The 57,671-nt window shown below is 58.8% G+C and carries 49 protein-coding genes and 1 pseudogene (1 of these 50 running past the window's edge); 34 read left to right on the top strand and 16 right to left on the bottom strand.

Annotation, left to right across the window (positions count from 1 at the left end):
* The 7 genes from ccmI to ccmE all read left to right on the top strand — a co-directional run.
* Positions 1 to 146 carry the 3' portion of a c-type cytochrome biogenesis protein CcmI gene (gene ccmI / locus DL88_RS14465; protein ID WP_034997382.1) on the top strand. The gene continues 1,021 nt to the left of window position 1, outside the view, so only the last 146 of its 1,167 coding nucleotides appear in the window; its start codon lies beyond the left edge, outside the window; the stop codon is at positions 144 to 146.
* A gap of 91 nt (positions 147 to 237) precedes the next feature.
* Positions 238 to 1,245: a zinc-dependent alcohol dehydrogenase family protein gene (locus DL88_RS14460; RefSeq protein WP_034997380.1), complete on the top strand. Its 1,008-nt coding sequence runs from the start codon at positions 238 to 240 to the stop codon at positions 1,243 to 1,245.
* Between the two features lie 141 nt (positions 1,246 to 1,386).
* Entirely contained in the window at positions 1,387 to 2,847 is a 1,461-nt protein-coding gene (locus tag DL88_RS14455) for a hypothetical protein (protein ID WP_051955997.1), read from the top strand.
* Positions 2,822 to 3,649, top strand: coding sequence for a hypothetical protein (locus DL88_RS19505; RefSeq protein ID WP_051955996.1), 828 nt, complete (start codon positions 2,822 to 2,824; stop codon positions 3,647 to 3,649). Before DL88_RS14455 ends, DL88_RS19505 begins: the two co-directional genes overlap by 26 nt.
* A gap of 14 nt (positions 3,650 to 3,663) precedes the next feature.
* Complete coding sequence (locus DL88_RS14445; protein ID WP_051955995.1) at positions 3,664 to 4,803, top strand: hypothetical protein; 1,140 nt, start codon at positions 3,664 to 3,666, stop codon at positions 4,801 to 4,803.
* Between the two features lie 81 nt (positions 4,804 to 4,884).
* Complete coding sequence (locus DL88_RS14440; RefSeq protein WP_034997378.1) at positions 4,885 to 5,961, top strand: OmpA family protein; 1,077 nt, start codon at positions 4,885 to 4,887, stop codon at positions 5,959 to 5,961.
* 255 nt (positions 5,962 to 6,216) lie between these two features.
* The gene (ccmE, locus tag DL88_RS14435) at positions 6,217 to 6,714 is read left to right on the top strand and encodes a cytochrome c maturation protein CcmE (RefSeq protein WP_034997375.1); all 498 of its coding nucleotides are present in this window, start codon (positions 6,217 to 6,219) and stop codon (positions 6,712 to 6,714) included.
* Here ccmE and DL88_RS20405 read toward each other — a convergent pair.
* A complete protein-coding gene (locus tag DL88_RS20405) occupies positions 6,704 to 6,886 on the bottom strand; it encodes a hypothetical protein (protein WP_156971121.1) in 183 nt (60 codons plus the stop codon). The two genes, ccmE and DL88_RS20405, sit on opposite strands and share 11 nt — an antisense overlap.
* Here DL88_RS20405 and DL88_RS14430 point away from each other — a divergent pair.
* Together DL88_RS14430 and DL88_RS14425 are read left to right on the top strand one after the other, a co-directional pair.
* Entirely contained in the window at positions 6,866 to 8,848 is a 1,983-nt protein-coding gene (locus DL88_RS14430; protein ID WP_034997373.1) for a heme lyase CcmF/NrfE family subunit, read from the top strand. The two genes, DL88_RS20405 and DL88_RS14430, sit on opposite strands and share 21 nt — an antisense overlap.
* A gap of 1 nt (position 8,849) precedes the next feature.
* Entirely contained in the window at positions 8,850 to 9,371 is a 522-nt protein-coding gene (locus DL88_RS14425) for a cytochrome c-type biogenesis protein (protein ID WP_051955994.1), read from the top strand.
* A 68-nt stretch (positions 9,372 to 9,439) separates the two neighbouring features.
* On the opposite strand, the gene DL88_RS14420 is transcribed toward DL88_RS14425, so the two are convergent.
* The gene (locus DL88_RS14420) at positions 9,440 to 10,771 is read right to left on the bottom strand and encodes a hemolysin family protein (RefSeq protein WP_034997370.1); all 1,332 of its coding nucleotides are present in this window, start codon (positions 10,769 to 10,771) and stop codon (positions 9,440 to 9,442) included.
* A gap of 200 nt (positions 10,772 to 10,971) precedes the next feature.
* The gene (locus DL88_RS14415; protein ID WP_034997368.1) at positions 10,972 to 11,271 is read right to left on the bottom strand and encodes a hypothetical protein; all 300 of its coding nucleotides are present in this window, start codon (positions 11,269 to 11,271) and stop codon (positions 10,972 to 10,974) included.
* Positions 11,272 to 11,579: 308 nt separating this feature from the next.
* On the opposite strand from DL88_RS14415, the gene DL88_RS14410 reads away from it, so the two are divergent.
* From DL88_RS14410 to DL88_RS14385, 6 genes are all read left to right on the top strand, one after another.
* Positions 11,580 to 13,142, top strand: coding sequence for a Do family serine endopeptidase (locus DL88_RS14410; RefSeq protein ID WP_034997366.1), 1,563 nt, complete (start codon positions 11,580 to 11,582; stop codon positions 13,140 to 13,142).
* 366 nt (positions 13,143 to 13,508) lie between these two features.
* Complete coding sequence (locus DL88_RS14405; RefSeq protein ID WP_034997363.1) at positions 13,509 to 14,192, top strand: response regulator transcription factor; 684 nt, start codon at positions 13,509 to 13,511, stop codon at positions 14,190 to 14,192.
* Positions 14,176 to 15,615, top strand: a complete 1,440-nt coding sequence (locus tag DL88_RS14400) for a sensor histidine kinase (protein WP_156971120.1) — start codon at positions 14,176 to 14,178, stop codon at positions 15,613 to 15,615. The genes DL88_RS14405 and DL88_RS14400 overlap by 17 nt, the downstream gene beginning before the upstream one ends.
* A 138-nt stretch (positions 15,616 to 15,753) precedes the next feature.
* Positions 15,754 to 16,224 (top strand): TMEM14 family protein, encoded by a 471-nt coding sequence (locus DL88_RS14395; protein ID WP_034997358.1) that lies wholly within the window; start codon positions 15,754 to 15,756, stop codon positions 16,222 to 16,224.
* A 59-nt stretch (positions 16,225 to 16,283) separates the two neighbouring features.
* The gene (locus DL88_RS14390; protein WP_034997451.1) at positions 16,284 to 17,780 is read left to right on the top strand and encodes an FAD-dependent monooxygenase; all 1,497 of its coding nucleotides are present in this window, start codon (positions 16,284 to 16,286) and stop codon (positions 17,778 to 17,780) included.
* A gap of 75 nt (positions 17,781 to 17,855) precedes the next feature.
* The gene (locus tag DL88_RS14385; protein WP_034997355.1) at positions 17,856 to 20,843 is read left to right on the top strand and encodes a bifunctional [glutamine synthetase] adenylyltransferase/[glutamine synthetase]-adenylyl-L-tyrosine phosphorylase; all 2,988 of its coding nucleotides are present in this window, start codon (positions 17,856 to 17,858) and stop codon (positions 20,841 to 20,843) included.
* Here the strand turns inward: DL88_RS14385 and DL88_RS14380 are convergent.
* Entirely contained in the window at positions 20,838 to 22,172 is a 1,335-nt protein-coding gene (locus DL88_RS14380) for a dicarboxylate/amino acid:cation symporter (protein WP_034997353.1), read from the bottom strand. The two genes, DL88_RS14385 and DL88_RS14380, sit on opposite strands and share 6 nt — an antisense overlap.
* Positions 22,173 to 22,529: 357 nt before the next feature.
* Between DL88_RS14380 and uvrA the strand changes: the two genes are divergently transcribed.
* Together uvrA and trmFO are read left to right on the top strand one after the other, a co-directional pair.
* Positions 22,530 to 25,511, top strand: coding sequence for an excinuclease ABC subunit UvrA (gene uvrA / locus DL88_RS14375; protein ID WP_084705206.1), 2,982 nt, complete (start codon positions 22,530 to 22,532; stop codon positions 25,509 to 25,511).
* A gap of 935 nt (positions 25,512 to 26,446) precedes the next feature.
* A complete protein-coding gene (gene trmFO / locus DL88_RS14365; RefSeq protein ID WP_084705204.1) occupies positions 26,447 to 27,886 on the top strand; it encodes a methylenetetrahydrofolate--tRNA-(uracil(54)-C(5))-methyltransferase (FADH(2)-oxidizing) TrmFO in 1,440 nt (479 codons plus the stop codon).
* Positions 27,887 to 27,954: 68 nt separating this feature from the next.
* Here the strand turns inward: trmFO and DL88_RS14360 are convergent, their stop codons facing one another.
* Complete coding sequence (locus tag DL88_RS14360) at positions 27,955 to 28,182, bottom strand: hypothetical protein (RefSeq protein ID WP_034997348.1); 228 nt, start codon at positions 28,180 to 28,182, stop codon at positions 27,955 to 27,957.
* 292 nt (positions 28,183 to 28,474) lie between these two features.
* Between DL88_RS14360 and DL88_RS14355 the strand changes: the two genes are divergently transcribed.
* Positions 28,475 to 29,296, top strand: coding sequence for a hypothetical protein (locus DL88_RS14355; protein ID WP_034997345.1), 822 nt, complete (start codon positions 28,475 to 28,477; stop codon positions 29,294 to 29,296).
* A gap of 334 nt (positions 29,297 to 29,630) precedes the next feature.
* Positions 29,631 to 30,497 carry a formyltetrahydrofolate deformylase gene (gene purU / locus DL88_RS14350; RefSeq protein ID WP_034997344.1) on the top strand — a complete coding sequence of 289 codons (867 nt, stop codon included), beginning with the start codon at positions 29,631 to 29,633 and terminating at the stop codon, positions 30,495 to 30,497.
* 332 nt (positions 30,498 to 30,829) lie between these two features.
* On the opposite strand, the gene DL88_RS19960 is transcribed toward purU, so the two are convergent.
* From DL88_RS19960 to DL88_RS14335, 3 genes are all read right to left on the bottom strand, one after another.
* Positions 30,830 to 31,003 carry a DUF1328 domain-containing protein gene (locus tag DL88_RS19960; RefSeq protein WP_034997343.1) on the bottom strand — a complete coding sequence of 58 codons (174 nt, stop codon included), beginning with the start codon at positions 31,001 to 31,003 and terminating at the stop codon, positions 30,830 to 30,832.
* 260 nt (positions 31,004 to 31,263) lie between these two features.
* Positions 31,264 to 32,193, bottom strand: a complete 930-nt coding sequence (ubiA, locus tag DL88_RS14340; protein ID WP_245270850.1) for a 4-hydroxybenzoate octaprenyltransferase — start codon at positions 32,191 to 32,193, stop codon at positions 31,264 to 31,266.
* A gap of 26 nt (positions 32,194 to 32,219) precedes the next feature.
* Positions 32,220 to 32,675, bottom strand: a complete 456-nt coding sequence (locus tag DL88_RS14335; RefSeq protein ID WP_245270848.1) for a hypothetical protein — start codon at positions 32,673 to 32,675, stop codon at positions 32,220 to 32,222.
* A 120-nt stretch (positions 32,676 to 32,795) separates the two neighbouring features.
* On the opposite strand from DL88_RS14335, the gene DL88_RS14330 reads away from it, so the two are divergent.
* From DL88_RS14330 to DL88_RS14295, 7 genes are all read left to right on the top strand, one after another.
* Positions 32,796 to 33,548 (top strand): 16S rRNA (uracil(1498)-N(3))-methyltransferase, encoded by a 753-nt coding sequence (locus tag DL88_RS14330; protein WP_034997441.1) that lies wholly within the window; start codon positions 32,796 to 32,798, stop codon positions 33,546 to 33,548.
* Positions 33,549 to 33,763: 215 nt separating this feature from the next.
* Complete coding sequence (locus DL88_RS14325; RefSeq protein WP_034997338.1) at positions 33,764 to 34,144, top strand: hypothetical protein; 381 nt, start codon at positions 33,764 to 33,766, stop codon at positions 34,142 to 34,144.
* A 669-nt stretch (positions 34,145 to 34,813) separates the two neighbouring features.
* Positions 34,814 to 35,815 (top strand): HlyD family secretion protein, encoded by a 1,002-nt coding sequence (locus tag DL88_RS14315; protein ID WP_051956001.1) that lies wholly within the window; start codon positions 34,814 to 34,816, stop codon positions 35,813 to 35,815.
* A 122-nt stretch (positions 35,816 to 35,937) separates the two neighbouring features.
* Positions 35,938 to 38,682, top strand: a complete 2,745-nt coding sequence (rbbA, locus tag DL88_RS14310) for a ribosome-associated ATPase/putative transporter RbbA (RefSeq protein ID WP_034997335.1) — start codon at positions 35,938 to 35,940, stop codon at positions 38,680 to 38,682.
* Positions 38,683 to 38,794: 112 nt separating this feature from the next.
* Positions 38,795 to 39,886, top strand: coding sequence for an ABC transporter permease (locus DL88_RS14305; RefSeq protein ID WP_245270855.1), 1,092 nt, complete (start codon positions 38,795 to 38,797; stop codon positions 39,884 to 39,886).
* A 174-nt stretch (positions 39,887 to 40,060) separates the two neighbouring features.
* On the top strand, positions 40,061 to 41,233 hold the full coding sequence (locus DL88_RS14300) for a patatin-like phospholipase family protein (protein ID WP_034997334.1): 1,173 nt from the start codon (positions 40,061 to 40,063) through the stop codon (positions 41,231 to 41,233).
* A 148-nt stretch (positions 41,234 to 41,381) separates the two neighbouring features.
* Positions 41,382 to 42,941 carry a S10 family peptidase gene (locus tag DL88_RS14295; protein ID WP_034997333.1) on the top strand — a complete coding sequence of 520 codons (1,560 nt, stop codon included), beginning with the start codon at positions 41,382 to 41,384 and terminating at the stop codon, positions 42,939 to 42,941.
* Between the two features lie 37 nt (positions 42,942 to 42,978).
* On the opposite strand, the gene DL88_RS20590 is transcribed toward DL88_RS14295, so the two are convergent.
* Positions 42,979 to 43,146 (bottom strand): hypothetical protein, encoded by a 168-nt coding sequence (locus tag DL88_RS20590; RefSeq protein WP_169741588.1) that lies wholly within the window; start codon positions 43,144 to 43,146, stop codon positions 42,979 to 42,981.
* Between the two features lie 385 nt (positions 43,147 to 43,531).
* Between DL88_RS20590 and wrbA the strand changes: the two genes are divergently transcribed.
* Together wrbA and DL88_RS14285 are read left to right on the top strand one after the other, a co-directional pair.
* Positions 43,532 to 44,131: an NAD(P)H:quinone oxidoreductase gene (gene wrbA / locus DL88_RS14290; protein ID WP_034997332.1), complete on the top strand. Its 600-nt coding sequence runs from the start codon at positions 43,532 to 43,534 to the stop codon at positions 44,129 to 44,131.
* Positions 44,132 to 44,166: 35 nt separating this feature from the next.
* On the top strand, positions 44,167 to 44,787 hold the full coding sequence (locus DL88_RS14285) for a YceI family protein (RefSeq protein ID WP_034997330.1): 621 nt from the start codon (positions 44,167 to 44,169) through the stop codon (positions 44,785 to 44,787).
* 79 nt (positions 44,788 to 44,866) lie between these two features.
* Here DL88_RS14285 and DL88_RS14280 read toward each other — a convergent pair whose 3' ends face one another.
* Entirely contained in the window at positions 44,867 to 45,814 is a 948-nt protein-coding gene (locus DL88_RS14280) for a LysR family transcriptional regulator (protein ID WP_034997327.1), read from the bottom strand.
* A gap of 143 nt (positions 45,815 to 45,957) precedes the next feature.
* On the opposite strand from DL88_RS14280, the gene DL88_RS14275 reads away from it, so the two are divergent.
* Positions 45,958 to 46,659 (top strand): pirin family protein, encoded by a 702-nt coding sequence (locus DL88_RS14275; protein WP_034997325.1) that lies wholly within the window; start codon positions 45,958 to 45,960, stop codon positions 46,657 to 46,659.
* An 87-nt stretch (positions 46,660 to 46,746) separates the two neighbouring features.
* Here DL88_RS14275 and DL88_RS14270 read toward each other — a convergent pair whose 3' ends face one another.
* Positions 46,747 to 48,024, bottom strand: a complete 1,278-nt coding sequence (locus tag DL88_RS14270) for an NAD(P)/FAD-dependent oxidoreductase (protein ID WP_051955993.1) — start codon at positions 48,022 to 48,024, stop codon at positions 46,747 to 46,749.
* A gap of 107 nt (positions 48,025 to 48,131) precedes the next feature.
* Between DL88_RS14270 and DL88_RS14265 the strand changes: the two genes are divergently transcribed.
* From DL88_RS14265 to DL88_RS14255, 3 genes and pseudogenes are all read left to right on the top strand, one after another.
* The gene (locus DL88_RS14265) at positions 48,132 to 48,881 is read left to right on the top strand and encodes a peroxiredoxin (protein WP_084705201.1); all 750 of its coding nucleotides are present in this window, start codon (positions 48,132 to 48,134) and stop codon (positions 48,879 to 48,881) included.
* Positions 48,882 to 48,891: 10 nt separating this feature from the next.
* Entirely contained in the window at positions 48,892 to 49,824 is a 933-nt protein-coding gene (locus tag DL88_RS14260) for an MBL fold metallo-hydrolase (RefSeq protein ID WP_084705200.1), read from the top strand.
* A 42-nt stretch (positions 49,825 to 49,866) separates the two neighbouring features.
* A pseudogene (locus DL88_RS14255) lies at positions 49,867 to 50,165 on the top strand (ArsR/SmtB family transcription factor); the annotation flags it as partial.
* Between the two features lie 45 nt (positions 50,166 to 50,210).
* Here the strand turns inward: DL88_RS14255 and DL88_RS20400 are convergent.
* A complete protein-coding gene (locus tag DL88_RS20400) occupies positions 50,211 to 50,561 on the bottom strand; it encodes a hypothetical protein (protein ID WP_156971118.1) in 351 nt (116 codons plus the stop codon).
* Between DL88_RS20400 and DL88_RS14250 the strand changes: the two genes are divergently transcribed.
* Positions 50,548 to 51,315, top strand: coding sequence for a sulfite exporter TauE/SafE family protein (locus DL88_RS14250; RefSeq protein WP_034997422.1), 768 nt, complete (start codon positions 50,548 to 50,550; stop codon positions 51,313 to 51,315). The genes DL88_RS20400 and DL88_RS14250 overlap by 14 nt on opposite strands.
* A gap of 15 nt (positions 51,316 to 51,330) precedes the next feature.
* Here the strand turns inward: DL88_RS14250 and DL88_RS14245 are convergent, their stop codons facing one another.
* The 3 genes from DL88_RS14245 to parC form a co-directional block, all read right to left on the bottom strand.
* Positions 51,331 to 51,939 (bottom strand): alpha-ketoglutarate-dependent dioxygenase AlkB family protein, encoded by a 609-nt coding sequence (locus DL88_RS14245; RefSeq protein WP_034997322.1) that lies wholly within the window; start codon positions 51,937 to 51,939, stop codon positions 51,331 to 51,333.
* Positions 51,920 to 53,419 (bottom strand): mannitol dehydrogenase family protein, encoded by a 1,500-nt coding sequence (locus DL88_RS14240; protein ID WP_034997319.1) that lies wholly within the window; start codon positions 53,417 to 53,419, stop codon positions 51,920 to 51,922. The genes DL88_RS14245 and DL88_RS14240 overlap by 20 nt, the downstream gene beginning before the upstream one ends.
* Before the next feature lie 153 nt (positions 53,420 to 53,572).
* Positions 53,573 to 55,846, bottom strand: a complete 2,274-nt coding sequence (parC, locus tag DL88_RS14235; RefSeq protein ID WP_084705198.1) for a DNA topoisomerase IV subunit A — start codon at positions 55,844 to 55,846, stop codon at positions 53,573 to 53,575.
* A gap of 210 nt (positions 55,847 to 56,056) precedes the next feature.
* Between parC and DL88_RS14230 the strand changes: the two genes are divergently transcribed.
* Positions 56,057 to 56,260 carry a hypothetical protein gene (locus DL88_RS14230; RefSeq protein WP_156971117.1) on the top strand — a complete coding sequence of 68 codons (204 nt, stop codon included), beginning with the start codon at positions 56,057 to 56,059 and terminating at the stop codon, positions 56,258 to 56,260.
* 301 nt (positions 56,261 to 56,561) lie between these two features.
* On the opposite strand, the gene tuf is transcribed toward DL88_RS14230, so the two are convergent.
* Positions 56,562 to 57,671, bottom strand: a 1,110-nt coding sequence (tuf, locus tag DL88_RS14225; protein WP_034997158.1) for an elongation factor Tu, incomplete at its 5' end; no start/stop codon positions are given.

Here is a 57,671-nt window from a genome sequence, read left to right as displayed (position 1 = left end):
TACGGCTGATCCGTGCCTATAATGTCCTGCAGGAAGAAGCCAAGGCCAAGGGAGCGCTTGCCGATGCCCGCCGCGCCATGATGGGGAACGCGGAAGCTCTCGCCCGCATCGACGCGCTCGCCGACGAACTCGGGCTCAAAGGCTGAGGCTTGAGACCGCCCTGGCATCCGATCCGGCCCCAAAGTTTGGGCTGGCCAGTCCCAACATGATTCGACGTTTGCATACAGGGAGGCATTCATGTCCAAGGCCATCATCGTCGAACCCGGCGGCGGTTTTGATCGCGTCACTATCGGAGAGCGAAAAACGGCCAAGCCGCAGCCTGGTGAAATCACCGTGCGCCTTCGCGCAAGCTCTCTCAATTATCATGATTATGCCGTTGTCAGCGGCATGTGGGGTCCCGCTGTTCCGCGCATTCCCATGGCCGATGGGGCGGGAGAAATCATCGAGATCGGCGCCGATGTCACTGAATTCGCCGTCGGCGATCACGTCGTGAGCACGTTTTTTCCAACCTGGCTCGATGGTGTCGCCGAGGTCGTCGGTTTCGCCACGGTTCCCGGCGATGGCATCGATGGTTATGCACGCGAAATGGTCACGGCGCCGGCGACATGGTTCACCCGCGCGCCGCGCGGATATACGCATGCCGAGGCGGCGACCCTGACCACCGCCGGCCTGACCGCATGGCGCGCCCTCTTTGTCGATGGCGGGCTCAAGGCCGGCGATACAGTGCTGATCCAGGGCACCGGCGGCGTCTCCCTCTTCGCGCTGCAATTCGCCAAGATCGCCGGGGCGACGGTGATCGCCACATCCTCTAGCGACGAGAAACTCGCGCGCGTAAAGGCCTTGGGCGCCGATCATCTGATCAATTATCGTGAAAACCCGAATTGGGGCGAGACAGCACGGGAATTGACCGATGGCCGTGGCGTCGATCATGTCATCGAGGTCGGAGGTCCCGGCACGCTCGATCAATCGATGATTGCGGCACGTGTCGGCGGTCACATTTCCGTTATCGGTATTTTGTCGGGCGTGGCCGGCTCATTCAACATCGTCACCGCTTTGGTACGACAGCTCCGGCTCATCAGCGTGCTCGTCGGCAGCCGCCGCCAGCAGATCGACATGATCCGCGCCATCGATGCCAATGGGTTGAAGCCGATCATCGACAGCCAGTTTCCCCTGGAGGAGATTGTCGCGGCCTTCCGGCATCAGGAAAGCAACCGCCATTTCGGCAAGATCTGCCTCGATATCTGACGGCCACACGGACAATTTATCCGCCTTCGGATAGGGGCGCGACCGGCGCCGAATCTCGACAAACCGAACCGTCGGGTCCATAGTCCGCCGGCTTCACCGCTCATCAGACCAGATATTCCATCATTTCAATGGACAAGGGCCTTGATCCGCTCGTCTGCGATTTCCCGGCTGCTATCCGGTCTTCGGCGCGCGCCGCATGATTATGCGGCACCGACATCCATCTTCCCCAGTCTGAGTGTCGACAAACTTGCCGCCGACATGCGCCTGCAGGAAAAAGGCGCACAGCGCGGACGCATGAATGAACCCGCGAGCGATTCCTCGACATTCGATGACGTCGAACATTTCATCGTCGAACGCATCGAAAACGAAAAACGGCTGGTCCATGCCTCCTATCAGGACCAGATTCAAACCTATGCGGAGCGTCAGGCGGGTCTCGATTTCGAGGGCCGGTTCCATGCCATTCGCCAGGCGGCGCCGGAAGTCGTGAGCGAATTCCGCGCCGAGGCCGCGCAAGGACGCGACGACCTCTTTCGTTTGCGCAGGCAGATTCTCGACCGGGAACAGGATCGCGACCGTTTCCGCAAGGTTCACCGCCTGCAACGGAGCGCCAATGTCTCCGGCACCGCGGCGAAATTGCTGAAAATCGGCGTCATCTGCGTTCTTTCGGTCTTTGAACTGGTCATCAACGGCTCGTTTCTCGCCCAGGGCAATGAACAGGGCTTTCTCGGCGGTGTCCTCATGGCACTTGTCTTCGCCCTTTTGAACATCATCGCGAGTTTTCTCGCCGGTCTCCTTGTGATCCGCCAGCTCAATCACAAATCGATCCTGCGAAAGCTCTCAGGCTTCCTCGGCCTCGCGCTTTACCTTTGCTTTGCTGTGCTCCTCAATCTCGCGCTCGCCCATTACCGCGACGCCTCGGCCCTTGCCGGTGGCGGTGGCGATGCCGCCACCACGGCCATGCGGCAGCTGACATCGACCCCTCTTCTGCTACATGATCTTTTATCCTGGGTGTTTTTCGCGATCGGCGTCCTGTTTTCCCTCATCGCCATGCTGGACGGGCTCACTTTCTACGATCCGTATCCAGGCTACGAAGCGGTCGAGCGTCATTGCATCCTGGCCCACGAAAACTATACCGCGCGCAAGAACGACCTCATCGATGAATTGCGCGATATTCGCGACGAGGCGAGCGAAGCCATGAAGGAAGCTGCGCGCGATCTCGGCCTCAGGCGCGGTGAATTCGACGCCATCATGCAGGCGCGCGTCCGTCTCAACGCCGCGTTTCTCGATTTTCAGGGCCAGCTCGCGCGCACGGCCCAGGCGCTGCTTTCCCTTTACCGGGAGGCCAACCGGCACAATCGTTCGGTGCCGGCACCCATCCGTTTCGACACACCTTATGTCATGGAGCAATTGCCGGTCTTTGGAGAAACCGTGAACGAGTCAGCGCGCGACGACCTGCGCAAATCGATCCTGCAGGCTCAGGATTTGTTGACCCGCCAGGTCGATGAAATCAATAAGGAATTCGATGCCGCCGTCGCCGGCTACAGACAGATCGACGATATGATAGCGGATGGACATTATGGCGCGACCCAGACGGCGGCGTAAATCCAGACCGCAGGGCAGCCTCGGTCTGCTTCCCGGTATCGCACTCATCGCTCTCGCACTCATCGCCGCAGCCGGTTTCGCCTATGTCTATCTGACGGCGGAGCGTCCACCGGCGCTCGATACGGCGACACTCTGCCCGCAAGGCGGTCCGCATTCGACCACAGTCGTGCTCGTCGACGCCTCCGACGATCTGCCGGCCCCCGCCAAGCGGGAACTCGCGACATTACTGCAGGATATTGCCGAAGATTTGCCCGCCTATGCGCTTCTCGACATCCGCGTGCTCGACCCCGCGAACAATAGCAGCCGGTCTCTGGTCGCCCTTTGTAATCCGGGCGATGGACGCGGGCTCAGCACCTGGACAGCCAATCCCGTGCTTGCCCGCAAACGCTGGCTCGAATCCTTTCACAAGCCTGTTCTCGAAGCGATCGATCAGGGTCTCGCGGCCGGACATGCAGATTATTCGCCGATCATGGCGGCCATCCAGGGCATTGCCATCGACCGTTTCACCGGCAAGGCAGTGGCGTCCGGTGACAAGAAGCTCATTATCATTTCCGACATGATCGAACATGATTCCGATTATTCCCAATATGCCGGCGACCTGACCTTCGATCGCTACAAACGCTCGCCCGCATACAAAAAGTTCAGTACCGATCTCCACGGCGCCGAGGTTTCCATCGAATATGTGCAAAGGCTGATGAAACATCCGCTCGATTCCGTAGCGCATATCCGCTTCTGGAAGGAATGGATAAGGGATAATGATGGCCATCTGCGCGATGTCACGCGCTTGCAGGGCGCCGGATAGGACGGATTGCGACCATGCCCGAACTCGATGCCCGTGCGATCCGCCTTTCCTCCCGCATCATCGGTACGCCGATCGTCAATGCAATCATCTTCTTCGCAGTCGTGGTTTGCGGCTGCCTCTATATCATCGACGCCAAATTGCACGGGGTCAGCGCCTTTTTCGTGACCTTCGGCCCTGTCGTCATCATGGTCGCCTATGCCTTGCTCATCCTCCTCGCACGGCCGTTGCGCCTGCGTGATGATCAATCCGGCGACAATCTCTATTACATGGGATTTCTGTTTACGCTGACGAGCCTCGCCGTCTCGCTCTATCAGTTCAACGCCGATGGCGCGGCGGAACTCATCGTGCAGAATTTCGGCGTGGCGATCGCCTCGACAATCACCGGCATCGCCCTGCGCATCCTTTTCAACCAGATGCGTCAGGACCCGGTCGAGGTCGAAGCCCATGCCCGCATGGAACTTGCCGACGCCGCGCGGCGCGTACGCCGGGAACTCGATAATACCGTCCTGGAACTGGCCGGCTTCAGACGCGCCGCGCAACAGGCGATCATGGATGGTTTCGACGAGACGAAGGAAAAGGTCGACCAAGTCGGCGAACGCCTTTTGAGCGGTCTCGAAACGGTCACGCAACGATCGGCCGAACCTTTGGAAGCAGCCTCGAAGCAAAGCGGCATGACGCTAGAGGAACTGACACGCAGCGTCGTCTCGAGCCTCGAAGCGGCGGCGCAACATCTTTCCGGAGAGACGGAACGCCTCTCCCATTCCACAGCCTCAGTCACCGGTGTGCTCGAAGCGCTCTCCCAAAGGCTCAATGCCATGAGCACGCCCGACCAGGTCATCGAGATCAAGCTCGACCCTGCCATCGAGCGATTGTCCCAGGTGGTGACCGCCTTCAGCGCGAATACCGAGGCGCAGACCGCCTCCGCCACCGCCTTGCAGAAGGAGCTTGCAACGCGCGACGCTCTCATGTGGCAGGCGATCGAGGCAGCCCAAGCCGCCGCCAAGGCCGCTACCGATACGGCCTTGCTGCTGCAGACCCGAACCACAGCCTACGATGGCGCCGCCTCCAAGGAACCTATCGCAGCACCCACCGAGAAACAGGAGCCATCGCGGCCGCTCTTCAAGGGCCCCTGGAACCGGCCGAAGAACGATTGAGCCATGAAAATCCGAAGACAGGGGAAGCGCAACGCAAGCAATCCCTGAGGGCGGAGTTGGAGCGAAGGCAGGAGAATCGATATGCGCGGGAAAATCGTCACAGCCCATATCACGCGGCAATCCTCCTCCTATCGGCACGGATTGGTGCTCGGCCTGACCATGGCCGAAGTCATGCTGCTTCTGGTCTTCTGCCTCCTTATCGCGACGGGTGTGCTTCTCTCACGCGAGAAACTGGCGCGGCTCGATCTCGAACAGCAATTGCGGTCTGCCGTTCTGGCGCGCGACGCCAATGCGCATATGGCGAGCCTGATCGAAAATTCCCCGCAATTACGCGAGGCGCTGGAGCAGAAGGCCAGGCAATCCTCCTCTGCCAGTATTGACGAATTCTGGCGCAAGCTCGTCGAAAGCGCAGCCGTCGTCGACAAGCTGGACCAGGCAGGGCTCACACCAGCGGATGCCGCCGCCGAAGCAGATCAATTGGCCGAGGCGCATCGGCTTCTGCAAAAGGGCGTTTCCCTCCCGCAGGTGAAAGCCGATGCCGCGCTCGGCGCCCGCCTGCGAAAGGCGCTTGCCCAGAATACCGGCCAAGACGGGAGAGCGTCCGACGCCGCTATTATCGAAACCGTTGAAAAAGGCTTAGCGAGCGGGGACAAAGTCGGACATTTGTGGCCGCCGATCATCAAGCTAAGCGAAGCCGACGGCTATTTCTTCGAAAGCGGCAAAGCGGAATTGCAACCCGCCTTCGAAAAGACCTTGCGGACCTCGGTGATCGCCTCGCTGCTCAAGACCGCGAAGGATTATGACGTCGATGTGATCGAAGTCGTCGGCCATACCGACGAGCAGCCGGTGAGCGTCCATCGATCCAATCTCGACCAGGAATTGGCCTCCTCGTTCGAGTCACCAGAGGCCATCGGCAATTTACGGCCTTCCGACAATGCCGGTCTAGGTCTCGCCCGCGCGGTCGCGGTCGTCAGCGTGCTCTCTGCTGATCCACGCTTGAAAAACTACAAAATTCTCCCCCTTTCCGGCGCACAGCTCATCAAGCCGGATGAAACCCTGGCCCGCACGATTTCCCATGGCGAAGAAAAACAGCGCCGGCGCATCGAGATCAGGCTGCGCAAATCAGCCCGGCTCGCGGAAGAAGCCACCACCAATTGATCCGTGGGGGTGCGTTTGGAGGGGTTTGATCTTCGTTTTCAATGACCAAATCCCGCCTCATGCCACTGCGAGATGAGGAAGATTCATTGAGAATGCAATGGAGAATGAAAGACGGAGATTCGGCGCCCCGCGACACAGACGGCGGCTCTCAAGGTGGAGCGCCGCCCTTCAAGGAGCAACAAAGGTTTTGAACTCGCAGCGAATTGCTTCTAAAGCAGCGAAGATTGACTGGCGCAACAGAGGATGGGTGGATCAATGACGCGCAAGCAACGCCGTCTTGCCTTGATTTTCGGCGCGCTCGGCACGCTGGGCGTGGCATTGGGCCTGATCCTCTTTGCCCTGAGCGATAATATCGTCTTTTTCTATGGCCCCACGGAACTCGCGGAAAAGGCGCCCGCCCCCGGCGCACGGCTGCGGATCGGTGGATTGGTGAAACCCGGTTCGGTCCATAAGGACAGTGGCCAGACCGTGGATTTCATCGTCACGGACAATAAGCATGACGTCGCGGTGACCTATACAGGCCTTTTGCCGGACCTCTTCCGGGAAGGTCAGGGCGTCGTGGCGGAAGGCTTGTTGACCGGCACTGCCACGCTCAAGGCCGATAGCGTGCTCGCAAAACATGATGAACGCTACATGCCGCGCGAAGTCGCCGACGCTTTGAAGAAGCAGGGCGTCTGGCAGGAAAACGGCCAGCAGGCGGCCGAAAAAGCGCAACAGAATTCCGCCCCGGCACCTGCGCCGCTCATTCGCTGAAAAATCCGACGTCGCCAAAGCAAACTGGGCTTTTTCGATTTGCAGACACCACCACCCGGTCCAAAATCTTCGAAAAGGCTCCTGTTTCAATTAAGGTTCGTTCCGCGCCCCCCCCCACGAACAGATCGACAGTACCGCCAGGGATTAAACAATGATCGTCGAAACCGGCCATTATGCGCTCGTCCTCGCGCTCGCCTTGGCGTTGATCAATGCTTTTGTGCCTTTGTGGGGCGTCTATTCCCGCGACCAGCGGCTCATGGCGGTGGCGCCAAGCGTCGCGCTCATGCAATGCGGCCTCGTCATCCTTTCCTATTGTGCGCTGACCTATGCACATGTGGTTTCCGACTTCTCCGTTGTGAATGTCGTCGAGAATTCCCATTCGGCGAAGCCGCTCCTCTATAAAATCAGCGGCGTTTGGGGCAACCACGAAGGCTCCATGCTCCTATGGGTGCTCGTGCTCGCCATTTTCGGCGGCGCGGTCGCACTCTTCTCCCGCGCCATGCCCGCGGATCTGCGCGCCAGCGTCCTTGCCGTTCAAGCCTGGATCGGCAGCGCCTTCCTCCTCTTCATCCTTCTAACCTCGAATCCTTTTGCGAGGCTTGCGCGCGCACCGATGGAAGGCAATGATCTCAATCCGCTGCTGCAGGATCCGGGTCTCGCCATCCATCCTCCCCTGCTCTATTTCGGTTATGTCGGGCTCTCCATCACCTTTTCCTTCGCGGCTGGCGCCCTGATCTGCGGCCGGATCGACGCCCTTTGGGCGCGCACGGCCCGACCCTGGATCCTCGTCGCCTGGATCGCTTTGACGCTCGGCATCGCCATGGGCTCCTATTGGGCCTATTACACGCTCGGCTGGGGCGGTTTCTGGTTCTGGGATCCTGTCGAAAACGCCTCGCTCATGCCCTGGCTTGCCGCCACCGCACTGCTGCACAGCGCCGCCGTCATGGAGAAGCGCGACGCGCTCAAAATCTGGACGATCTTTCTCGCCATTCTCTCCTTTTCGCTCGCGCTCATCGGTACCTTTCTGGTGCGTTCGGGTGTCCTCACCTCGGTCCATGCCTTTGCGAGCGATCCGGCGCGCGGCATTTTCATTCTTCTCATCCTCGTCCTGTTCATCGGTGGCTCGCTCGCGCTTTTCGCCTGGCGGGCTTCACTGCTGAAACAGGGAGGACTTTTCGCCCCGGTCTCGCGCGAGGGTGCGCTCGTCCTCAATAATCTTCTACTCACCACCGCCTGCGCCACGGTATTCGTCGGAACGCTCTATCCCCTCGCTCTTGAGGCGTTGACCGGCGAAAAGATTTCCGTCGGCGCGCCTTTCTTCAACGCCACCTTCATCCCGCTCGCCATTCCACTCTTCCTGCTCATACCTTTCGGCCAGTCTCTGGCCTGGAAGCGCGGGGATCTTCTGGGCACGGCCCAGCGGCTGGCCTTCGCGATTTTCTGCGGTCTCGGCGTGATGCTTCTCGCCGCCCTCTGGCAGGGCGGCCCGGCGCTGAGCGTCTTCACCGCAGGCCTCGCGCTTTATACGATCATCGGTTCCTTCACCGATCTTGCCTTGCGGCTATACGGTCGTGGCGCGTCGTTGCAGGAAGCTCTTGACCGCCTGCGCGGCCTGCCGCGTTCGGCCTTCGGCACCGCCTTCGCCCATGCAGGCCTCGGCGTCACCCTGCTTGGGCTTGCCGCCACGGGTTGGGGCAGCGAGCGCATCGTCCATATGCAGGTCGGCGAAACGATCAATGTCGGCGGCTATGACCTCACGCTCAACGCGCTCGAGCCGCGCCAAGGCCCGAACTATACCGAAATCGTCGGTCGCACGAGCGTGCGCCTGGGTGGCGTCGAGCGCGCCGTCATCGAACCCTCGCAACGCTTCTTTCCCGCGCGGCGGTCGAGCCGCGCCGAGGCCGGCATAGCCACAATCGGGCTCGGCCAAATCTATATGAGCATCGCCGAGCAAAGCCCGGACGGTGGCGTCAACGTCCGCATGTTCTGGAAACCGCTCGTCACCCTGATCTGGATCGGTGCCCTGATCATGGGCTTTGGTGGTCTTCTCTCCCTCAGCGACCGGCGGCTGCGCCTTGGTCTCGCCCGCCGGGCTGCCATCAACCGCCAAGCCCTCCCACAGGCGGCGGAATGACATGTTTCGTTTTCTTTCCCCCTTGTTCGCTTCCTGGCGCATTCCCCTGCTTGTCCTTGTCGTCCTCAGCGCCGGAGGGCCGATGGCATGGGCCGTCGAACCGGATGAAATCCTCAAGGATCCGGCTCTGGAAACACGGGCGCGACACCTTTCAGCGCAATTGCGCTGCATGGTCTGCCAGAATGAATCGATTGATGAATCGCATGCGGATCTTGCGCGGGACCTGCGCCTGCTGGTGCGCGAACAATTGGTCGCCGGCAAGAGCGACGAAGAGATCCAGCGCTATCTCGTCGCCCGTTACGGCCCCTTCATTCTCCTGCAACCACCTTTCGAGCCGACCACGGTGCTGTTATGGGGAACGCCGCTCCTCATCCTTATTGGCGGTGGCTTCGTTCTCTGGCGCGCGGCCCGCAATCGGTCCAGGGGCACGGCACGGACAATGGCACAAGGGACGCCACTAGACCCCGCCGAACAAAAACGTCTCGACCAATTGCTTGGCGGGCAGAATGGCGACGCAACCTGAATAGAGAAGCGTCACTCCCACGCGATTCGTAAAATGCCCATCGCAATCGTCCATGGAGTGGAGCGGGTTCAGGATGCTTTCAATTCCTTGATGCGCGTCGCCAGAACCTTGTCGATCCGCCGCCCATCCATGTCGATGATCTCGAACCGCCAACCACCCCAGGTAAATTCCTCGCCAACCTCGGGGAGATGTTCTAGCTGATGCAGGGCGAAGCCCGCGAGCGTGTGATAATCTTCCTCTTCCGGGCGCTGTTTTATGCCGAGGCGTTCGAAAGCCTCATGGGCCGGCATCATGCCTTCTATCAACAGCGACCCATCGGCCCGCTCGACAATATCGGGCGTTTCATCTTCAGCAGCGGCGAGATCGCCCGCAATGGCCTCTAGAAGATCCGTCTGGGTTACAATTCCCTCGAGGCTGCCATATTCATCGACGACGAGCGCAAGACGGACCGGCGCCCGTTTGAACTGTTCGAGCACACGGAAGACCGCCGTCGATTCATGCACGACCAGCGGCTCGCGCAAAACCGCAGCCGGGTCGAGCTTGCCACCATCCAGAAGCTGATCGAGCAGTTCCTTTTTCGACACCATGCCGAGCGGCTCGTCGATATTGCCGCGTCCAGCAAGCAATTGCTCATGCCGGCAATCACGGATCGCCTTCTCGATATCGGCGAGGTCGTCGTCGAGGTCGATCCATTCGAGATCGACGCGCGGCGTCATAATATCACCGATGCTGCGCTGGCCGATGTTGAAGACCCGGTCGAGTACTTCCTGCTGGGCCTGTTCCAGAAGCCCCGCCTTCCGGCTCGCCGCAATGAGCAATTTGAGCTCTTCCGGAGAATGACGGGATTCCTCGCCGCTGCCCCCTTGCAGCCCGATCAATCGCACGACCTGATTGCCGAGCCAGTTCAGAAACAGGATCGCGGGCCGGAAGATGAACTGGAAAAATCCAAGCGGACCGACGACGAAAAGCGCGGTCGCTTCCGTTCTTTGCAAGGCAAGGCTCTTTGGAGCGAGTTCGCCAAGAACGATATGCAGCGCGGTGATGATTATGAAGGAAATGGCGATCGAGACAGCATGAGAACCGGAGGACACCCAATCATGCGGCAAGGCGCTGAAAAGCGGTTCGATGAGATGCGCCAGAGCCGGTTCGCCGATCCAGCCAAGTCCAAGCGAGGAGATCGTCACGCCGAGCTGAATCGCCGCCAGCGTCAGATCGAGGTGGCTGGTCGTGGCCTGGAGGCTCTGCGCATTGGGCCGCCCCGCCGCGACGAGTTCCGCGACGCGGCTGCGCCGCATGGAGACCAGGGCGAATTCCGCCGCCACGAAAAAACCATTGGCGAAAACCAACAGGAAGACAGCAAGAATCCCGACAAAGTCACTCAGACTACTGCCATCGCCCATAGGCGTTATCTCCATTTCGCGAGACGATTCTCTCGCCAGTTCGCTTCGCCATCCAAGCCGGAAAGCACCGTTCCGTCAAAGCCGCGTACCGGCAAATCGCCCCATATCCGACAATCCGACGCGTTAATAAGGGTAGATCCATCCCGCCCCATCCCGGCTCGCCATGCAAGTTCATGCACAACCTGCCGAAAACAAACGTCTCAAATTGCCGATCGAGACCATGTCTCGACTTCTATCACCTCGATCAGGTCTTGCGGATCACGATTGATCATGATCCGGGAAAAGCGCGACACAACTTCCGTCATGATCGCAAAGACAATCATATCAATATCCCGCTTCGCGCCGAAGCCCGGCGTTAAAGCATTTTCTTCGAGGCATAAAGCCCGCGAATCGCTGCCAGCGGCAACCTGACATTGCGATGCCAATCCTGCGCGAAACATGCCGATTGCGGCGCTATAGGCGCTGCTATGCGAGACACCAGCTGTTTGATTGTCGCCCAAGCCAGTGATGGGTTTAGACGGAATTGCAGCTCAGTTCAAAATTTTTATAACGCTTTCATCCATGCCGATCACCGTGATCCGGAGACTGCGCCGCCGAGGTGGATCCTCACGATCAGGATGCCGAAATCTTGGCGGTGTTTGTTGAAAAGGGTTCTTGGTAATCGCCTGAGCGGTGGGGATTCAACGTGTTACGAAAGTTTCATCGTTCCGAAATGGCGAGGTAAGCCTCACTCCCCCATCTTTACACCCAAGCGCAAGGCGCCGCGCCTATTCGATACGGATCTAACAAGATCAAGATGGAGCATTGAATGCCGCAGCCGGATTTTCCCCAGATCGATTCTCATAAGGTTCCCGACATGAAGACGCACCGGCCCGTCCTGCGCAAGACTCTCCTCGGAGCCACGGCGGCCATCGCGCTGACCGGCGCCTTCGCTCATTCCTTCCTGGCGCCCCAGGTCGCCAATGCGGAAGCGCCCATCACCGCGCCACTCAATGGCGCATCCGCCACGGCTCCGGTCTCCTTCGCTGATGTCGTCGATAATGTCCGCGGCGCCGTCGTTTCCGTGAAGGTCAAGATCGCGGAACCGGCCGCCGAAGAAGAAGACGAAAGCAAGGATCTGCCGCATTTCGCGCCGGGCGACCCCCTCGAAAAATTCTTCCGCCATTTCCGCGATCAGGGAATGCCATTCAACAAGCATGGCGGCAAGCCGCGCACCGGCCAGGCTCAGGGCTCGGGCTTCATCATTTCGAGCGATGGTTATGTCGTCACCAACAACCACGTCGTCGAGAATGCGACCGAGGTTTCCCTGACGACCGATAGCGGAAAAACGCTGACCGCCAAGGTCGTCGGCACCGACAAGAAAACCGATCTTGCGTTGCTGAAAATCAACGACAGCGGCACCTACCCTTATGTCAAGTTTTCCCATGACGTCCCGCGCGTTGGGGATTGGGTGATCGCGGTCGGCAATCCCTTCGGCCTCGGCGGCACCGTCACGGCGGGCATCGTATCCGCACGCGGCCGCGACATCGGCGCTGGCCCCTATGACGATTTCCTGCAGGTCGATGCACCGGTCAATCGCGGTAATTCCGGCGGCCCGACCTTCAACATGAAAGGCGAGGTCGTCGGCGTCAATACGGCAATCTTCTCGCCGTCCGGCGGCAGTGTCGGCATCGGCTTCGCCATTCCGTCGGAAGTCGCGCAGAATGTCATCGCAGCCTTGCGGGACAAGGGTGTCGTCGCGCGTGGTTGGCTTGGCGTGCAAATCCAGCCCGTCACCTCGGATATTGCCGACAGCCTCGGCCTGAAATCGGAAAAGGGCGCGCTTGTCGCGGAAGCCCAGAGCGATTCTCCCGCTGTCGGCGCGGGAATCCGCTCTGGCGACGTGATCCTCGGCGTCAATGGCGAAAAGATCGACGGACCGCGCGAGCTGGCCAAGAAGATCGCCAATCTCGGCCCGGGCAAGACCGCCGATCTGCTTTACTGGCATGATGGAGCGGAAAAGACCGTCGCCGTGAAGCTCGGCAATCTGCCCAATGAAAAGGTGGCCAAGGCCGAAACCGGCATGAAGTCGCTGGATAAAAACGTGCTCGGCGACCTCGGCCTGACGCTCGCGCCCGCCGCGCAGGTGCCGGGAGCCGGCGAGGAGGGCGTCGTCGTCGCCGAGATCGATCCGGAGGGAGCGGCTGCCCAGAAAGGATTACGTGTCGGCGATGTGATCCTCGAGGCGGGCGGCCATGCCGTCAGCAGCCCATCTGACCTTGGCTCGACTTTGTCGAGTGCCAAGAAAGAGGGCCGCAAAGCTGTGCTACTCCGTATCAAGAACCGGGAAGGCACTCATTTCGTCGCCATCGCCACGACACCTGCGTCCTGAACCGCCCACGACGCGGATGAACCAGGGGGGCGCTCATGTCCCTCTTGGCGGAGACCCTGGCTACCTCCACCTATTCTCGCGTTTTTCAGCGTTGCTCGTGTTTGGACCAGACGATTCTTTTGCTTCCATCCCGCGTGGAAATGTCCCCTGCCTGGAAGCCTCATTCCTTTTGACGAATCGCTGCGGGATTCGAACTTATTGACCAACACCGCTTTTAAAACTCAGGAGGCGTCCGGAGCCATCCGGACGCCTCGCTAAAAACAAACGTGTTTTCAAATGTCTTGAATCGAAAACACGCTCATGATGCCCCGGCATCAAACCGCTCGATACAAGACAAACACCCGGAATCCCGTTATCATGACTCCTATGCGCATTCTCATTGTCGAGGACGACGCCGAGGCCGCCCAATATATGGTCAAGGCGTTTCGGGAAGCCGGTCACCAGGCCGATCAGACGGGCGATGGCCTTGCAGGCTATCAACAGGCCTGCGAGAAGCTTTATGATGTGCTGATCGTCGACCGCATGTTGCCAAAGCTCGACGGACTCTCGCTGATCGGCGGTCTGCGTGCCCAGAAGATCGAAACGCCCGTCCTCATCCTCTCGGCGCTTGGACAGGTCGACGACAGGGTCAAGGGATTGCGCGCGGGCGGCGACGATTACCTGCCGAAACCCTATGCCTTTTCAGAACTGCTTGCGCGAGCGGAAGCGCTGGCGCGCCGCAAACCACCGGGAGCGGCCGAGGAGACGATCTATCGCGTCGGCGGTCTGGAACTCGACCGCCTCGCCCATAAGCTCACCCGCGACGGCAAGGAAATCGTGCTGCAGCCACGCGAATTCCGCCTGCTCGAATATCTGATGAAACATGCCGGGCAAGTCGTCACCCGCACGATGCTGCTCGAACATGTCTGGGACTATCATTTCGACCCTCAGACCAATGTCATCGACGTGCATGTTTCGCGACTGCGCGCCAAGATCGACAAGGGATTCGATCCGCCGCTCCTGCATACGATCCGCGGCGTGGGATACATGATCCGTGATGCCGATCATTAAGCTTTTCCGCACGACGGTCTTCAAGGTCTCCTTCGCCTATCTCGTGATTACGGCGATCGGCGCCGGTCTCGTGCTCGGCCGCATCAGCTGGAACATGCGGCGGTTGATCGAGGATCAGATCGGCCAGACGGTGGATGCCGACATTACCGGCCTCGCCGAGCAATATGCGCAGGGCGGCATCACGCGGCTCGTCAAGATCATCGAAGAGCGCACGCGCCAGCCGGGTGCCGATCTCTACCTCGTCACCACCCATGCAGGACAACCGATCGCCGGAAATATTCTGAGCCTGCCGGAAGGCACGCCCAGCTATTCGAGCCTCGTGCGGACAAGGTACCAGCGGCCGGACGAACCGGACAAGCATCATTACGCCATCGCCCGCATCTTCGCGCTGCCCGGAGGCTTCCGTCTGCTCGTCGGCCATGATCTCGAGGAGGGCGAAAGCCTGCGCCATATCGTACGCGGCGCGCTCGTCACCTCATTGATCTGGCTGATCGTCATCGGCACATTGGGCGGCCTGTGGATTGCCCGGCGCGTCCTCAACCGCATCGACGCCATCAATGCGCAGGCCCGCAAAATCGTCGCCGGCAATCTCGCCGGCCGCTTGCCGCTTGCCGGCACCGGCGACGAACTCGATCGGCTGGTGTTGAATCTCAATGCCATGCTCGACCGGATCTGCTCCTTGATGGCCGGGCTCAAGGAAGTTTCGGACAATATTGCCCATGATCTCAAGACACCCTTGACGCGCCTGAGAAACGGCACGGAAGAGGCCCTACGGCTCGCCAAAACGCCGGAGGAATATCGCGGGGCGCTGGAAAAGGTCATCGAGGAATCCGATCGCCTGATACATATTTTCGACGCGCTTTTGATGATTGCCGGGGTCGAGGCCGGCAGTGGCCGCGAGGAAATGATCGCATTCGATGCAACCGCCGTGGTCCGCGACGTCGGAGAACTTTACGAGCCCGCGGCGGAAGAGGAAGGCGTGCATTTCGTTCTTGATGTCGAGCCGGGCCTGCGGATGCGGGGCAGCCGCGAACTCATTGGTCAGGTCCTCGCGAATCTGATCGACAATGCCTTGAAATACGGCATGGAAACGGAAGAAAATACGGAACCGGAGATCATTCTGAAAGCGATCCATGCCGCCGACCGGATCGAGATCAGCGTCAGTGATCACGGGCCCGGCATCGCGGTGAATGATCGCGACCGCGTTCTCGATCGATTCGTGCGGCTTGAAAACTCACGATCCCGACCGGGGTCGGGATTGGGCCTGTCACTCGCCGCCGCCGTCATCCGCCTGCATAATGGAACCATGCGGCTCGAGGATAATCAGCCCGGGTTGCGCGTCGTTCTCGCATTTCCCGCAGCGCCTGCCACAAGGGCCCTGCCCACCGCGCCACCACTTCTCGAAGCGCCCGCCCTCACCTGACCCCGGAGACGTGCCGATCGTCCCCTTGCGGGAAGGCCGCGAATCTGATGCCCTCGATCAACGCCTTTTCGCTGGAAGAGAATCGCTCCACGATTCATTTACAATGAAAAGACGATTCTTTTTCAGCCGGAGTCCTGCATGATCGGGCGACAGATCGCGATCGGTTTTGGCATCGCCATCATTCTTCCGCTCCTGATCTATTACGGGGTGCGCACATTCAGTCCGCCGCCGCGTTATCAGGACTATGTGGTCGGCCGCGCCTTCAACCCCAATGCCACCCCCGAGGAACGGCAAGCCGCCATCGAGACGCAAAGAGCCCAGCAGCGAGCCTATAGCGACGCGCAAGTCCAGTTCTCTTCCCATCTGTTTCATGTTTCCGCACCCCTCGGCTATGCCGCGATCCTTGCCGGCGGATTCATGGCCGTCTCGGCAGTCGGAACCGGCCTGATCTTCGGCGGCATCTTTTCCGTCGTCCTCGGTTATTTCAGCTATTGGGAGCATATTGCCGATTGGCAGAGATTCGTATCGCTGCTGATTGCCGCCATCATTCTTCTGTTCATCGCCTATCACAAAGTCTCCAAGACCAATGTATCCGCCATAAATCCGTGATGTTTTCTCATGAGGCCTGACGCGAGGAATGTTCGGGCCCGAACGCCAGGACCGGAATGATGTCGCAAATCCTGATCGTCGGAGCCGGACCCGTCGGCTTGACCATGGCGGCCGAACTTGCCCGCTTCGGACAGCCGGTGCGCATTATCGATCGCGCCCCCCACGCGACCGAGACTTCAAAGGCGCTCGCACTATGGAGCCGAACGCTCGAACTCATGGACCGCATGGGATGCACCACGGGCTTTCTGGACGGCGGGCTGAAGGTGCATGGGGTATCTCTTCACAGTCATGGGCATACACTCGCCCATGCGCGTTTCGACGATATACACAGCCCCTATAATTTCGCGCTCATGCTGCCGCAAAGCGAGACGGAAAAGCTGCTCACGGCCCATCTTTCGACCTATAGCATCGCCATCGAGCGTGAGGTGGAACTCGTTTCCTTCGTTCAGCGGCCTGCCGTCGTCGAAACCCGGTTACGGCACGCGGACGGCCACGAAGAGATCTTCATGACTCCCTGGCTGATCGGCTGCGACGGCGCCCATAGCACGGTGAGACACGGATTAGGCATCGAATTCGCCGGTTCGACGCTCGACGATGACTGGCTCCTCGCCGATGTCCGCATCGACGGCCCTTCCCTGCCGGAGGACGAAATCGCCATCCACTTTCACAAGGATGGTCCCTGCGCGCTGTTTCCCATGCCGCAAGGGAGGACACGCATCATCGCCTCCATGGGAAAATCCAACATGGGAAAATCCGACACGGGCAAACCCAACCCGGATCATCTCCCAGCCGAACCCACTCTCGCAATGGTCCAGACGGTCGTCAACAACCGCACCGGCACCAAGCTGCTCCTGAGTGATCCTACCTGGCTCACCCATTTTCACATCAACGAGCGCAAGGTGTCGGAATACAGGAACGGGCGCGTCATTCTCGCGGGAGATGCCGCGCATATCCATAGCCCCGCGGGCGGCCAGGGCATGAACACGGGCATACAGGATGCCGTCAATCTGGCCTGGAAACTCGCCATGATCATGCGCGGTGATACCACACCTGCCCTGATCGACAGTTACGATCCCGAACGCAGCGCCGTCGGGGCGATGGTGCTGCGCAATGCAACCACGCTGACATCCATGGGATTGTTGGCGAATCCGATCGCGCGCGAGATACGCGATCTCATGGTACGATTGTTGTTTGGTTTTCATGCGGTTCAGGACCGGCTCGCCGCGACGATGAGCGAAGTGGAAATCGCCTATGCGCATAGCCCCCTGACCGCCGGCAGCGGAGCCGGCGCGCGGCTCGCGCCGGAACATTACGACGGACCTCCACCCGGCTCCGGAACCGTTCCGCGCTTCGTGCTTTTTACAACCGATGACCAGACCGGCGAAGCTTTCACCGCCAATTATCCGCATCTCCTTGAGGCCCGACCGAGGATTCCGCCAAGGCCCGAGGAATTGCTGGTGGTGAGGCCCGACGGCTATATTGGCCTGCGCTCGAAGCGCGGGCATTGGAATGATGTCGAATCCTATCTGAAACGACTAGCAATCAACCCCGAATGAGAGCATGCGGGGCGGCGGCGCGTTCGAACAGCTTGAGGCTCCCACGCTCCCGGGAAAGGAGTGCGCCATTGCCTGATGCCGAAACGATGTGATGATGCGCCCGTGCTTGATGCAGCGACACCCCTCTGGCAGCGCCTGACGACCGCTCCCCTGCCCGACCGCCAGCGCCGGGCCGAAAATCTGTTTCAAACCTTTCTGGGAAAATATTCGGGTCACGATTTCGATCCGGCCTGGATGCCGATCCTGCAGGACACCCGCGTCCATGCGCTTGTCGCCGCAATGGCCGATCAATCCCCCTTTCTCTGGCATCTGATCCGCGTCGATCCACAACGGCTTGTGCGGCTTCTCAGCCAGACACCGGAAGCCGGTTTTATCGCTTCCATGGCGCAATTCGCCAGGGATTGCGCAGCAGCGGAAACACCAGCCGCGCTCATGCGCTCGCTGCGGCGGACGCGCCAGGAAATCGCGCTTCTGATCGCATTGGGTGATCTCGGCGGCGTTTTCGACCTGCAAATGGTGATGCGTCTGCTCTCCGATGCCGCCGACGCCTACATCAGCCAGACACTGGAATTCCTGCTGCGCCAGGCCATTAATCAGGGCCATTTTAAGACACTCGACGCGGCTCGCCCGGCGCAAGGCTGCGGTCTCGCCATTCTCGCACTTGGGAAACTCGGCGCGCGGGAGCTGAATTATTCGAGCGATGTCGATCTGATGGTCATCTATGATCCGGAGACCAATGCGCTCGACGCGCGGCAGGAACCCTCGACGTTTTTCGTCCGGCTGACCAAACATTTCGTCAAGCTTCTGCAGGAAACGACGGCGGACGGCTATGTGCTGCGGGTCGATTTGCGTCTGCGGCCCGATCCGAGTTCGACGGCGATCGCCATCGCCGCGCCGGCCGCTTATGATTATTATCAGATTCTCGGCCAGAATTGGGAACGCGCCGCCCTCATCAAGGCACGTCCTGTCGCCGGCGACATCGCCTTCGCCGAAACCTTTCTGCGCGAGCTCGAACCATTCATCTGGCGCAAATATTTCGATTACGCGGCAATCGCCGACATTCATGCGATGAAGCGTCAGATACACGCTTTCCGCGGTCATGCCGACATTACCGTCGCGGGACATGACATCAAGCTCGGGCGCGGTGGCATCCGCGAAATCGAATTTTTCGTTCAGACCCAGCAATTGATCTTCGGCGGCAAGAGACGCACGCTGCGCGGAGCCGCAACGCTTGCGATGCTGGCAGAACTCTGCGCGCAGGGCTGGATCACGCAGGATGTGGTCGATGATCTTTCAGCCGCCTACATCTTTCTGCGCACCATCGAACATCGATTGCAGATGGTCGCCGATGAACAGACCCAACGCCTGCCCGAGGAGACGGAGGCGTTGCGGCGTTTCGCCCGGTTCTGTGGCTTGCGCGGCGTCAAATCCTTCACGAAGGAAGTCACTTATCATCTCGACCGCGTCGCCTATCATTATGCCCGCCTGTTCGAAGGGGCGCCGGGCCTTGACGCGGCGCTCGGCAGCCTCGTTTTCACCGGTGTCGGTGATGATCCGGAAACGCTCGAAACGCTGCGGCAGCTTGGCTATACACAACCGGAAAAAATCACGGAAATGGTGCGCGGATGGCATTTCGGCCATCATTCCGCCCTGCGTGGCCCGCGCGCGCGAGAGGTTTTGACCGAGCTCGTGCCACAATTATTGCAGGCTTTCGCCGCCTCCGGCGATCCCGATGCAGCCATTGGCCTCTTCGATCAGGCGTTGTCGCGCATGCCGGCCGCCGTCGAATTGTTTTCGATCCTGAAATCCAACCCCTCGCTTTGCGCCCTGTTCGGCGAGATTCTCGGCGGCGCGCCGCGGCTCGCGCGGACCGTCATCGCCCATCCGCACCTCCTCGACGCGACGATTGACGGCCGCATGCTGCATGCACAGCTGACGGAAGAAGCCTTCGAAAAACGCGCCCAGGGCTTTCTGCAGCAGGCTGATCATACAGAAGCCTTTCTCGATGCCCTGCGCGACTTCGCGCGTGAGGAAAAATTCCTCATCGGTCTCAGGCTGCTCAGCGGTCTCATCGAGCCGGTAAAAGCAGGCACCGCTTTCTCCGCACTCGCCCGCACGATCATTGCGGCTGCCCTCGATCATGTGCAAACGGAATTCGCCAGCCAGCACGGGCATATCAATGGTGGCTCGGTCATCGTCATCGCACTCGGCAAGCTCGGTTCCGGCGAGATGACGGCGGGTTCCGATCTCGATCTTATCATCGTCTATGATTACGATGCGGCATCGCCGCAATCAGACGGCGCGCATCCTTTACATGCACTGCAATATTACACACGTCTCGCCCAACGCCTCATTTCCGCACTCACGGTCGCGACGCGGCGGGGGAGCCTTTACGAGGTCGATCTGCGGCTGCGTCCGAGCGGTGGCAAGGGGCCCGTCGCGTCCCAGTTCGAAAGCTTCATCGATTACCAATATAACGAAGCCGAAAGCTGGGAACATATGGCGCTCGTGCGCCATGACATCATTGCCGGCGACGCGGCCCTCGCGGAGCGGACCGCAATGGCGATCAAACGCATCCTGCGGCTTCCGCGCGGCGACAGCCTGGCCGGGGAGGTTCTCGCGATGCGCCGGCTCGTCGCGCGGCAGAAGGGAGAATCCGATCCAGCGGACCCGAAACACATTGCCGGCGGTCTGATGGACATCGAATTTCTGGCGCAATATCTCGTGTTGCGCCATGCCTATGATTGTCCCGAACTCCTCACCAATTCGACCGCATCCATCCTGGAGCGGGCCGGCGCCCATGCCCTGATCGACAGGAAAGCCTGTGACGATCTTCTGCACGCCTTCCGCCTCGAAAGTGATGTCATGCAAATGGCCAGGCTGATCCTCGATCCGGATATAGATGACGGCAAAACCGGAAGAGCGGCCGTCGGCGCCGCGGTGGAACGCCGATTGGCCCGAATTGCCGATCTGCCGGATTACGCCATGCTGCAGCGCGTCCTGCGCGAAAATCGCGCCCGCGTGCGGGCGCATTTTCTCAGATTGCTGGAACCCCGCTCATAGCGGGGCATCTTTTTCCTCGAAATGGGTGGTATCGACCTCCTTCTCCAGCGCCACGCGCAGAGCTGCCGGATCAAGTTCCTTTTCCCAGCGCGCCACAATGATCGTCGCGACGCCATTGCCGATGATATTGGTAAGAGCCCGGCATTCACTCATGAATTTGTCGATGCCGAGAAGGATCGCCATGCCAGGCACGAGTACCGGATTGACGGCAGCCAATGTCGCGGCAAGAGTGACAAAACCGGCTCCGGAAATACCACTCGCTCCTTTTGAGGCAACCATGGCGACGAGCAGGATCGTCATCTGTTCCTCAAAGCTGAGAGGCACGCCGAGAGCCTGCGCGACGAACAAGGTCGCGAGTGTCATGTATATGTTCGTGCCGTCGAGGTTGAAGGAATAGCCTGTCGGTACGACCAGACCGACGACCGATTTGGAGCAGCCGAGCCGCTCCAGTTTTTCCATCAGCGCGGGCAAGGCGCTTTCCGAAGAGCTCGTGCCGAGCACGATCAGCAATTCATCCTTGATATAGGACAGGAATTTGAAAATGCTGAAACCGGCGAGCCGCGCGATTGTGCCAAGCACCACAATGATGAACAACAATGCGGTGAAATAGAAAGTTGCGACAAGGCCGAGAAGATTGCCGAGTGTATGCGGACCATAGCGGCCAACTGTATAGGCCATGGCGCCGAAGGCGCCGATCGGCGCGGCCCGCATGATGATGGCGATGATGCCGAAGACCGCCTGCGCCACATCGTCGATCAGTTTCGTCAGGCTTTCGCCACGCTTGCCAAGACCCAGGAGGGCGAAGCCGAAGAGAATGGAGAAAACCAGGACCTGCAGCACGTCTCCCCGCGCAAAGCCGCCGATGGCGCTATCGGGAATGAGATCGAGCAGGAATTGAACCGTCGAATGGCCCTTGCCCTGTTCGACATATTTGGCGACCGCCGCCGGATCGAGCTTTTCGCCGACACCGCGACCCGGCTGGACCAGATTGCCCACAATGAGGCCGATCGCCAGCGCGAAGGTCGAGACGACCTCGAAATAGACGAGCGCCTTGATGCCGATACGGCCGACCTTCTGCGCGCTCGACACATGGGCAATGCCGGAGACGACGGTGCAGAAGATGATCGGCGCGATCATCATCTTGATGAGCTTGATGAACCCTTCGCCGAGCGCCTTCACCCAATCGGCGGCAGCCGTCTCCGGCGCCAGCCAACCGAAAAGGACACCCAGCAGGATGCCGATAAGCACCTGAATATAAAGAACACGATACCACGGTACGGCGGCTTTCTCTCCGGTCTTGCCAACCGCATCAGGCGTGATCGCGACCATTTCCTACCCCTTCCCAATAAACGTCCAAAAGCTCTCTCTGGATTTCACCGGCCGCGCATGGCACAAAGCTCAGGTCGATCACACCGCATGATGAACGGCATCGCATCCGTTCCAGTCGGGCCTTTCCTTTTCAATCCCACACTCAGCTCGGGGCCTTGCCGACGCCCGGAGGAACCAGGGACAATGACGATCAAGCAAGCACCCTCCTCCAAGGCTCGCGGCGAAGGCACGTCCACTACCAGGAAAAACGAGAAGACCGGCGCGAAGGCAAAGTCCTCGCCCGAAGCCGTCAATCTTGCCACCCCGGATGCGCAACCCGAAGAGTCGAGGTCGGCGCAACCCATTGCATCCAATAGCATGTCCGCCCGGAACACGACAGCTGAGCCACCATCCCCCTTGCGATCGATCGTCATCCGTGGCGCGCGTGAACATAATCTCAAAAATGTCGATCTCACGATTCCGCGCGACAAGCTGGTGGTCTTCACCGGTCTTTCCGGCTCCGGCAAATCCTCTCTCGCTTTCGATACGATCTATGCGGAAGGGCAACGCCGTTATGTGGAATCGCTTTCCGCCTATGCGCGCCAGTTTCTGGAGATGATGCAGAAGCCCGATGTCGACCAGATCGACGGGCTCTCCCCCGCCATTTCCATCGAACAGAAGACTACGTCGAAAAATCCCCGTTCGACCGTCGGCACGGTCACCGAAATTCACGATTACATGCGGCTTCTCTTTGCCCGCATCGGCATTCCCTATTCTCCGGCGACCGGACTGCCGATCGAGAGCCAGACGGTAAGCCAGATGGTCGATCGCGTGCTCGCCTTGCCCGAACGCACGCGGCTCTATCTGCTGGCCCCGGTGGTGCGCGGCCGCAAGGGCGAATATCGCAAGGAGATCGCCGATTTTCAGAAACGCGGCTTCCAGCGCCTGAAGATCGACGGCACCTTTTATGAAATCGACGAGACGCCGCAACTCGACAAGAAGCTGAAACACGATATCGATGTCGTGGTCGATCGCATCGCGGTCCGCGACGACATGCATGCGCGTCTTGCGGAAAGTTTCGAGACCGCGCTCGAACTCGCCGATGGCATCGCCATCATGGAATATGCGGACACATCGGGTGGCGCCGACCAGCCGGAGCGGATCGTCTTTTCCTCGAAATTCGCCTGTCCGGTCTCGGGCTTCACCATTCCGGAAATCGAGCCCCGCCTGTTTTCCTTCAACAATCCCTTCGGCGCCTGCCCGGCCTGCGGCGGCCTTGGCTTCGAGCAGACGGTCGATCCCGATCTCGTCGTCGCCGACAAAAGCCTCAGTCTCCGCAAGGGCGCAATCGCGCCCTGGGCGAAATCCTCATCTCCCTATTATCCGCAGACGCTCGAAGCACTGGCAAACCATTTCAAATTCCGGCTGGATACACCTTACGAGAAACTCGACGACAAAATACAGCACATGCTGCTTTACGGATCGGGAGCCGAACCCGTCCATTTTCTTTATGAGGACAATAGCCGCGCCTATGACGTGACCAAGCCTTTCGAGGGCGTGTTGCGCAATCTCGAACGGCGCTATCGCGAGACCGACAGCGAATGGACACGTGAGGAAATCGGCCGCTTCATGACGGCGACGCCGTGCAAGGCCTGTAACGGATTCAGGCTGCGGCCGGAAGCTCTGGCGGTCAAGATCGACGGCTGTCACATCGGTGAGGTCAGCGCTTTATCGGTTCGCGATGCCCGCGGCTGGTTTGCCGCCCTGCCGGCGAAGCTCGACACGAAACGGCAGGAAATCGCCAAGCGCATTTTCAAGGAGATCAACGACCGGCTGAGCTTCCTCGTCGATGTAGGGCTCGATTATCTGACGCTCGCCCGCTCTTCCGGAACGCTTTCGGGCGGAGAAAGCCAGCGTATCCGGCTCGCCTCGCAGATCGGATCCGGCCTCACCGGCGTCCTCTATGTTCTCGACGAGCCCTCGATCGGTCTGCACCAGCGCGACAATGCCCGGTTGCTCGACACTTTGCGGCGCCTACGCGATCTCGGCAATAGCGTCATTGTCGTCGAACATGACGAGGATGCGATTCTCGCCGCAGATCATGTGGTCGATGTCGGTCCCGGCGCCGGCATCCATGGCGGCGAGATCATCGCTCAGGGCACGGCCCGGGAAATCATGGAAATCCCAGCCTCGCTCACCGGCCAATATCTGCGCGGTATCCGCGAGGTCGCGGTTCCGGGCTCAAGGCGCAAGGCCGATCCGGAACGGGTGATTACTATTTCCGATGCGCATGGCAATAATCTCAAGCACGTCTCGACGCGCGTACCGCTCGGGCTTTTCACCTGCGTCACCGGCGTTTCGGGAGGCGGCAAATCAACCCTCATCATCGACACTCTCTACAAGGCCGCCGCGCGTCGGCTCAACGGCGCGCTGGAACATCCGGCGCCGTTCAAGGAGATCGACGGACTCGACGCCCTCGACAAAGTGATCGACATAGACCAGTCACCGATCGGCCGGACGCCGCGTTCCAACCCCGCAACCTATATCGGCGCCTTCACACCCATCCGTGAATGGTTCGCGGGCCTGCCCGAGGCCAAGGCGCGCGGCTATCAGCCCGGCCGTTTCTCCTTCAACGTCAAGGGAGGCCGCTGCGAGGCCTGCCAGGGTGATGGCGTCATCAAGATCGAGATGCATTTTCTGCCCGATGTCTATGTCACCTGCGACGTCTGCAAGGGCAAACGCTACGATCGCGAGACGCTGGAGGTGAAGTATAAGGGGAAATCCATCGCCGATGTGCTCGATATGACGGTCGAGGAAGCGGCGGTTTTTTTCCGCCCGGTGCCATCGATCCGCGACAAGCTCGAAACGCTGGCCCGCGTCGGCCTCGGCTATGTCCGCGTCGGCCAGCAAGCCAATACGCTTTCAGGCGGTGAAGCGCAGAGGGTCAAGCTCGCCAAGGAATTGTCGCGGCGCTCGACCGGCCGCACCCTCTATATTCTCGACGAGCCAACCACCGGCCTGCATTTCCACGATGTCGCCCAATTATTGGAAGTGCTGCATCAGCTCGTCGAGCAGGGCAATACGATGGTTGTGATCGAGCATAATCTCGAGGTCATCAAGACCGCCGACTGGATCATCGACCTCGGCCCGGAAGGGGGAGACGGCGGCGGCACGATCGTCGCCGAGGGTTCCCCCGAGACGATCACCAAGGTTCGCGAAAGCCATACTGGGCATTATCTGGCCGAGGTGCTGGCACGCCGGGCGCCGGCACAGCCGCAAACCACCCGGAATGAGGGTGGGGAAGAACAGTCAGACAGCGGGCAGAAACCCAAAAGGCGAAGCCGCGAATCCCGGACGTAGAACGTTTCCGATTTCTCCGGAAACGCTCCCTCAACGTGAGAGAAAGAAAAAATTTCATTTTTCCTTCAAAAAGCTCCTCAATTTTCACTCCAGCGGTGCCGAATTCAGAGATTTTTCTCACTGGCCCCGCCGAAGATACGCCATGCGCTCGGTGCATTGGCTGATTCGAACCTCTCCGTTCCGACACCAATCCCCGACAGAAACGGGTTTAGCCTCAGACGAGGGAAATGGATCAGAATCCGGCCGCTCAAGTGGTGGAATCGTGCTCATCACGGAACCTTGCCGGTCCTTTCGGCCGTGATCGCCAAAGTGTGATCAGAAGGTCTAGAAACTCTTGATATTGCTAGATGTCATGCGTTTTTCGCATGTCTGCCAAGTAAAAACGGCGCTTGTGGAAAATCTTCTCATAAATGATATTCCAATCATCAACCGAGCCAATCTCCCTCCTGTGCCGGTTGATGCGAGATATCGTCGTCATTCTTTCAGAGCTTTCCCCCCAGCTCGCAGGATGAAAGTTTTTCCCACACTTTCATCACCCTACTGGGAATGACACGTTGTTTTCTCGCAATTGACGCGTGGCAGGTTCCCCCTCCCTCCCCTGCCCGCTATAGTAGCGCTCGCCGATCCTCCCCCGGCGGGCGCTTCTCTTTCTCCTACTTCCCCCACGCTTCGAAATTATCGACACCCTAGCGGGTTGTGCGCTGGTATCCATCGTGCTGAATTTACATATTTCAGCTGTCGCCAGGATACGCCTCACTAGGGCTCCGGTCTTAAGCATTTCGGATATAATCGAAACGCTCTATGGAATGGGCTGGGAAGCGTATCGTCCCCCATCACGATGGTTTCACAGGAGCCGAAAAGAGATCTCTTTCGCCCTGATGCCGCAGAGCAGGATGCGATACCTCGCACCGGCTCTTCTCTTTCGAGCAAAATACATGTCATCTCCCATTCACATCATCGGCGGAGGATTGTCAGGGTCGGAAGCGGCCTGGCAGATCGCCCGCGCCGGGATTCCCGTCGTCGTTCACGAAATGCGGCCGCTGCGGCACACCCCCGCTCATCAGACCGATGCTCTCGCCGAGCTCGTCTGTTCCAATTCCTTTCGCGCCGATGATCCCGAGGCCAGCGCGATCGGTATCCTGCATCGCGAAATGCGGAGTCTCGATTCCCTCATCCTCCACGCAGCCGATATCAATCGCCTGCCTGCCGGCGGCGCGCTGGCGGTCGACCGCGAAGGCTTCGCCGCCTTCATCACCAAAGCGATTGAAACCTCGCCGCTCATCACCCTGATCCGCGAGGAAGTGCAGGACATTCCGGAAGATTGGGAGCAAACCATCATAGCGACGGGTCCCTTGACGTCGGAGACGCTTGCCGGCCGCATCAAGGCCCGGACCGGCGAAGAGGATCTCGCTTTCTTCGATGCGATCGCGCCGGTCGTTTATCGCGATTCGATTGATCTGACGAAGGCTTGGTTCCAGTCGCGCTATGATAAAGTTGGCCCCGGCGGCAATGGCGCCGATTATATCAATTGCCCGCTCGACAAGACCCAATATGAGAATTTCGTCGAGGCATTGGTGAAAGCCGACAAGATCGCCTTCAAGGAATGGGAGGGCACGCCCTATTTCAACGGCTGTCTTCCAATCGAAATCATGGCCGAACGCGGACCTGAAACCTTGCGGCACGGGCCGATGAAACCCGTCGGCCTAACCAATGCCCATGCGCCAACGGTCAAGCCCTATGCCATCGTGCAATTGCGCCAGGATAATGCGCTGGGCACGCTTTATAATATGGTGGGATTCCAGACCAAGCTGAAACATGGCGAGCAGGTTGCCCTGTTCCGCACCATACCCGGTCTCGAAAACGCCCGTTTTGCGCGGCTCGGTGGCCTGCACCGCAATATTTTTCTGAATACTCCGAAAGTTCTCGATGCACGCCTGCGGCTGAAAGCTGATCCGAGACTGCGTTTTGCCGGCCAGATCACCGGATGCGAAGGCTATGTCGAAAGCGCCGCCATCGGGTTGCTGGCCGGTCGCATGGCCGTTTGCGACCGGCTGGGCAAGGAATTCGTGCCGCCCCCCGCGACAACCTCGATCGGCGCGCTCTTCAACCACATCACCGCCGGCCATATTGAAACGATCGACGCCGGCCCTCGTTCGTTTCAACCGATGAATGTGAATTTCGGCCTGTTCCCGCCGCTTACGGAAAAGATCGTTTCGCCCGACGGGAAGCGGCTGCGGGGACCGGAGAAGGACAGGCTCAAAAAGCGCCTCTTGAGCCTGCGCGCGGAACGCGACCTTGAAAGCTGGCGCGACGAGAAGCATCCAGCCGAGCAGGCTGAAGGGGAGCCGCAAGAGGCTGCGACAACCCTTTCATAAAACTGCTCCCCCAACACTATCACGCCGCCTGTTTTCCTCTCGCACTGGCATGGTACTTGTTTGGCGGGTTACCGGGGATTTTCAGGCAGGCCGGTGGGCCGCCCTCTTTCATCGATGCTGCGGCTGCCGAGATAGGGATTATTTTCGTCGGGCAAATTCCTCTGCATCGCGACCTGATGAACGAGGCCATTCGAACCGATATCCGGGCGTGCCGCGGGCCTGAACAGGAGCGTCACGGCGATGATGGCGAGAACGAAAACGCTCGCCCAGCATCCGACTTTCCAGATTGTATTCATCTTCTCTTCCTCCAGAGGGGTGGACTCGACGCTTCTTTTCCTGAGATTCCGCTCCATGAGGTGCAATCTCTCGCATCGAGCCCGTTGATGCACCTTCTCCCATCGAAGAAACGTCTACCCTGGAAGCGGGGTTCGCTGGATCCCTGCCCAGGATCCCGAAATATTTTGCTCAAGAGTCCGTCAGAGGCCCTGTCGCGCTTCATATTTTTCACGATGTTCATACTTGACCACGACGTTATCTGGGCTCAAGCTGGGTAAATTCACCTTTCCTTCACAGGGAAATCAGAGTCCGATGAACGAAGAAACGTCCGTCCTCGTGCTCGGCATTGGCGAACTGGCTTCCGCCGTGGCGAGAAAACTCCATCTCGCCGGTCATGCGGTCGCGATCAACCAGAGTACGCCGCCAGCGGTCATTCGGCGGCGCATGTCATTTGCCGATGCCTGGACGGATGGCAGCTGCACATTCGAGGGCGTGGAAGCGCGCCGTTCCGACAAGAGCAAGGATTTCCTTGCTGGTCTGCGCAGCGGCATGTTCATCCCGATCCTCTGGCATAATTTCGAGGAAGTCACCGAACGCTGGCCATGGGACGTCATCGTCGATGCGAGACCATACGACGGCAAGCCGCGTCAGCGCGTGCGGTCGCTCGCGGAATTGACCATCGGTATCGGTCACGGTTTCGTCGCCGGCGATGATTGCGACCTCGTCATCGATACCGGTCTTCGCGATCCGGGCGCTGTCCTGCGCAGCGGCACCCTGCCCGTGCGCCCGGAGGATGAGGATTCCGCCTTTCCCGACGGCAAGGTTGTCCGTGCCCCGCATCATGGCCTGTTCCATATCGCGAAATTTCTCGGCGACGATGTCGAGGAAGGCGAGATCGTCGGCTGGATCGGAACAACGCCGATCCAGGCTCCCGCAAGCGGCAAATTGCGCGGGCTCGCGCGGGATGCCTCCGCGGTCAGCAAGGATGCCGAACTTGCCGAAGTCGCCACCTCCACCCAGGCCGAGACGGCAGGCATGACCAAGCGCGACCGTCTGATTGCACGCAGCGTCGCCTTCGTGATCGAGATCGAACGCTCGGGCTTCCAGCCAATCTCTCTCGAAAATCTCCTCTGATCGCCAGACCTGAATTCTCTCCGGCTTCAATGAAAAACCCGGTCCCTGAGGCCGGGTTTTTCATATTCATCTGCTCATCAAGCGATGCTCCCGGTTCACGGACACACAATGATTTCACCCGGGACATGGCCTGTCTTTCACAGCCGGGCTGATGGCGTCTCAAGCGCATACAAAGTCTCAATGAGCATGACTCATTGAGACTTGTCCCCGCGACTGCGGGGCGGCGGCTTTCCGCCGAACCTCACTGATCCCAACAGGTTGGGATCAGTGAGACTTGGTATAAGACAGGCACACCTGATCCCTTCATCCAAAGCCGCATGCATTAGAGTTCCCGATGGATCCCAAGACGACGTCCTATATTTTGACGATTTCCTGCCGTGACACGGTAGGTATTGTCGCCGCTGTGTCGAGTTTCTTCGCCGGACGCAATATTTTCATTTCAGAGTCCACCCATTACGGCGATCCTGAAACAGAAAAATTCTTCATGCGCACAATGTTTCAGGCGTCATCCGATGCGACCTCTTTCACTGCGTTGAAACAGGCTTTCGGAGAAATCGCCGCGAAATTCGGGATGATCTGGGACATTGTCGATGCTACCAGAAAATCGCGTGTCTTGATCCTGGTCTCGAAATTCGATCATTGTCTCAACGACCTGCTCTACCGTTACCGCATCGGCGCGTTGCCAATTGAAATCCCGGCGGTCGTGTCGAACCATCCCGATCTGCAACGCGTCGTGGAATGGCATGGCATTCCCTATTATCATCTGCCCGTCACCAAGGAGACGAAGGCCGAACAGGAAGCCAAGATCCTGGAAATCATCGATCGCCTGCATATCGATTTGACGGTGCTCGCGCGTTACATGCAAATCCTCTCCACCGATATGTGCAAGGCGCTTGCCTGGCGCGCAATCAATATACACCATTCGTTTTTACCGAGCTTCAAAGGCGCCAAGCCCTATCATCAGGCCCATGCGCGCGGCGTAAAGATCATCGGCGCCACCGCCCATTACGTCACCAGCGACCTCGACGAAGGCCCGATCATCGAACAAGCTGTCGAACGCGTCGACCATAGCCAAACCGCTGAAGAATTCGTGGCCATCGGCCGTGACATTGAAAATATCGTTCTCTCCCGCGCGGTGAAATTCCACGTCGAAGGGCGCGTCTTCCCGAATGGCAACAGAACCGTTGTGTTTCGTCGCTAAAGAGGCCTGGAACTGTCCAGAATGGCTCCACTCAAAAACTACGGCATCAAGACCATCGGTCAGAAGCCTACGCACAATCACCTCACAATGTGTCAGCGCACTCCTCGTATGTGATGACCATCATCATGGCAGATGGTGAATCTGATAGGCAGGAGATGGTCAAGGCCCCGGATAGGCCCAAGAAAGTAAACCCTATAACAACAAACCGGACAGTGAAGAGACCACTGTCCGGTTTGCTGCATTTATGAAGTTGAAGAGCATCCCTCATAAATTCGGTTGATCAAGCAATGCTCTCAAACATTGAAGCGCCGAAACTATTTCTGTCCCTTGCGCTACAGCAAGGCCTTGCCGGCGATAAGCCCGAGCACAAGAAAGATCAGGAACAGGACAACGGCGATATAGAAAAGTATACGCGCAATATCAGCCGAAGCTTCGGAAATGCCGGAGAATCCGAAGATAGCGGCAACGATGGAGATGATAAAAAAGAATAAAGCCCATTTCAGCATGATACAGCCTCCCCGGACCGGCGGAACCGATCACGGTTACACTCATTCGAGCAGCCTGGAATTCCCGGCCGCAATCAGCACTCGAACGTATGTATGAAAGGGAATGTTCCCTTGGCTCACGGCTATTTGATTTGCGATTTGCAAACAGGCACAAACAGCGGCCTTCCTTTAGCGGAACGCCGCCGCCCCGCTATCACGGGGGCCGACTGTTGTTGCTTTGCTTGAAGTATCAGAGCATTTCCGGATTGAGCCGAAACGCTTCAGGCGGCGAGAAAAGTCTGAGCCGCCAGGCCCGCAAAAAAGATGAGACCCGCATCGCGATTGGAACGGAACAGGCGCAAGGCTCCGGCGCCGTCATCAAGATCGATTTTCGTCACCTGCCAGCAAAGATGCACGGCGAATCCGGCCCAGCCAAGCAAGGCGAAACCATGAAGACCGCCGATGCCGATCAGCGCGAGGGCGCTCAGGCAGAGCGTGACCGTATAAAGCAGGCCGACACAAAGCCTTAGACGAGACCCGAACAGGCGCGCAGTCGATTTAACGCCGGCTTTGACGTCATCGCGAATATCCTGAATCGCATAGATCGTATCATAACCGATCGTCCAGGTGATCGCTCCGGCATAAAGCAACAGGGGCGCGAGCGTCAGGGAACCGTAAGCTGTAGACCAACCCATCAAGGCGCCCCAGGAGAAAGCGCAGCCGAGAACCGCCTGCGGCCAGGAGGTGATTCTCTTCATGAAGGGATAGATAGCGACAAAGCCCAAAGACGAAATGCCGAGGACGATCGAAAAGACATTGAAGCTTAACAGGACGGCAAGACCGACGAGTGATTGCAGGCCAAAGAAGAGAAAAGCGGCGTGGAGGCTAACCCGACCGGATGGCAGCGGCCGCATGCGTGTCCGTTCGACCTTCGCGTCGATCTCGCGATCGACAATGTCATTATAGGTCGAGCCGGCACCTCGCATCGCGATCGCGCCGATGAGAAACAGGAGCAGATGACCATAATGGAGTGGCGTGCGGGTGGCGAGGCTGGCGAGCGCACTGCCCCACCAGCAAGGCAACACGAGGAGCCACCAGCCGATGGGACGATCGAGCCGCGCAAGCTGCAGATAGGGATGCAGAAAATCCGGCGTCAGCCTGAATAACCAGGGATCTGTTGCCGCATCCGGCAAAGCCACCGCACGCGGCATTCCCTCCATTCGGCTTCCATAGGGCATTAGAGTGGACCCGTCGGCAATTTCACCTGCGGCACATTGAGGGCGCCACCACCGCCGGCAGCGGCCTGGCTTTGCGCCTTCTTGACCTGAGCCGCCACGGTGCAGGCCTGATTGGCGACTGTCGCGGATTTCGCGGACATGGCTTTGATATTTTCCAGCGCTTCGTCAGGGACGGAGCACCAGTCCTTGTTCTTGCTGAGATAAGCGACAAGCTCACGCTCGACACTGACGAGACTGCGCAGCTTGGGGCAAGAGGCCACCGGATCCAGCTGCTTTTTGTTGCCGGCCGCCAGCTTGTTCAACTGGTTGATCACCGCCTGCCGGCGCTGGTTCAGATTGGCAATATCGGAATTGCAATCCTCTGCCTTCGCCGGAACAGCGGCGCAGGCGAAGACCATCAGGCCAGCCGCAAGCGCGAGAAAGCCCGTTTTTGGCAGTGCCGGAAGATGATGCATGCGCATGATCCTTGTCTTTCTTCTTTCGGCTTGAGCCTCGTCTTTTATGGGGATAGCACCTTCCTGTCCACCGCTCCAGACTCGCCCGCCGCTTTCGGTCCGGCTCTTTCGGTCCTACTCATGTCGCGTTACGATTTTTCAGCGCCACGCCTCTTTCTCGACGCCCCTCTGCAGGTGGGTGCGCGCGTCCAGCTCGAAAAGCAGCAAAGTCATTATCTCTGCAATGTCCTGCGACTTGCGGCGGGAGACGCCGTCCTTGTTTTCAACGGGAATGATGGAGAATGGCGCGCCGTCCTGACAGCCTGCGGACGCAAGGCGATCGAACTCAACATCGAGCAGCAGACACGGCCGCCGGAACCACCGAACGACCTGCATTACCTGTTCGCGCCTCTAAAACATGCGAGGCTCGATTATATGGCCCAGAAAGCTGTTGAAATGGGAGCCGGAAGGCTGCAACCGGTTTTGACGCGGCGTACGCAAACCGAGCGTCTCAATCTCGACAGGCTGCAGGCCAATGCGATCGAAGCCGCAGAACAATGCGGCATCCTCGCCCTGCCGACGATCGGAGAGCCTGTACGGCTCGACGCTTATCTCGAGCGGCGTGCCGACGGCCGGATTCTCGTCTTCTGCGACGAGGACGCTCCCCCCGTGAGTCCGCTTCCCCTTTTGCGCGAGGCGCTGCGGCCGAAGGGCGTCCCCTGTCTTCCCACCGATGTATTGATCGGGCCCGAAGGCGGCTTCGCTCCCGAGGAACGCGAGAAGCTTCTCGGCACCCCCAATCACGTCCGAATCTCCCTCGGTCCGCGGATTTTGCGGGCCGATACGGCGGCAGTTGCGGTCCTCGCACTCGTCGAAGCCATTCGCTCCGAATAAAGCCGCCTCATCGTCGCTCTGCCAAAGGTCTATAAGGTTAGCGCAACGACCTATGTCGATGGACCGAGGTTCAGTAAGAAGTGAGAAAGCTTATATCGAAATTTAGAATATTTCCTTCACCCTGCAGCTAAAATGAAACACGATCTTGCCCCAATGCAGGCGCACCCTTCGGCCATTGATATTTCTTGTTTTCAGTCACTTTGATTCGGAGCCCCATGACGGCGCGTCTTTTTTCCAATGTCATGCTCGCTTGCGCTCTCATCATCATGGTCCAGGCAGCGCATGCCCAATCTCTTTCCGATGAAAGAATAGAAGAACGTGTTGGGCAGGCTTGCGCCGCTTATGGCCCTGGCTTCGTTCCGGCCGAAGGCGGCCGATGTGCCCGGATCGATGGTCATGTCCGGGTCGAGACGAGATCCTCCTTTGATCAGGGCTTCCCGGACCGGGTTGTGACAGCGCCGAGCGCCATGTCGGCGGCGATGCGGAACGATGGGGCGAATGATCGCGCCCATGCTCAATCCAATTCTCTCGGCCGCCGAGACCATCTCCGCCTGCCCAATATCTCCGACGTGATGGAGCCAGGCTTCATCCGTTAAGGAGGCTTTTGCCGAAATCACCTTCCTTGCTTCAAGTTGAGCCGCCGGGAAATATCCCTGTGGCATGAATGCGTTGTTTCTGGCGGCGTCCTCTCTCCTCAGCATTCGTCACATCGATCGCATCAACTCGCCCTCCCCGCATCATCATTTCCCGACGATTATCCCAAGTCTTGGCGATCATCCCCAGGCATCAAGTGTCGAGCCATACTCGCCGAGCAAGATCACAAGCGAAAGTTCCGCTTGAACGAACCAATGGGTACGGTTAGAAAGATGCGAACTTCCGATATTGATTGGAGCGGAGTGCAAACCGTTCTGATGGAATCGACGATCTGCGTAGTTCACGAGAGCATTTTCCGCGACGTTTGAATCACTTCGAAAATACTCTGCTTTTCGAGCGGAGCATTTCCGGAGAGATCGGAAATGCACTCGGGTGAATCCTCTCCGGCCGCATCGTCGTTCCTGAAGAAGTGCTCTGCTTGATGTGTTTTCGAGGCGGCCGCGACGCGAGCCATTGCGTCGCGCGCGATCGGGTTTCGCACGCCGATCGATGCATTTTGGTCTCTCGGTCATCTGCGGAACCGACACTATCCCGTGACGCCGCCTTTGAGGATTTCGCTCATGCGTTTCCCTTCTCTTGTTCTAGCCGGAGCGATCGGCGCAGCTCTGTTGATGGGCGACCTGCAAAGCCTGGCGACATCCGCAACTCCAAGCCCTTCAAAGGCCACGGCGGAACCCGGACTCATGGGTTTGATCGACAAGCTGCGCGGCAAGACATTGCCCGACGGTATCGTTCAGACAAATGGGCGGATCGAGGCAACGGAGGTGGACGTATCCGCGAAATATGGCGGCCGCCTCTCCGAATTGCTGGTCAAGGAAGGCGACGACGTCACCGCCGGACAGATCATCGCACGGATCAGTTCACCCGAAACGGAAGCGCAATTGCGCGGCGCCCAGGCCAAGGTTCTGGAAGCCAAACAGGCCTATGCCGAAGCCGTGGCTGTGATCGCACAGCGCAACAGCGATCTGATCTTCGCCAGGGCAGATTGGGAACGCGGCCAGCAGCTCGTCAAACAGGGCTACCTGACCCAGCAGACTTTCGATTTGAGGCAAGCCAAATATGACGCGGCGACCGCCTCCGTCCAGGCCGCGAATGCGCAACGGGACCAGGCACAATTTTCGATTGAAAGTTCCGAAGCGGATGTCCAGCGGCTGGAAGCCACATTGGTCGATCTCGTCTTGCGGGCTCCGGTCAGCGGCAGGGTTCTCTACAAGCTCGTCCAGGCCGGCGAAGTCGTCGCGCCCGGCATGCGTATCGTGACCCTGCTTGACCTCAGCGATGTCTATATGACGATCTATCTGCCTGCCGCCCAGGCCGGCCGGTTGTCGATTGGCGACGAGGCACGGCTCATCGTCGATCCGGCTCCGGAATATGTCATTCCCGCAAGCATCAGTTTCGTCGCCACCGACGCTCAATTCACGCCGAAGACCGTTGAAACCGACAGCGAAAGAGCGAAGCTGATGTTTCGTGTGAAGCTGCAGCTCGACCCGAAATTGCTGAAGCAATATGCTGCCGAAGTGAAGACGGGCGTGCGGGGCATAGGCTACGTCCGCACCAGCGTGAAAGTACCATGGCCCCCAAGTCTCGCCACCAAACTACCCGCCACGCAATAAGCGATAGGCTATGACAACGATCCCGGAACGCCTTCGAACATTCTCCGCAGTCTCGTAGACCGCAGGGCTGGCAAACCACGATCATTCAATCCGAACGGACTTTGAAAAGGCTCCCTCGCGCCATGACCGGGAATATCGCCGCTCGGATCGAAAATGTCTCCCACCATTATGGGAAAAGCACCGCGCTCGATCAGGTAACGATCGATATACCCGGGCGCTCGATGGTGGGTCTCATTGGTCCAGACGGCGTCGGTAAATCGACCCTGCTGGCACTCATCGCCGGTGTTCGGCAGATACAGCAAGGTCATGTCACGGTCTTTGATGGCGATATGGCGGACAGCGCCCATCGCAAGGCGATCTGCGCGCGCATCGCCTACATGCCGCAAGGGCTCGGGCGTAATCTTTATCCGACGCTCAGCGTGTTCGAGAATATCGACTTTTTCGGGCGTCTCTTCGGACAACCGGAAAAGGAACGGCATGAACGCATCGAGATATTGCTGAAGGCGACCGATCTCTTTCCTTTCATGGAGCGTCCGGCGGCGAAACTGTCGGGCGGCATGAAACAGAAACTCAGCCTGTGCTGCGCGCTGATCCATGATCCGGACCTTCTCATTCTCGACGAGCCGACGACCGGTGTCGATCCTTTGTCGCGCGGTCAGTTCTGGGATCTGATCAACAGGATGCGGCAGCGGCGGCCGCAGATGAATGTCATCATCGCCACCGCCTATATGGACGAAGCCGCGCGTTTCGACTGGCTGGCCGCCATGGATGGCGGCAAGGTGATCGCTACCGGCACCCCCAAGGCGCTCCTTGAACAGACGAAGACGCAATCGCTCGACGCCGCCTTCATCAGCCTGCTTCCTGAACAGGAAAGAGCAGGACACAAGCCGGTCGTCGTACGCCCGCGACACGTCGACGAGAATGAGGTGCCGGCGATCGAGGCCGAAGGTCTCACGCGGCGTTTCGGTAATTTCGTCGCCGTCGATCACGTGAGCTTCCGGATCGGCCGCGGGGAGATTTTCGGCTTTCTCGGATCGAATGGTTGCGGCAAATCGACCACGATGAAGATGCTGACCGGCCTGTTGCCCGCCACCAGCGGCACCGCCCGACTGTTCGGCCGGCCGATGAGTTCCGACGACATGGAGATGCGGCGCAATACGGGCTATATGTCGCAATCTTTTTCGCTCTATAGCGAATTGACAGTGCGGCAGAATCTCGAGCTGCATGCCGATCTGTATCACCTTCCGAAGCCAGAACGCGGCCCACGCATACAGGAACTGCTCGCACGCTATGAGCTTGCCGGCGTCGCCGATGAATATCCCGCGAACATTTCCCTTGGGATCCGGCAAAGATTGCAGCTCGCGGTCGCTGTTCTGCATCGGCCGGCACTGCTGATCCTCGATGAACCGACATCGGGCGTCGATCCGATCGCGCGCGACGCATTCTGGACTTCCCTCATTTCGCTTTCGCGCGATGAAGGCGTCACTATCTTTCTCTCGACGCATTTCATGAACGAGGCAGAGCGCTGCGACCGTATCTCGCTGATGCATGCCGGCAAGGTGCTCGCCGTCGGGGCGCCACAGGAGCTGGTTGAAAAGCGCCACGCGCAATCTCTCGAGGATGCTTTCATCGGCTACCTCGCCGAGGCCGCAGGGATCTCAACAACCGAGCCCGTCGCGGCCCCGGATGCGATCCAGCCTGAGCCCCAAGAAACGCATACGCTCCAGCAGAAACGGCAATTTTTCGACCCCAGACGCCTTTGGGCCTATGCGCGGCGCGAAAGCATGGAAATCCTGCGCGATCCCATCCGTCTCGCTTTCGCGCTCATCGGTCCCCTGCTCCTGATGATCGCCTTTGGTTACGGCATCTCTTTCGATGTCGAAAACCTGCGTTTTGCGGCCTTCGATCAGGATCGCACGCCCGAAAGCCGGGAACTACTCGAACATTTTTCCGGCTCGCGCTATTTCGCGGAACAAACGCCGATCACCTCATTGGCCGACCAGAACCTGCGGCTGCGCAGCGGCAAGCTCGCTCTGGCGATCGAGATCCCTCCCGATTTCGGCCGAGACCTGCTTGCCGGACGCTCACCCGAGGTCGGCGTCACCATTGATGGCGGCATGCCGTTTCGTGCGGAAACAGCACGCGGCTATGTCAACGGCGTTTCTCTTCTCTATTTTCAATATCTGTTGCAGCATAGTCCATTGCCGACATTCGCGGTCATGCCGCTCTCTATCGAAACGCGATTTCGCTACAATCAGTCCTTTGAGAGCGTCAATGCCATGGTGCCTGGCGTAATCATGCTGATGCTCATCCTGATACCGGCCGTTATGTCGGCGATCGCCGTCGTCCGCGAGAAGGAAACCGGCTCGATCGCCAATTTCCGCTCGACGCCAACGACGAAATTCGAATTCCTCGTCGGCAAGCAATTACCCTATATCGCCATTTTCATGGTCAGTTTTTTTCTTCTGGTCATTCTCGCAACGACCGTGTTTCAGGTGCCCGTCAAAGGCTCGTTCCCTACCCTTGTCGTCGCAACCCTTTTGTATGTGACATCGACGACCGGATTCGGCCAGTTGATCTCCACCTTCACGAAGACGCAGGTGGCGGCGGTCGCCGCCGCCACGATCATCAGCATCGTTCCGGCAGTCAATTTTTCGGGTTTTCTCACTCCGGTGTCGTCAATGTCGACAGCCGCGCGGCTCCTCGGCGCCGGAGTTCCGGCCGCCTGGTATCAGCCAATCAGCGTCGGTATCTTCACCAAGGGACTGGGTTTTGCGAATTTGTGGCGGGAAATGGCGATGCTGATCGGCTTTGCCATCATTTTCCTCATCGCCGCGCAATGTTTCCTGAACAAGCAGGAGCGCTGAGATGGCTGCGGAGCAAGAGAAGGCGGAAGAGACAAAGATCGAGACGACAGGTACGCGCCGCGCCTTCTGGCCGCAATTGTGGCTTCATATCCAAAACATCTCTTACCTCACGATGAAGGAACTGCGCAGCATTCGCGCTGATCCCATCATGATGGTGCTCGTTGTCTATGCCTTCAGCGTCGCGGTCTATACAGTCGCCAATGGTGCGACGACAGAGGCGCGCGACATGACCATTGGCATTGTCGACGAAGATCATTCGACACTTTCGCGTCAGTTACTTGACGTGATGAAGCCGCCGCTGTTTCGCAAAGCCGTGGAAATCTCCGTGGATCAGGTCGATCCGATGATGGATGCGGGACAGCTTGTGTTCGTGCTGGAGATTCCACCGCGTTTCGAACGGGATCTTCTCACCGGCCATCCGACCTCGATGCAATTGAATGTCGATGCGACAGCAATGACGCAGGCCGGAAATGGCTCCGGCTATATCGAGAATATCGTTACGGCGGAGATCACCAAATTTCTTTTGTCGCGGGAGATAAAGGCCGCCATGCCGGTCGATTTCGTTACCCGCGTCCTGTTCAATCCCAATCTCGATTCGAGCTGGTTCACGTCGGTGATGCAAGTCATCAACAATATTACCATGCTGACGGTGATCCTGACCGGCGCGGCCTTGATCCGTGAACGTGAGCAGGGAACCGTCGAGCATCTTCTCGTCATGCCGCTCGTCCCGGCCGAAATCATGCTAGCCAAGATCATCGCCAACAGCCTGGTGATCCTGTGCGCCGCGTCACTGTCGCTGCTCTTTGTGGTCCAATGGTGGCTTCAGATTCCGATCACCGGATCAATTCCACTGTTTCTTTTCGGAGCGGCAATTTATGCGATCACGGTCGCGACACTCGGCATCCTTTTGGGAACCATTACATCGACGATGGGCCAATTCGGCCTGCTCGTCATTCCCATTCTCATGATCACGCAGCTATTGTCCGGTTCCACCACACCGATGGAAAGCATGCCGGTCTGGTTACGCTATGGGATGCAGATCACCAGCCCGACACCGCATTTCGTCGCCTTCGCTCAGGGGGTGCTGTATCGCGGCGCCGACCTGCAGATTCTCTGGCCGGAACTCGTGGCCATCGTCGTCATCGGCAGTGTCTATCTCCTGTTTTCCCTGCGCCGTTTCCGGCAGGTCATCTTTGGTGGCTGAAGCCCCGCAGCACCACTGTGCAACGGCGGGTCCAAGGGTCCTCAAGACGAGGCACTCTCGCCGGATTCGGTTGATTCCGCCACATCAATGGGTTTATCTTTGGCTTGAGTATGAGCCGCCGGCCGTTTTATTCGACCAAGCACGCTCACTGATGGTTCTGAAAGGACACGCGACATGCGCCTGCGTTTTCTTGCCGCTGCCTGCGTGACGATCTCATTTCTGCTGACCAGCTGCGCGTCGCTGCCCCGCGTGCCCTATACGAAAGCGGAAGCCAGCGACGCTCTGCCAATGGGCATTCAGAAAGTTCGTCTCTGGGCGGATTTGGAACCGGAAGATGGCCAGTCTGTCGACGCCAGCTTCAAGCCGGCTCTTGCTCGCAACGAACACTTCTCCTATCTCGCCCTCTCGGGCGGTGGCAGCGATGGTGCCTATGGTGCCGGCATTCTCAATGGCTGGACCGAAAGCGGGCTGCGGCCGAAATTCAATGTCGTATCGGGTGTCAGCACCGGCGCCCTGATCGCGCCCTTCGCCTTCCTGGGACCTGCCTACGACCAAACCCTGCGCGCCATTTATACGGATGGAATCGCTTCGACGCTCGTCGATTCGCCTAATTTCACCCGGATCATCTTCAAAGATGGGCTCTTCAGCAATCAACGGCTTCAGGAACTCGTCTCCCGTTACGTCGACGCCCCAATGGTCGAGGCAATCGCGCTGGAACATCGCAAAGGCCGGCGTCTCTTCATCGTGACGACCAATCTCGACAGTCAACGCGGCGTCGTCTGGAATATTGGCGCGATCGCCAACAGTGGGTCGCCCTATACCATTGATCTGATCCGCAAGGTTCTGACCGCTTCGGCCAGCATTCCGCTCGTCTTTTCGCCAGTCCTCATCGATGCGCAGGCCCAGGGGCATACATTCCAGGAAATGCATGTCGATGGCAACGTGACGACGAGCTTCTTCGTGCTGCCACCGAGCATGCTGGTCAGCCAAACCCCGAGACCGACCGATGGCGGCGATGTTTATGTTCTCATGAACACGACGATCGATCCGAGTTTCGCAGTTGTCGAGAACAGCACCTTGCCGATTACGAGAACGTCACTCAGCACGCTTCTCCGCAGTACCTCCATGAACAAGCTGCTTGCCACTTATCTTTACACACGCACGCATCATATTGGTTTCCATCTCACTTCGATCGAAGCGCAATATGCCGGCAATTCCGATACACGCCCCTTCGATACTGACCATATGCGGCGCCTGTTCGAGCTTGGTTATCAGCGCGGGCGGCAGGGCCATTTCTGGCAGACATCACCCGCCAGCCCCAAACCCTCCATTCTCGCTGCTCAATAGCGGCGAGCCCCTCCCGAAAATCTGAAATCGAAGCCGAAATACCCTCGTGCTTTCGGCATGAGACCCTTGCAAAGACCACGACAAACCCCGATTGCAGAAGGATGGGACTCTTTCAAATCCCGCCTCACCGTTCACAGGATCCCGCGCCATGAGGCTCTCTCGGTGGTTCTCCCGTAATCTCCTGCTGGCTGCCACCCTGTCGCTTTTGTTTCCTTTCGCGCCAGTGTGGGGAGAACAAGCGGCGCCAATGCCTGCGCACGCTCAAACGGACAAGCCAAGCGGACAAGCGGAGCCGCCGCGCGATACGACGCCACCGCATCTGCTGCCGCCACCCGTCACGACCACGCATGAGCTCAACCTGCCCGGGCGGCGCCTGAATTTCACGGCGATCGCGGGGGCGATCCGGCTATCGGATGGTAATAGCGGCGATCCGCAAGCCGATGTCAGTTTCACCGCCTTTCTGCTCGACGGGCCGCAAGCGAAAGATCGGCCCATTATTTTCGCCGTCAACGGCGGCCCGGGCGCCGCGTCCGGCTGGCTCAATCTCGGCGCGATGGGACCGTGGCGGCTCGAAGCTGATCCGCATAGCATGGCCCCGTCCTTATCGCCCGATCTCGTCCCCAACGCCGAAACATGGCTCGATTTCGCCGATCTCGTCTTTCTCGATCCGCCCGGCACCGGTTACAGCCGGTTTTATGGCAAGAGCGATGAGGCACGCAAAAGCTTCTATTCCATCAACGGCGACATCAATGCTTTGAGCGTCGTCATCCGCAAATGGCTTACGAACTATAACCGGCTGGAAAGTCCGAAATTCCTCGCTGGCGAAAGCTATGGCGGCTTTCGTGTCCCGAAACTCGCGCGGCGGCTCCAGGAAACCGAAGGCATTGGTATCTCGGGCCTGATCATGATTTCGCCCGTTCTCGATTTCAGCTGGTTCGAGGGCGACAACAATCCCCTCATCGCCGTGACGCGCCTGCCATCGATAACCGCCGCGGCACGCGGGGCGGATCGCGCGGCAAGCCGTGCCGATCTCGCGGATGTCGAAGCCTATGCGATCGGCCCTTATATTACCGATCTTTTGCGCGGCGAACGCGACCCCGAAGCGCTCGACCGGATATCGGCGAAAGTGGCGAGCTTCACCGAGCTCGATCCCGCGCTCGTGCGGCGTCTCGGCGGCCGGATCGATCTTTCAACCCTTTCGCGCGAGCGCGCCCGGGCCGAAGGCAAGGTCGCAAGCCTCTATGACGCCGGCGTTCTGGGGTTCGATCCCGCGCCGCATGATGCCTCGAGCGATTATTCCGATCCTATCCTTGACGCGCTGCGGGCGCCACTGGCCACCGCAATGGCGGATCTGACCGGGCATCGGCTGAATTGGCCGATCGAGGCGCGCTACGAGATATTGAACGATGCCGTCAACCGGCGATGGGAATGGACATCAGGCCATAGCCGCAACCTAGCGGAATCCATGACCGACCTGAAGCGCGCGATGGCGCTCGATCCACGGATGCGCGTGCTCGTCGTGCATGGATTGAGCGACGTCGTGACGCCTTATTTCGCGTCAAAGCTCCTGCTCGATCAGGTCGCCCCCATGGGCAATCCCGACCGTCTGCGGCTGAATGTTCATCCCGGCGGCCACATGCTCTATTTCGAGGAAAAAAGCCGCGCCGCCCTTCGCGACGATGCCGCACGGCTTGTGCGCGGCCAATAGACGATGGCGTATCGCGCTCGCAGAACGAGCGCCTCGGTCATTCCTCGGCATCGGTGAAGAGAATGACTTCATCGGGAAGGCCGACGGTCACGCTCTTTTCGAGATTGATTCCGGCCACGCGAGCGAAGGCACCGTCGCCTTCAAGAAGCACGACAGCCTCCTCAGGCATGGTTTGCAGCAATTCGATCAGTTGAAGGACAGTCATTGCCGATTCCTGTGTAGGCCGATTCCTGTCTAGCTCTGGCTGCATTCCGCAGAGCCGTCCCGAGAAACGGGTTCGGGTCAAAGAGATATGCGGATAATAGCAAATTTCATGAAACCATGCGCCGCGCGTCTCTTTAACCGCCATTCCACTCCAGGGAATAACGCAAGAGCTCCAACGGGACCGTTTGAATAGGCAAAAATTGGCACTGGTGGATTGCAATCATTTACATTTTATATCTCCCGGACCGCGACTAGCTTCTCCTCAACAGCACGTCGATCGCCGATTTCGACCCTGAAATCAGGCCGGCTCGACGCGCCGAGCGAATTGCGGGGCGTCATCAAAGCCTATTGGCAGAAATCCGATGGCGCCTCCGCGGGAGACTGACATGACCAAAGTTCTCGTCCTCTATTATTCCTCTTATGGCCATATCGAGACCCTGGCCGAAGCCATAGCGGAAGGCGCACGCACGGCTGGTGCCGAAGCCACCGTCAAACGCGTGCCGGAACTCGTGCCTGAAGCAATTGCCAAAGCGCATTATTTCAAGCTCGACCAGAGCGCGCCCATCGCCACTCCGGATGAACTTACCGATTATGATGCGATCATCGTCGGCGCGCCGACTCGTTTCGGGCGGCTGCCGTCGCAAATGGCCAATTTCTGGGACATGACCGGCGGCCTCTGGATGAAAGGCGCTCTGATCGGCAAGGTTGGCGCTGTCTTTACCTCCACCGCCGTTCAGCATGGCGGGCAGGAAACGACATTATTCTCTCTCCTCACCAATCTTCTGCATCATGGCATGGTCATCACCGGCCTTCCCTATAGTTTCGCTGGTCAGATGAAGATGGACGAGATCACAGGCGGATCGCCCTATGGCGCGACGACGCTCGCCAATGGCGACGGATCGCGCCCCGTCAACGCCAATGAACTGGAGGCGGGAAAATTTCTCGGCAATCACGTGGCGCAAATCGCCACGAAACTCCACGCATGAACTGACCGTCCCCGTCTCAACTGGAAATCAATGCTATGAAACCCGCATTCGTTCTTTTTGGCCTGAAAACCGCCCTTTTGATCGCGGGGCTCGCCCTCACACCGGTCGCGGCGCAAACAATCACCAAGCCATCGGAAGTGAAGGGTGGCAGTTTTGCCGTCGACCCGAACCATACACAGGTCCTGTTCTCCGTAAGGCATATCGGTTTCACCGATTATTCCGGAATTTTTTCGGATGTCAGCGGCACGCTTGATCTCGATGCGAAAAAGCCTTCGGCCTCGCACCTCGATGTCACGATCCCGGTCGCCTCGATCCAGACCACCAGCGCCAAGCTGACGGACGAGTTGAAGGGATCACAATGGTTCGACACGGCGCAATTTCCCAACGCCGTCTTCACGTCGAGCAAGGTTGAACTCAAGGGCAATGACCACGCAATCGTCACCGGTTCGCTCACATTGCATGGCGTGACGAAGCCAGCGACTCTCGACGTTCACTTCATCGGTGCCGGTATCAATCCACTGAACAAGAAGTATACTGTCGGTTTTGATGCGACGGGAACGATCAAGCGCAGCGATTTCAAGATCGAAACCTATCTGCCCTTGATCGGTGATCAGGTTCATCTGCGGATCGCCGGCGCATTCGAACTGAAAGACTGATGACACCCGCTCACGGGTCATCGTTTCAACACCCTGCATCATTACCATAAGAAATTGGACGCATGAGAGCGCGGTATCATCATTCATGATACCGCGCTTTGCTTGTCGGCAGGGGTTGCGCCCAGGGCGCGGCAGCGAAACATTTGCCGAGATAATCAAGCAAAGCCGTGACCCGTGCCGGACGCAGAATCCCCGGCGGCGTCACCAGATTCAGGGCGATCGGCGGCATGACATGCCAATCCGGCAGGACGATCTCGAGCCTCGCGTCCGCGAGTTCGCGCCAGACCATGAATTCCGGCAGGACGGCAAGGCCAAGCCCATCAACAAGGGCTGGCATGAACGCCTCGCCATTGTTGGCGGTGAGCCTCGCCGGCGGTGTTATGACATAATCCCCTTCCTGTGCATGATTCAGCCGCCATACGCCCGGCGCCGGCACGTTGGAATAGAGAAAAGTCTCATAGGATTCGAGATCGCGCGGATGCGCGGGACGTCCCTTTCTGTCGAGATAGGACGGCGCGCCGATGATGAACGTCCGGATGCCGCATAATTTGCGCGCGCGCAGCGATGAATCCGAAAGCGCGGCGATCCGCAGCGCCACATCATAGCCGCCGCCGACGAGATCGACGAGCGTATCGCTGAAATCGGTGACGAGTTCGACATCGGGATAGGCCGCGAGAAATCCCGGCAAGACGGGCGCAAGATGCATGATCCCGAAAGTCATCGGCGCGGCAAGCCGGACGATACCGCGCGGTGTCACTGTCTGCTCGCAGGCCTCCGCTTCTGCCGCCTCACCCTCCGCCAACAGCCGGTTGGCATGATCGAGCGCGCCACGGCCCGTCTCGGTCAAGGAGAGCTGGCGGGAGGTGCGGTGCAGGAGCGGTGTGCCGAGCCGCTGCTCGAGACGGGTGATCGCCTTGGAAACCGTCGGCTTCGAAAGCTGCAATTCCTCGGCGGCACGGGCGAATGAACCGGTTTCCACGACCTTCGCGAAAATGGCCCAGGCTTCCAGATCGGGAAGGCGCGTCATGACATTTCCGGCATCGATGCATTTCCATCGTTTCTATTTTATGCCAGACACCTCTGCCCTATCTTTTGGTCCAGGACAAGGGGGCCGGTTGCAGCGCCAAGTAAGCGCGGGAGACCGGCCCGCTGAAACGGAAAGTGACCGATATGATCGATATCAGACCCTTCAACAATCTCGGCGGCGCCGATCACGGCTGGCTCAAGGCGAAGCACCATTTTTCCTTCGCCGAATATTATGATCCATCTCGCGTGCATTGGGGCAATCTGCGGGTATGGAACGACGATACGATCGCACCCAATACCGGCTTTCCGCCTCATCCGCATCGGGACATGGAAATCATCACCTATGTCCGCAAGGGCGCCATCACGCATCAGGACAATCTCGGCAATCATGGACGCACCGAGGCCGGCGACGTACAGGTCATGTCGGCGGGTACCGGCATCATGCACAGCGAATATAATCGGGAAAGAGAGGATACACAGATCTTCCAGATCTGGATCCAGCCGACGAAACGCGGACATGCTCCGAGCTGGGGTTCGCGGCCGTTTCCCAAAACCGACCGCGCCGGACGCCTGGTGACGCTGGCCTCGGGCTATGAGAACGACACTGATGCCCTGCCGATCCATACGGATGCTCGCGTTCTCGGCGCAACCCTGAAAGCCGGACAGAGTATCGATTATCCCCTGGGCAAGGAGCGTGTGGCCTATCTCGTGCCGGCGACAGGCGCGGTCGAGATCGAAGGCACTCGGGTCGGCGCGCGGGACGGCGCCGCCGTCAGCGAGATCGAAACCCTTCATCTGAAGGCGATCGAGGATAGCGAAATCGTGCTCGTGGATGCGGCAGCCTGACGAAAACATGAAAGGGGCGCAACCAGCGCCCCTTTCCATTTGAAACCGTTTGGTTTCCTGTATGTCGCTTCGAACGGCTCACGCTCGTCAGGAGGAATAGGTCCTCTCGCGGTGGCCGACATCGAATTTATAGCCGCCGAGCATCTGATGCCAATAGAGCATCGGCATCACCTGGGTCTTGAGGAACCAGGAGAAACGGCTCGGAACGCGTGGATCCAGAGGAAAGCTCGGAGCCACCTTGCCGCCGTAGAGGAATTCCGCCAGGACGATCTTGCCATAAGCGACTGTGAGCGGACAGGCTCCGTAACCATCGTAAACCTGCTTCATTTCCTTGCCATCGAGCGCGGCGAGAAGATTGCCGACGACGACAGGCACCTGCATACGCACTGCAGCCGCTGTCTTGGCGTTTGTCGTTCCCATCGCATCGCCGATCCCAAAGACATTGGCATAGGTCTTATGCCGCAATGTCTGCGGATCGACGTCGAGCCAGCCCGCTTCATTGGCGAGTGGGCTTACGCGCAGCACATCGACCGGTCCTTGCGGCGGCGTGACATGGAGCATGTCGAAAGTGATGATCTTCTCGCTCGTCTTGCCTTCGGAATCAACAACCTTGAAAAAGGCCTTCCGGCCAGGGCCATCGACAGCCGTGAGCGTATGTTTGAAATTCACGTTGGCGCCATAATCCTGCATCGTCTTTTGCAAGATGGGCACGAAGAAGGGAACGCCGAAGAGAACATCGCCAGCGAGACAGAATTCCAGCCGCGTGTCGGCGAGGCGTTTGTGACGGCGCAGGTAATCGGCCGTCATATACAGGACCTTTTGCGGAGCTCCGGCGCATTTGATCGGCATCGGCGGCTGCGTGAACACGGCTGTTCCGCCCTTGAATGCCTTCACGCATTCGAACGTATAGGAAGCCGTCTCGAAAGTGTAATTGCTGCAGACATTGTTGCGGCCAAGCGTCTCGCGCAGACCTTCGACCTTGTCCCACTCGAGCTTCAGCCCCGGAGCGACGACGAGATAATCATAGGCGATTATCTGGCCATTGCCGAGCCGCACGAGATTCGCATCCGGCACAAAGGAGGCGGCGTCTGTCTGCAGCCAGCGCACACCTTTCGGTATCACATTTTTCTCCAGCCGCATGGTCGAAGCCGGAGTCTTCACGCCCGCGCCGACCAGAGTCCAGCCTGGCTGATAGAAATGGCGCTCTGACGGATCGACGACGACAATATCGAGATCCGGCCTCTGCCTTTTCAGGGCGGCGGCGACGCTGATGCCTCCCGCACCCCCGCCGATAATGAGAATCTTGCAGCGCAGATCGGGAGAGATGGTTTCAGGCGGAGCGGCACTGAGCGAGATAGTCTCCATGAAGAACTCCTAGGGGGATTAGGGCCGGCCGGAACGAGTTTGGCCGTATGGAATCGCGCCATAATTTCACTTGCGATTTCACATAATATAAATTATCTAAGTTTTAAATGAAAGCACGAAGCGTTCCGATCGTCTCGCCCGCGATCATCTCTCTCGAACGTGAACGGCCCTGCGATGAAAGGTTTCCCTTGAACGAGACCTTGCGTGACAAATTTCCGGCGCGCGCTGCGGCACCGCTGCTTCTCGGCAGTTCCGCGCCACTCTTCATCGCGCGCTCGACGATGGGGGAGCGTGCGCTTGCCGATTATCGCGGCCGCTGGCTCGTCTTCTTTTCCCATCCGGCGGATTTCACCCCGGTCTGCACAAGTGAGTTCATCGCTTTTGCCCATGCCTATGAGAGGTTTCAGGCGCTGCAATGCGATCTGCTCGCCCTCTCCATCGACAGTCTGTTTGCACATATCGCCTGGGTACGTTCGATCAGGGACCGTTTCGGTGTGACCATTCCTTTTCCAATCATCGAGGATCCGTCGATGGTTATCGCCAGCGCCTACGGCATGATCCATCCGGAATCGGCCGATAGTTCAACCGTGCGCGCATCCTTCATCATCGATCCGCAAGGCATCATCCGCCTGATCACCTGGTATCCGATGAGCACAGGCCGCTCGATAGAAGAAATCCTGCGGACGGTCGAGGCTCTGCAGATTTCCGATGAGGCCGCTGTCGCCACTCCGGAAGGATGGAACTCGGGAGACCCCGTTTTCGATATGCCGCTACTCGATGCGGCAATGACATCGGCCGATCCGGCCTTTCATGACCAGCCCGGCCACGACTGGTATTTTCGTCTTCGCAAACTGTGAGGAAACGACCATGAGCTCCGTTCTCGCCCGTTCAGAAACGTCCCTGCCCTCCGATGCGGCGGTCGCTCATCCGGCGGCGAATCCGCTCGTCGATGCCATCTATGATCCCGTGACCGGCAGCGTGCAATATATCGTCACCTGCCCGACGACCCGGGCCTGCGCCATCATCGATCCGGTTCTGGATTATGATGACAAATCCGGCTCGACCGCGACCAGGAATGCTGACGCGCTTCTCGACCATATACAAAAGCACAATCTGAATCTGGTCTGGATCTTTGATACGCATCCCCATGCGGATCATCTTTCGGCGACCGCCTATCTACGGGACAAGACTGGCGTGCCGGTAGGGATCGGCGAAGGCGTCGTGAAAGTGCAGGAATTCTGGAAGACGATTTACAATTGGCCGCAATTCGCCGCCGACGGCTCGCAGTGGGACCATCTGCTGAAGGATGGTGAGAGCGTGCGGATTGGCGAACTGGAAGCGAAAATCATCTCGTCGCCGGGCCATACACCGGCATCGATGACGTTTCTGATCGGTGATGCCGTCTTCGTTCATGATACTTTATTCATGCCGCACTCTGGCACGGCCCGCGCCGATTTTCCCGGCGGCGATGCTGCCCAATTGTGGCATTCCATCGAAACTCTACTCACTTTGCCCGACGAAACCCGTGTCTTCACCGGCCATGATTATCCCGAGGGCCGCGAGCCGCAATGGGAGAGCACGATCGGCGAGCAGAAACGCCACAATGTCCATATCGCCGGCAAGAGCGAGAGCGAATTCGTCGCCTTGCGCACGAAACGCGACAGCACCCTGCCGATGCCGCGTCTGCTGCTTCCGTCTCTTCAGGTCAATATCAATGCCGGCCAATTGCCGCCTGCGGAAGACAATCACCGTCACTATCTGAAGATCCCGGTGAATGCCTTCCCCGGAGCCAATTGGTAGGCGGCAGAACCATGAATACTTCACCATCCACGCTTTCAGATGATGGCTTGTCGTCTTCCTCGGCGTCGTCCCTCTCACGCAAGGATGCCGAGAGCGCCGGCGAATTGTTCAAGGTTCTCGCCAATCCGAACCGCCTGATGATTGTTGCAATGCTCGCTGCCGGTGAATTTTCCGTCGGCGACCTCGAAAACACACTGGGCATCAAACAGCCGACGCTATCGCAACAATTGGCGGAACTTCGCGACACCGGGCTTGTGGAAGCGCGTAGGGAAGCCAAACAGGTATTCTACCGTCTCGGCGATCAAAGGGTTCTCGTACTCCTCCATGTCTTGCCGGGTATTCTGCAGGGCATATTGCCCTGCCCCGAGGAAAAGCGCGACAAACCATTAAACCGCCTTGGTGCCGCTGCCGTATTCGCGCGGATCGAACAGCAGACGTAGGACGTTTCGGATGTTTTCGAAACGCTCAATCAAAAGAGAGCGCATTTTCAAAATGATGGAATCGCGAAGCGATTCAACATTATCGGGAAATGCTCCAGCGCTATAGCGATTTGAGTCGCATAGCCGAGCGGTTGGAACCTTTGCAGATGTTCCTATTTTACCGCAACGCTTGGAGACCTCAAAACGTAGCCAAAAACCCGCAAATGGAATGAAAAGTTTCCTTCCGTTCGCGAATACAAACCCATTTTTCGCCTTCCAATCAAACTGTGCAGAAAGCAGGATCATGCTGCGGGACATACTCGCCTTTCTTTCCGGCGGTTTCTCCGGTTTCTCTCTCGGCGTCGTCGGGGGAGGAGGATCGGTTCTCGCGACGCCATTGCTGATCTATCTGGTCGGCATCGCTCCCGCGCATGTGGCGATCGGCACGGGCGCCGTCGCCGTTTCCGTCAATGCTTATGTCAGTTTCCTGAGCCAGATGGGAACCGGCCGCATACGCTGGCGTGAAGCCATCCTGTTCGCGCTCATCGGCATGGTGGGCGCCTATATCGGCTCGACACTCGGCAAATCGCTGAATGGCGACAAGGTGGTCTTCCTGTTCGGCTTCGCCATGATCGGCATCGGCCTGACAATGCTGAAACCAATCCGCGCCGAAAAGCTCAACGCCGATTCCGAGACACGCTTTTCGACCATTGTTCTCGCGGCTTTCGCCGTCGGCATCGCCGCCGGTTTCTTTGGCATTGGCGGCGGTGTTCTCGTCGTTCCGGGGCTAGTGCTCGCTACCGGCATGCCGATGATCAATGCGGCGGCGACATCGCTTCTCGCCGTCGGCACATTCGGTCTGACAACCGCTATCAACTATGCCTTTTCCGGCCTTATCGACTGGCGCATTGCCGTTGAATTCATGGCCGGCGGTTTTCTCGGAGCCTATTTGGGCGTCAAGGCAGCGCTCTACCTTTCCCGCTACAAAGGAGCCCTCAACAAGGCCTTTTCGATCCTGATCTTCGGTGTTGCCGCTTACGTGCTCTATCGCAGCGTGCAAAATTTCATGTGATCAAGACACACGTTCTCAAACGAGGATCCGACGGAAGGTCAGATTGATCCGCGGTCCAAGCACGGACGATTGCCGGGGAATGCCATGTTTATAATTGGCCTGCGTATTCCCCTGCATCAGCAACAGGCTGCCGCTCGCAAGTTTCAGCCGGAATGGTCTCGCCTCAGTATCACGCCGGCTCTTCAGCACGAAGACCCGTTCGGCGCCGAGGCTCACGGAAGCGATGACGGGTTGGGGACCGAGTTCCTTTTCGTCATCGCTGTGAAATCCCATACTATCCTTGTGATCCCGGTAATAATTGACGAGCACACTGTTGAAGCGATAACCGACTGTGCATTCGACGTGGCTCTTTAGGGCCGCCAGCCGTTCCGTCCAAGGCAAGGGCACAAGACTCAGCCCGGAATAGCGATAGACACAGCCAGGGTCGCCATACCAGGCGATGAGCCTCGGCTGCAGCATTGATTTTCCCCACAGGATGATCGGATCCTGCCGCCAGGGTGTTTCATCGATCAGAGCCCGCAACAATTCCTCGGCGCGCGCACCCATATCGAAGACAGGCGCATAGCGTATGTCGGCGTCCGGCAACGAGAGGCGGGCGGCTATTTCAAAGGTTTGTCCCGGCATCCTCACTCAAGCGATCGTCAAGATAAAGTTGCAATGTCTCCCGCGTTCCCTGTCGCCAAAGCGTTTGGAGTGCATGGGCGAAACGGCGGGAAAACAGGTCGGAATGGCCGAGAGCACCAAAAATCTCCTCAAGAGCGAGAAAGGCCGATGGATCGGTCCTGGCGGCTAGTGCCGCCTCTCGCAGCGCTCCGGCAAGGGCATCCTCAAGAACCAATGCATGGCCGCTCTCCGAGGATCCCGCGCAATACCGGCACCACAAAGCAGACACCAGCGAGAGACCGACGACATCTTCCCCGCGCGCCAGCCTGTCCTTCGTGGTCGGAAGGATGAATTTCGGTTGCCGGTTCGATCCATCCTGCGCCAGCCGGGTAATCGTGTCGCCAACACGCCGGTTCGAGAAACGCCATTCGATCGCGTGGTAATAGGCCTCGATATCTGTATGCGGCACCGGCGGCACCACAGGAATGATTTCCTCACATTCCAGCTTGCCGAGAAAGGCCCGGATAAGTGGATCTTCCATCGCCTCGTGAACGAAATGAATGTCGAGCAATGCCGCTGGATAGGCGATGGCCGCATGGCCGCCGTTGAGAATGCGGATCTTCATGAGTTCATAAGGTGAGACGTCGAGCACGAACTGGACGCCGACCTTTTCCAGAGCGGGACGGCCGCCGGGGAATTTGTCCTCAATCACCCATTGCCGGAATTGCTCGCAATAGACCGGGGCCCGGTCCTCGATACCGAAATCCTCCCGCACGCTGACTCTATCGGCCTCCCCCGTCGCCGGTGTGATGCGATCGACCATCGCATTTGGAAAGGAGACATTGGCATCGATCCAATTGGCAAAATCCGGATCGGAAAGACGCGCGAGTTCAGTGACGGCGCTACGTGTCACCTCGCCATTATGCGGAATGTTGTCGCAGGAAGCGATGGTGAACGGCGCAATATTCTGCTCCCTGCGCGCCTTCAGGCCAGCGACGATGAGACCGAATATTGTCTTCGGCGCCTGTGGTTCCGAAGCGTCCGCGACAATCGCCGGATGCGCGGGATTGAACCGGCTATTGGCATCGAGAAAATAGCCACCCTCGGTAATCGTCATGGTCACGATGCGTATGGCCGGGTCGGCGAGTTTAGCGACAATCGCCGACAGATCGCCAACCGGCAGCATATCGATCATCGCACCGGTCACGCGGGCGGCAGTCCGGCTGTTATCCTGCTCAACGATTGTGGTCAGCCAATCCTGCGACGAAAGCTTTTCACGCATCACCTGGTCGGAAGGCAAGACTCCAGCGCCGATAATCGCCCAGTCGCGGTCCTGCCCCAGATTGAACAGGTCATCGAGATAGACCGCCTGATGCGCCCGGTGAAAATTGCCGACGCCGAAATGCAGAATACCGGCAGAGAGATCCTGACGCGCATAGGCTGGGATCGCAACCCGCGACGCCACTTGATCGAGCGTCGCGAGAGAAAGTTCGCATGTCATTGCATAACCTCATGGCACCCATTGAGGGCGCCCTATCCTGCCCGCATATCCTGACGCTCGACCGCGAAGCAATTCGCCAGAACCACCATGGTTCCTCGGCAAAAAGGGTTTCCGAAGGATCACTGCATCAGCCCATCTCAAAACGGATCATCTTCATGTAAATTTGTTGTTCTTCGGAAAGCCGCGCGGCGGCAGGCGTCCGGCATCGCCCCGCTCTCCGAGCCAGTCATTCAGATCCACCTTGGCGACAGTCTGGGTCCTGCCCGCCGGATCCAGCCAGGACAGGCCAGTATCGAGAACGATTGCTTTCGCGTCGCTCACGCCGCCATCCTTGTATTTCTGCAGACGGACACCTTTGCCGCGCGTCATTTCCGGAATCTGGATGAGCGGGAAAATCAGGAGCTTGCGATTCTCACCGATGATGGCGAGGTGATCGCCGGCCGCCGGCACCACGAGAGTCATGCGTGCCGGCTCGTCGCAGCTCAGCACTTGTTTGCCCTTGCGTGTCGTGCCGATCAGATCATTCTCATCGACAATGAAACCGCGTCCGTCGGAAGCAGCCAGCAGCAATTTCGTATCCGGCTGATAGGGAAGGACCTCCGTGATCGCTTCCCCTTCCCCGAGATCGATCATCAGACGTATCGGCTCGCCGTGGCCACGTCCACCCGGCAGTTTCGCGGCATCGAGTGTAAACACCTTGCCGTCGCTCGCAAACACCAGGATCTTCGATGTCGTTTCGGCGAAGAAATGAAAGGCCAGTTGGTCATCGCCCTTGAAAGCCAAAGTCGAGAGATCGGCAACATGCCCCTTCAAGGCGCGTATCCAGCCCTTCTCGGAAACGATGACGGTCACGGGCTCGCGCTCGATGAGCGCGGTGACATCGACGGAACCGACATCGGGAATGTCACCGAATGTCGTGCGGCGGCGTCCAAGCTCGGTCGTCTCGCCATAGCGTTTCTTCAAATCGCGGATCTGGCCGGAGATCTCCTTCCACTGCTTGGTTTCGCTCGCAAGCAGTTCTTCGAGATCGCTTTTCTCCTTTTCGAGCTTCTCGTGCTCACGGCGCAATTCCATTTCCTCAAGGCGGCGTAGACTGCGCAGACGCGTATCGAGGATGTAATTGGCCTGAAGATCGGTCAGTGTGAATGTGGCCTTGAGGACTTCCTTCGGTTCATCCTCCTCGCGGATGATGCGGATGACTTCATCGAGATTGAGAAAGACGATCAGCATGCCGGCGAGCATTTCGAGCCGGCGCTCGATTTCGGCAAGGCGATGGCGCGAACGGCGCAACAACACCTCGCGGCGATGGTCGAGCCATTGGCGCAAGGCCTCGTCGAGAGAAACGACACGCGGCACGACCCCATCGACGAGGACGTTCATATTCACCGGGAACCGCGTTTCGAGTTCGGTCAGCTTGAACAGGGATTCCATGAGGAGTTCGGGCTCGACCGAACGGCTCTTGGGTTCGATGACGATCCGGACATCCTCAGCCGATTCATCCCTGATATCCGCGACGAGAGGCAGTTTCTTGTCGTTGAGCAGTTCCGCGAGCTTTTCGATCAGCCGCGACTTCTGCACCATATAGGGGATTTCGGTGACGACGATCACATAGGTGCCGCGCGTGCCCTCCTCCCTGGCCCAGCGCGCCCGCACACGAAAGGCCCCGCGCCCGGTGCGATAAGTCTCGGCAATCGACTCAGGGGAATCGACGAGTATGCCGCCGGTGGGAAAGTCCGGCCCGCGCACGAAGGTCAGCAATTGATCGCTGGTCGCACTCTTGTGCTGGATGAGATAGAGCGCGGCATCGCAAAGCTCGGCGAGATTATGCGGCGGGATCGAAGTCGCCATGCCCACTGCAATGCCCTGAGCGCCATTGGCGAGGAGATTGGGCAGCGCGGCGGGCAGAACCACCGGCTCCTTCTGATCCCCCGAATAATTTTCGCGAAAATCAATCGCGTCCTCGTCGATGCCTTCGAGCAGAAGCCGCGCGATCTCGGTCATCCGTGCTTCGGTATAGCGATAGGCAGCCGCCGAATCACCGTCGATATTGCCGAAATTGCCCTGACCGTCGACGAGCGGATAACGCGAGGAGAAATCCTGCGCGAGGCGCACGAGGGCGTCATAGATCGCCTGATCGCCATGCGGATGAAACGAACCCATGACATCGCCGACGATCTTCGCGCATTTCTTGAAGGCCGTGCCGGGATCGAGCCGCAGAATCTGCATGCCGTAGAGAATGCGGCGATGGACCGGCTTCAGCCCATCGCGCGCGTCGGGCAGAGCACGCCCGGTGATCGTCGACAACGCATAGGCGAGATAGCGCTCCTCGAGCGCCTCGCGCAGATTGATGGGATCCGTTCCGCCCATTGGCGGCGCCGGAGGCGCTGTGCGTGAACTTGCGGGGGTGCGGGAGGGAGTCTTGGCCATGCCGAACGCCTAAACGAGCAGCGCATTCCAGGCAAGTTCGTAGTTTGTTCCGATGGGGATGGAAGAATTTATTAAATATGCTTCATTGTATTGACCAGTGTTGCTCGCCAGCACTAGCGGGATTTTCGGCTTGGCCATAGATAAACACCAATGATCGGACCCTTGGGTCATTCAGCGCATGATCTGCGCTCCCGCTGGAATATCTCCCCAATGTTCAAGACGGTTGCCCTTCTTACCGCTGTGTTCCTCAGCGCTATTGCCGTTGCCTTTGTTCTGGTCAATCCCCGTATCGAGACGGTCGAGGCACACGCCAGCGAGATCGCGCCGGCGGGTTGCGTCAATCAGGAAGTGTCGCTCGATGAAGGCTATGGCGTGACACGCAAGGAAATCCGCCTCGTCTGCTCGGATCGCTGAGACCACGAAGAGCACCTGCCAACATTGCATTTCCAAGTGGTTGCGAGCAGTTCTTCAAATCCCTGAACGGCTTTGAAGGAATGAAATGTTGCTTTTTCCGTTCACGCCGCTCACTTCGTCACCATCAGCCTTTACCCAATCTCCCTGATGTCAATCCATTGGCCTCAGGGAAGTCCGCCAGCAAGCCGACGCCCGCAGACGTGGACAAGCCTCAACCGGAAATAAATAAGCCCGATGCTTTGCAGCACCGGGCTTTATTTTTGAAACCGAAGTGGCGGCCGTATTACCGGCCGCCAGAAGCTTATTCCGTGATGGAAGCGACGACGCCGGCGCCGACGGTACGACCACCTTCGCGGATAGCGAAGCGCAGCTTTTCTTCCATAGCGATCGGAACGATCAGTTCCACGTCCATCGTCACATTATCGCCCGGCATCACCATTTCCGTGCCTTCCGGCAGCGTCACCACACCCGTCACATCGGTCGTGCGGAAGTAGAATTGCGGACGGTAATTGGTGAAGAACGGCGTATGACGGCCACCTTCATCCTTGGTCAGAATATAGGCTTCCGCCTTGAACTTCGTATGCGGCTTCACCGAGCCGGGCTTGCACAGGACCTGGCCACGCTCAACATCCTCGCGCTTGGTACCGCGCAGCAGCGCGCCGATATTGTCGCCCGCCTGGCCCTGATCGAGCAGCTTGCGGAACATTTCGACGCCCGTCACCGTCGTCTTCACCGTCGGCTTCAGGCCAACGATTTCGATTTCCTCGCCGACCTTGATGATGCCGCGCTCGACGCGGCCCGTCACCACCGTACCGCGGCCGGAGATCGAGAACACGTCTTCAACCGGCATCAGGAACGGCAGATCGACCGGACGTTCCGGCTGCGGAATGTAATCATCCACCGTCTGCATCAGCGCCAGAACCGCGTCATGGCCGATTTCCGGATTGCGGTTTTCGAGCGCACACAGAGCCGAGCCCTTGGTGATCGGAATGTCGTCGCCGGGGAAGTCGTATTTCGACAGAAGCTCGCGCACTTCCAGTTCGACGAGTTCCAGAAGCTCGGCATCGTCGACCATGTCGACCTTGTTCAGGAACACCACCAGAGCCGGAACGCCGACCTGGCGCGCCAGAAGGATGTGTTCGCGCGTCTGCGGCATCGGGCCATCGGCCGCCGAAACCACCAGGATCGCGCCGTCCATCTGCGCCGCGCCGGTGATCATGTTCTTCACATAGTCCGCGTGGCCGGGGCAGTCGACATGCGCGTAGTGGCGCTTCGGCGTCTCATATTCAACATGCGCCGTCGAAATCGTGATGCCGCGCGCCTTCTCCTCCGGCGCCTTGTCGATCTGGTCATAGGCCGTGAACGTCGCGCCGCCCGCTTCCGCAAGAACCTTGGTGATCGCCGCCGTCAA

The sequence above is a fragment of the Beijerinckia mobilis genome, from assembly GCF_000745425.1.
GTDB classification, from domain to species: domain Bacteria; phylum Pseudomonadota; class Alphaproteobacteria; order Rhizobiales; family Beijerinckiaceae; genus Beijerinckia; species Beijerinckia mobilis.
Note: the sequence above shows the minus strand (reverse complement) of the source record. Positions and strands in the feature narration are given on the sequence as shown.

Excerpts from the sequence above, each read along its gene's own strand:
- DL88_RS14460 (WP_034997380.1), top strand. The coding sequence starts at position 238 with ATGTCCAAGGCCATCATCGTCGAACCCGGCGGCGGTTTTGATCGCGTC.
- DL88_RS19505 (WP_051955996.1), top strand. The coding sequence starts at position 2,822 with ATGGCGCGACCCAGACGGCGGCGTAAATCCAGACCGCAGGGCAGCCTC.
- DL88_RS14445 (WP_051955995.1), top strand. The coding sequence starts at position 3,664 with ATGCCCGAACTCGATGCCCGTGCGATCCGCCTTTCCTCCCGCATCATC.
- DL88_RS14440 (WP_034997378.1), top strand. The coding sequence starts at position 4,885 with ATGCGCGGGAAAATCGTCACAGCCCATATCACGCGGCAATCCTCCTCC.
- ccmE (WP_034997375.1), top strand. The coding sequence starts at position 6,217 with ATGACGCGCAAGCAACGCCGTCTTGCCTTGATTTTCGGCGCGCTCGGC.
- DL88_RS14430 (WP_034997373.1), top strand. The coding sequence starts at position 6,866 with ATGATCGTCGAAACCGGCCATTATGCGCTCGTCCTCGCGCTCGCCTTG.
- DL88_RS20405 (WP_156971121.1), bottom strand. The coding sequence starts at position 6,886 with ATGGCCGGTTTCGACGATCATTGTTTAATCCCTGGCGGTACTGTCGAT.
- DL88_RS14425 (WP_051955994.1), top strand. The coding sequence starts at position 8,850 with ATGTTTCGTTTTCTTTCCCCCTTGTTCGCTTCCTGGCGCATTCCCCTG.
- DL88_RS14420 (WP_034997370.1), bottom strand. The coding sequence starts at position 10,771 with ATGGGCGATGGCAGTAGTCTGAGTGACTTTGTCGGGATTCTTGCTGTC.
- DL88_RS14410 (WP_034997366.1), top strand. The coding sequence starts at position 11,580 with ATGCCGCAGCCGGATTTTCCCCAGATCGATTCTCATAAGGTTCCCGAC.
- DL88_RS14405 (WP_034997363.1), top strand. The coding sequence starts at position 13,509 with ATGCGCATTCTCATTGTCGAGGACGACGCCGAGGCCGCCCAATATATG.
- DL88_RS14395 (WP_034997358.1), top strand. The coding sequence starts at position 15,754 with ATGATCGGGCGACAGATCGCGATCGGTTTTGGCATCGCCATCATTCTT.
- DL88_RS14390 (WP_034997451.1), top strand. The coding sequence starts at position 16,284 with ATGTCGCAAATCCTGATCGTCGGAGCCGGACCCGTCGGCTTGACCATG.
- DL88_RS14385 (WP_034997355.1), top strand. The coding sequence starts at position 17,856 with ATGCCGAAACGATGTGATGATGCGCCCGTGCTTGATGCAGCGACACCC.
- DL88_RS14380 (WP_034997353.1), bottom strand. The coding sequence starts at position 22,172 with ATGGTCGCGATCACGCCTGATGCGGTTGGCAAGACCGGAGAGAAAGCC.
- uvrA (WP_084705206.1), top strand. The coding sequence starts at position 22,530 with ATGTCCGCCCGGAACACGACAGCTGAGCCACCATCCCCCTTGCGATCG.
- trmFO (WP_084705204.1), top strand. The coding sequence starts at position 26,447 with ATGTCATCTCCCATTCACATCATCGGCGGAGGATTGTCAGGGTCGGAA.
- DL88_RS14360 (WP_034997348.1), bottom strand. The coding sequence starts at position 28,182 with ATGAATACAATCTGGAAAGTCGGATGCTGGGCGAGCGTTTTCGTTCTC.
- DL88_RS14355 (WP_034997345.1), top strand. The coding sequence starts at position 28,475 with ATGAACGAAGAAACGTCCGTCCTCGTGCTCGGCATTGGCGAACTGGCT.
- purU (WP_034997344.1), top strand. The coding sequence starts at position 29,631 with ATGGATCCCAAGACGACGTCCTATATTTTGACGATTTCCTGCCGTGAC.
- DL88_RS19960 (WP_034997343.1), bottom strand. The coding sequence starts at position 31,003 with ATGCTGAAATGGGCTTTATTCTTTTTTATCATCTCCATCGTTGCCGCT.
- ubiA (WP_245270850.1), bottom strand. The coding sequence starts at position 32,193 with ATGCCGCGTGCGGTGGCTTTGCCGGATGCGGCAACAGATCCCTGGTTA.
- DL88_RS14335 (WP_245270848.1), bottom strand. The coding sequence starts at position 32,675 with ATGCATCATCTTCCGGCACTGCCAAAAACGGGCTTTCTCGCGCTTGCG.
- DL88_RS14330 (WP_034997441.1), top strand. The coding sequence starts at position 32,796 with ATGTCGCGTTACGATTTTTCAGCGCCACGCCTCTTTCTCGACGCCCCT.
- DL88_RS14325 (WP_034997338.1), top strand. The coding sequence starts at position 33,764 with ATGACGGCGCGTCTTTTTTCCAATGTCATGCTCGCTTGCGCTCTCATC.
- DL88_RS14315 (WP_051956001.1), top strand. The coding sequence starts at position 34,814 with ATGGGCGACCTGCAAAGCCTGGCGACATCCGCAACTCCAAGCCCTTCA.
- rbbA (WP_034997335.1), top strand. The coding sequence starts at position 35,938 with ATGACCGGGAATATCGCCGCTCGGATCGAAAATGTCTCCCACCATTAT.
- DL88_RS14305 (WP_245270855.1), top strand. The coding sequence starts at position 38,795 with ATGAAGGAACTGCGCAGCATTCGCGCTGATCCCATCATGATGGTGCTC.
- DL88_RS14300 (WP_034997334.1), top strand. The coding sequence starts at position 40,061 with ATGCGCCTGCGTTTTCTTGCCGCTGCCTGCGTGACGATCTCATTTCTG.
- DL88_RS14295 (WP_034997333.1), top strand. The coding sequence starts at position 41,382 with ATGAGGCTCTCTCGGTGGTTCTCCCGTAATCTCCTGCTGGCTGCCACC.
- DL88_RS20590 (WP_169741588.1), bottom strand. The coding sequence starts at position 43,146 with ATGACTGTCCTTCAACTGATCGAATTGCTGCAAACCATGCCTGAGGAG.
- wrbA (WP_034997332.1), top strand. The coding sequence starts at position 43,532 with ATGACCAAAGTTCTCGTCCTCTATTATTCCTCTTATGGCCATATCGAG.
- DL88_RS14285 (WP_034997330.1), top strand. The coding sequence starts at position 44,167 with ATGAAACCCGCATTCGTTCTTTTTGGCCTGAAAACCGCCCTTTTGATC.
- DL88_RS14280 (WP_034997327.1), bottom strand. The coding sequence starts at position 45,814 with ATGACGCGCCTTCCCGATCTGGAAGCCTGGGCCATTTTCGCGAAGGTC.
- DL88_RS14275 (WP_034997325.1), top strand. The coding sequence starts at position 45,958 with ATGATCGATATCAGACCCTTCAACAATCTCGGCGGCGCCGATCACGGC.
- DL88_RS14270 (WP_051955993.1), bottom strand. The coding sequence starts at position 48,024 with ATGGAGACTATCTCGCTCAGTGCCGCTCCGCCTGAAACCATCTCTCCC.
- DL88_RS14265 (WP_084705201.1), top strand. The coding sequence starts at position 48,132 with ATGAAAGCACGAAGCGTTCCGATCGTCTCGCCCGCGATCATCTCTCTC.
- DL88_RS14260 (WP_084705200.1), top strand. The coding sequence starts at position 48,892 with ATGAGCTCCGTTCTCGCCCGTTCAGAAACGTCCCTGCCCTCCGATGCG.
- DL88_RS14250 (WP_034997422.1), top strand. The coding sequence starts at position 50,548 with ATGCTGCGGGACATACTCGCCTTTCTTTCCGGCGGTTTCTCCGGTTTC.
- DL88_RS20400 (WP_156971118.1), bottom strand. The coding sequence starts at position 50,561 with ATGTCCCGCAGCATGATCCTGCTTTCTGCACAGTTTGATTGGAAGGCG.
- DL88_RS14245 (WP_034997322.1), bottom strand. The coding sequence starts at position 51,939 with ATGCCGGGACAAACCTTTGAAATAGCCGCCCGCCTCTCGTTGCCGGAC.
- DL88_RS14240 (WP_034997319.1), bottom strand. The coding sequence starts at position 53,419 with ATGACATGCGAACTTTCTCTCGCGACGCTCGATCAAGTGGCGTCGCGG.
- parC (WP_084705198.1), bottom strand. The coding sequence starts at position 55,846 with ATGGCCAAGACTCCCTCCCGCACCCCCGCAAGTTCACGCACAGCGCCT.
- DL88_RS14230 (WP_156971117.1), top strand. The coding sequence starts at position 56,057 with ATGTTCAAGACGGTTGCCCTTCTTACCGCTGTGTTCCTCAGCGCTATT.